The organism is Paraglaciecola sp. (assembly GCF_030730205.1).
Lineage (GTDB): Bacteria > Pseudomonadota > Gammaproteobacteria > Enterobacterales > Alteromonadaceae > Paraglaciecola.
Genome location: NZ_JANQVQ010000197.1, coordinates 1 through 41,915 on the forward strand (window position 1 = coordinate 1; position 41,915 = coordinate 41,915).

Consider the following 41,915-nt stretch of genomic DNA (forward strand, 5'->3'; position numbering starts at 1 on the left):
GGTTATGTTGGCTTGGTGCAAGCCGCAGTCATGGCAGAAGTCGGTCATGATGTGGTGTGTATCGACGTAGACCAAGCTAAAGTTGATAAGTTAAAACAAGGCCATATTCCTATTTTTGAGCCCGGTTTAACGCCTTTAGTCACTTCTAACTATGAAGCGGGTCGTGTAGATTTTACGACTGATGCCGCGCGCGGTATTGAACATGGAGAGGTTATTTTTATTGCTGTTGGTACGCCGCCTGATGAAGATGGTTCGGCCGATCTAAAGTATGTGTTGGCAGTGGCAGAAACTATTGCTACTCATATGAATAAACACAAAATCATTATTAACAAGTCAACCGTTCCTGTTGGTACTGCTGACCGGGTTAAAGCCAAAGTATCCGAAACATTGGCTAAATTGGGTAAAACCCAAACTTTTGATGTGGTTTCAAACCCAGAATTCTTAAAAGAAGGGGCTGCGGTTAATGACTGCATGCGTCCTGACCGTATTATTTTAGGAACAGACAGCGCTAAAGCAGAAAAGAAACTTCGCGAGTTATATTCACCGTTTAACCGTAATCACGACAAAATAATCGTGATGGATATTCGCAGTGCCGAGTTAACCAAGTATGCCGCTAACTGTATGTTAGCAACCAAAATTAGTTTTATGAATGAAATGGCCAACCTTGCTGAACGTTTTGGTGCTGACATTGAAAACGTGCGCAGAGGTATCGGTTCGGACCCGCGTATTGGCTATCAATTTATTTACCCAGGCTGTGGCTATGGTGGGTCATGTTTCCCCAAAGATGTGCAAGCCTTAGTCCGTAGTGCTCAGGGCGTAGGTTACACTGCCCAAGTATTAGAAGCGGTTGAAGCGGTTAACTACGCGCAAAAAGAAAAACTATTTGAATACATTCTTCGACACTTTGGTGGCGATGTGTCTGGGAAAACCGTGGCATTGTGGGGCTTGTCATTTAAACCCAACACGGATGATATGCGCGAGGCTTCTAGCCGCGTATTGATGGAAAGACTATGGGCTGCTGGCGCTAAGGTTAAGGCCTATGATCCAGAAGCAATGGAAGAGACTCAACGGATTTATGGTAATCGTTCAGAGTTATCTTTGATGGGGACGAAAGAGGCTGCTTTAGAGGGCGCTGATTTCTTGGTGATTTGTACAGAATGGCAATCATTTAGAGCGCCTGATTTTGATTTAATTAAGAGTAAATTGAGTTTACCTCTGATTTTTGATGGCCGTAATTTATTTGAGCCACAGATGATGATGGAACACGGTTTGCATTACTATGCAATTGGACGCGGACTTTCAGTTAAGGAACATTAAAAAATGAGTCAAGTTAAAAAAGCGGTTATCCCTGTCGCAGGGTTGGGAACAAGAATGTTGCCGGCAACGAAAGCAATTCCCAAGGAAATGCTACCTGTTGTTGATAAACCTCTTATTCAATACGTAGTAACCGAGTGTATAAACGCGGGCATAAAAGAAATTATCTTAGTGACTCATGCCAGTAAAAACAGCATCGAAAATCATTTTGATACCAGTTTTGAGCTTGAGGCCACATTAGAAAAACGGGTTAAGCGTCAGTTACTTGAAGCGGTTCAGGGCATTTGTCCAAAAGACGTGACGATAATGCACGTCCGCCAAGGCGTGGCGAAAGGTTTAGGCCACGCTGTGTTGTGTGCTCGCCCTATGGTAGGTGATGCGCCCTTTGCCGTGGTGTTACCTGATGTCATTATTGATGAATACACGCACAATCCGAAAAAAGAGAACTTAGCTGATATGGTGGCTAAATTTAACACCAGTCGTGTAAGTCAAATTATGGTTGAGCAAGTTCCTCAAGAAGATGTGAGTAAATACGGTGTAGTTGATTTAGAAGGCTTAGTACTTAAGCCTGGCGAATCCGGTAAAATTTACGACATGGTTGAAAAACCTGCACTAGAGGATGCACCATCTGACCTAGCAGTGGTTGGGCGTTACGTGCTTTCTGGTAAAATTTGGGATTTATTGGAACTGACTCCTCCAGGTGCTGGTGATGAAGTTCAGTTAACCGATGCTATTGCCGCGCTCATGAAAACCGAACAAGTTGATGCCTACTATATGAAAGGCCGTAGCCATGATTGTGGTAGTAAGTTAGGTTATATGACGGCAAATGTTGAATTTGCTTTGCGCCACCCCGAGTTAGGTGAGCAGTTTAAGGGCTTTTTGAAAGGTTTAGAGCTGTAGTCGTATTCTTTTAAAAATAGCTCGGCAATGGTAGTTGCCGAGCTATTTTGGTCTCAAAGACTAACGTGGTCTTTCATTTTCTCAAGCATTTTTTTGCCAATTCCTTTTACGTCAGCTAATTGGTCGAGTGACGTGAATTTACCCATCTTTTCACGATATTCAATAATTGCTGCAGCTTTCTTTTTGCCAACACCTGGCAATGCCGTTAATTCGTCTAATGACGCGGTATTAACATTAATTTTCTGCATTTTCATTTGCATCGCTTTGGTTTTGTCTACAACAGAGTCAGCTAAAACTAGCGGTGAGATTGAAAATAAAAACGTGCTGGATAACAGTAGAAGGGGAATGATCTTTTTCATAACGAGTCCTTATTCATATTTCCATTAGGATGCGAATGCATCAAAGAAAAAGTAGTCCAGACTTAGTGATTGGTAAAGAAAGTAGGGTAAAATTTTTCTGAAAAAGCTCAGGTGCTGGAATAATCATCCAGCACCTTCTTGTTGTTTATAGACGTTCTAATAGTGCCTGAGTGAAGTCACTTGTGCCATGTACACCACCAAGATCGCGGGTTGTGCGGTCGCCAGACTCAATGACATCTTTAAGTGCATGTCTTATCTTATCTGCCTGTTCACCCATTTTTAGATATTCTAACATTTGTACAGAAGCTAAAATGACAGAGGTAGGATTCGCCAAGTTTTTACCAGCGATATCAGGTGCTGAACCATGTACAGCTTCGAATATTGCGCAATCAGTACCTATGTTAGCGCCTGGAGCCATTCCCAAGCCACCCACTAAACCAGCACATAAGTCTGATAAAATATCACCAAATAAGTTGGTGGTAACGATCACGTCGAATTGGTGAGGGTTCATCACTAACTGCATACAGGTGTTATCAACGATCATTTCGTTTGATTCTATATCAGGATAACGCTGTGCGACTTCACGGGCGACCTTCAAGAACAAGCCAGACGTTGATTTCAATATATTGGCTTTATGTACCGCGGTGACTTTTTTACGTTTATCGCGGCGCGCCATTTCGTATGCGTAAACTAAAATGCGCTCTGCGCCTTCACGAGTGATCACGCTCTTTGCTTCGGCTTGACTGCCATCTGGCGAGACTATTTGGCCTAAACCACAATACATGCCTTCTGTGTTTTCACGCACAGTCACAATATCAATATCTTGATACCGCGCTTTGGTCCCTTTAAAAGAGATCACTGGGCGTAAGTTAGCGTAAAGCTGGAACTTTTTACGTAAGCTAACGTTAATTGACGTGAAACCTTCTCCCACAGGTGTAGTGAGTGGACCTTTTAATGCCACTTTATTTTTGGCAATTAAATCTAAGGTTTCTTGCGGTAATAACTCACCGTGATTTTCTAAGGCGACTAAGCCTGCATCGGCGAAGTCATATTCAAAATCACACCCTACTTTATCAAGTACCTGTAAGGCTGAATCAATAATATCTGGCCCTATACCGTCTCCACGGATAACGGTTATTCTTTGCTTAGTCATAAATGTTCCTGTCGTTTTAAAAGGTTGTCGATGTAGGGTTTTATTATTTTTACGGCGTAAGCCAATTTTAGGGCGCGTTTATACCACAAATCCCTATTTTTTTCTAGTTTGCCACTAAATCGTTTAAAAGCTAAGGCTGCAATATACTTGGTTTTTTAATGCAAGGTCTTTGAGCAATTCGTCGAATAGGGTTTGACTAAATTTTAACTGTTTAAAAGCGTTTTGTTTAAATAATTCAGTGCGTTCACAGCTCGCATTTTCTTGAAAATAAATGTCTCTGCTTGCGATAAGTGCTAGGCCAATAACAAGGCAAATTTGAGAAGCGCCTATGTGGCTATCGCCCATCGATAGCTGCTTTAAGGCAATAATTACCTGTTTAGGTTGTTGCCATGCTTGGGCCAACTTTACCGGAAATTGCTTGAACTGCTCTGGATGTTCAAGTGCAAAAAGGTGACTGAGTTTGTAATGCTCTACTGGGATTGGTTGCCACATGTGCCGAGTTCTGATCATTGGCGAAATAAAAAAATACGATAAAGCGAATAGACAAACCGTAGAAGCTAAGTCGGAAGCTTTACTTGCAAGACGTTTTGAGATTTCATCTGCCGTAAAGCAAAACAACTGCGTAAAGTTAGCTAATCTATTTTGCAGAGGAAAGGTTTCTTGCGTTAAACGAGACAATAAACTGTGCTGCAGTAAGCTTTGATATGAGCGATCAAAGCCATTCATCAATAGCCCATGGCGAGAGCTAACGACAGGTAACATAAGCCGACTATTGGCACTTGCAATGTGTTGCAACTGCGTGGAAAAAGCTTGTTCTTTTTCCAGTATCGCGACAATTTTATCCACATTAGGTTGAGGTGTATTCAGTTCAAGCTGAATGGCGACTAAGCTTGATGGTACAGAGCTTAGGCTGGTCTTTTTATTCCAAAGGCTTATGCTTTCAGATTTAGCCGCTTTGATTTGTTGAAATTTGGGCCCCCAATACTCATCTAACTTATTAATGTTAGGCAGTTTTTGCACTGAAAAAACCTGTTTCACTTTTGCTGTTTCTATTATTCGAATTGCTATTTGCTTGATGGTGTCGTTGGCATTTGAAAGTGGGTAAATAATTGTTTTTTCAGACTGGATCGCGAGACAAAGCTGTAGGTCGTCATGTTGATCTTTTAAAGTAGAGCCCGGCGGTATTAGTGATGGATAGAACATCAAGGGCCTGAGTAGGGCGTACCAATGCTGCGGGGCGTCTAGACATATTTTTTTAAGAGCGTGCGCAAAACTTAAAGGCGCTGTTTTTCCGTTATTTCGGGTCAAGCTAGCGAGTTTGACGGCAATAAATAGCAAGGATTGTAGGGTATCTAGTTTAGCCAGTTTGTTAGAATTTTTGTGTAAGTATCTTAAAGCATATTCTTTTACTACTAACATACGGCGGCATAACTTCCAGCGAGAAGCAGCAAACAAGGTTAACTGTGCATGCAGTAAACTGGTTTTAAGCTCGGTTTTGTTGTTAGATGCCTGAGGCGAGTCAGCGCTAGAGCTTACGCAGATGGCTGCAATTAACAGTTGCTGTAGAACGGTTTCATCGAGTTTATTGCGGCCTGCTATTACACTTAAGTAGACCAAGGTATTAAACATCACGTTTACTTTAGGGGAAAACTGCGATTTATATAGGTGGGGCTGAGCGCTAAACACGTCAGGGTGTTTTTTAGCAAACAATAAAAATTGATTGGTAAAAACAGCTAATTTGCTGGTAAGTGTGGCTTGAAATGGTGGATTGTCCAACTCGGTGCTTATTTGTTCGAGTTGTTGATATAAGTTAAAAAGGGATGAGTAATTTAACTCATCCATCGATATAACTTTGGTAAGCGCTGTCTCCCCAAGCGATTAATTGCCCATCCACAAATAACAGTGGGGTGCATTCATCTTGAGTCGTAATGCCATCGGCTTGTTTATGTTGGGTACGATAAAACATCACCTGCATCTCTTTGTCAGCTAATCTTTTGGCTTCAGTGATATCGGGGTTCCCTAGTAAGGCTAGAATGTCTTGTTTATTTAGGCCCAGTTCAATCTTTGCGATTTGGATCTTGTTGTATTCTTCACGATCTTTCCAATCCATGTCTTCTGGTTTATCTGGATAAAATAGAAGCACTGCCACCACAAAAAATCCATACAACAACACACCGATACCAATTCTTATAGCTATTTTATTATTCATTTTTATCTAACTTAGTCATTGTGATCTTAGAAATTATATTTTATTTCGCTTTAAACAGGTAACGCTTAAGCGTAAAAATTTGTGAATCTACCTTAGTCTTATTTGTGGTTTACTTCACGACTTTATAACAAGGTTGATATTCTGAACCTGGTAATTTCATACGTTGTTGTTTTACAAAGGATTCAAGTAAGGTATCCATTACTTCCATCATTTCGGAGTCGCCGTGTAATAAGAATGGCCCTTTTTCTCGAATAAGTTTTACCCCTTCAGCTTTCACATTGCCGGCCACAATGCCTGAAAACGCTTTACGTAAGGATGCTGCTAGTTCAGCCTTCGGTTGCTCAAAATGTAAATTCAAGCCTGACATGTTTTCATGATTCGGAACGAAGGGTAATTGAAACTCAGGTGAAATTTTTAATGACCAGTTATAGTCAAAAGAATCGCCTTTTTCTTTTCGATAATTTTTTACGACGCTTTGTTTTTGTTTAATGGTGCTGGCAACCAACGCCGCATCGCCGACGATAATTTCGTAAAGATCTTGTGCCTCTTTGCCTAAGGTTAAACCAATAAAGTTGTCGAGTGCCTCAAAATACCCCTTACTTTGCTCTGGCCCTGTTAAGATAATGGGCAGTACCTGATCTTTGTTTTGTGGATTCAGCATAATACCAATTAAATATAATAATTCTTCAGCGGTGCCCGCGCCGCCAGGGAAAATAACAATGGCATGCGCCATTCTAACAAAGGCCTCTAGGCGCTTTTCGATGTCAGGCATAATCACAAGCTCATTCACGATGGCATTAGGCGGTTCAGCGGCAATAATGCTGGGCTCGGTAATGCCAAGGTACCGACCGTTCTTATAACGTTGTTTGGCATGGCCGATGGTGGCACCTTTCATCGGTCCCTTCATCGCACCAGGTCCACAACCGGTACAAATATTGAGTTCTCGCAAGCCTAATTGGTAGCCCACTTCTTTGGTATATTGATATTCAATTTCGCCTATTGAATGCCCGCCCCAACACACAACCAAATTGAGTTCTGCGGTATTTTTTAGTACTTGAGCATGTCTGAGCATATCGAATACGGAATTGGTTAAGACGTGACTGTCTAATTTTCCAAGCGATGAGGTAAGTGCATACTTCGCACCTATGTGCAGTAAATCTCTAAGAACAGCAAAAATATGTTCGTGCACACCTTTGATGAGTTTGCCATCCACAAAGGCGAGGGCTGGTGGGTTAATTAACTCAATTTTAACGCCACGCTCTCTACCGATAAGTCTTATGTCAAAGTCACGGTGAGGCTCAAAAATATTTTCACAGTTGTCAATTTCAGCACCACTATACAGTACCGCTAAACAACAATTTCTGAATACGTGATAGAGGTCTCCATCGGCTGATTTACTTAATGAATCAACTTCTATCTGTGACAATTGGCTCATCGATCCTAAGGGGTTTAGTTGAATACTATGCATATTTCGTTCTCTGTTATTCTGAGTCATCGTTGTGTAAACGATGGCGCTAAGCGTTGCCTTATTTGGCTACTGTCGAGCTAATCTAAACTCGGGATAAATCTGCTCAAAGTTGCTGCGAAATGGATTGATGTCCAAGCCTCCTCGACGAGTATAGCGCGCATAAACCGTTAAATGTTGTGGTGAGCAGTGTTGCATAATGTCACAAAAAATCCTTTCTACACATTGTTCATGAAATTCGTTATGTTTTCTGAATGAAATTAAATACCTGAGTAAAGATTCATGATGTATTTTTTTTCCTGCGTAGCGGATCAATACGCTACCCCAATCGGGCTGATTGGTAATCAAACAATTTGATTTTAATAAATCGCTACAAAGGGTTTCTTCTATCCATTGCTCTTCTACAGCTAATAAAGCAGGGTTTAGCTGGTATTCGTTAATTTCGATGTCTAACGCGTCTATGGAATGAGCATGCAAAGGCGACATCACTAAGGTGTTAAATTCTCTCGGGCTAACCAGTTTAACCATAACTTGTTCGTTGGCGCACAACGATAAGTCTTGTTGGATCGTGCGCTGGACCTGTTCTAATGAATCAAAATGGCTTTGGTTAAAGCTGTTTAAATATAACTTAAATGATTTGGACTCAATCAAATGAGAGGATGACGCTGGTACCTCACACTGTAGAATTGCAATCTGGGGTTTGCCTTTGGGATTGAGCCATGACAACTCATAGCCTGTCCATCGATCAACGCCAGTAAAGGGCAAGTCATGGTTAAGCTGAATCTCTTCTCGATTAAGACTTCGAGGCACACCTTGTAACAGCTCTGGGGCATAATTTTCTTGGTATTCGGTTATTTTACCAAGACTCAAATTGCTTAAAATAGCAGTTTTATCAGCGCTACTCGCCATATATGTACTCTTAAATCATTGTTTGCAAAGTATTTAGTAGTTTAGCGTACATCAGAAATGACTAGAACATGTGGATCGGTTATTTTGTTCGTTATATTGGATTTAATGCAGAGAAACGTGATGTCCCAAGAAGTAAGTGATGCAATAGATGGTTTTATTCATCGACTATTGCAAAAAGCCCAAAGCGATAAATCGGCGTTATTGATTGAGTTTGACCCAGAATGGCCTTCGGCGTGCTACCTAGATCAAGCCGGTAACGGTGGCAACGTAAATTGGCAACCAGTGCGTCAGAGTCAAGAAAATGATTGGTCAGACTTCGAAAAAGCGCTAAATATAATAGTGCACCCTAGCATTAAAAGTTTCTATCAATGTTATTGGAGTGATAACTTAGCCGCGCAACATCATTTTGGGCCATTAGAATTAATCCAAGTGTGGAACGAAGCGGATTTTGAGCGTCTTCAACAAAACTTAATTGGTCACATTCTAATGAAAAGGCGCTTAAAGCAAAGCGAAACCCTATTTTTTGGCCTAACCGACGAGGAAGACGAAATTCTGTGCGTGAATAATCAAACCGGAGAGGTGGTATTAGAACAAGTAGGAATGGAGGCCAAAAAAGTGATTGCTCCAAACCTCGCCCAATTTTTATTGTCAATCGACCCCGTCATTATTGTGAACTCCGATTAATTGGCCGCGCGCATTAGGCTGTCTAATTTATTACTTAGCTCAACTACGTGTTTTTCTAACATTTTTACGCGCTCTTCTAGGTTATCTGGGGCGCTTAATTTAGTTTCTTTAGGCTCTTCTATTACTATTTTGGGGTTGTTTTTCCACATTTGTATGGCTTTGACTATTTCTGGGATGGTTAATGATTGACTTGAATATTGACGAACCAATGCCACGGTAGGCGTTTTACCTAAACGGTGTATTTTTTGACATGCAGCTAAGGCGTGGTTTGAACTGTGCATTATTGGTTAATCTCCTTAAAAAGTTAGCGTTTTCGCTATTGAATACCAAAATAAATCGTCTATTTTTACAGTTAATTATTTAAATTCAATAACTTAACGTTATGGCTTCATTTTTGAATAGAGGCCTCTGGTTGGCTTAATTATTCTATATTCCAGCAATTTAAAACACTAATTAATGATAAAAATGGGAGATATTCATGCGTAAGCTAGTATTCGCGGCGATGTTAGGGACGTCACTTGCTTTAAGTGGTTGTGTTATTTCAGTTGATGGCGATAGTGATCATGCTTATCAGTCTGATTGGCAAGACAAAGAACAAAAGAATCGTCGTGGGATTAATGCGTTGTCACCGCTTCTTTCGTTTAAAGAAGTCACTTCGCGAATGGGAACACCAGATTTTAATGAGTATTATGAAAATAAAGGTAATACCTACCAAGTACTATACTTTCGCACTCAACGTTTAGAGGGCGATGGAGTCACAACAAAAGACGAGTGTACGCCACTCATCTTTAAAAATGGAGAACTCGCAGGGTGGGGAGACACTGCGTATAAATTGATAGCGGCCTCGGTTAATTAACCATTCACCCTGTTTGATACAAGGCTATCTTAAAGCATTGCTGAGTTGGTCGATAACTTCGGCCCACTCACCGTCTTCAGCCAAAGCTGTTTTTAAAAATGCTGCTTGCGCTGGAGTCCAAAACCCAGCACTTTCAATTTTGGTGTTTGCTGCCAAACCTGCATGGTTTTTAATAAACGCCTGCATGTCGTTGGCTTCATTCGGTAAGCCTAGTTGAGCAAAAAGCTCACTCATCGCGGTATGATATTGTTCCATTCGTTATCTCCTCAGGTTATTGGGTAACTGCCGCTCGGTATGAAAATAGTGTGATTGAGCCCATATAAGCGACAAACAGAGTATTAAATTATTCTATAACACATTGCTTCTTAGTAAATATTAAGAATAAACGGCTATTTTATTCAGTGTCGAGTCTAATTATTAATAAAATGTTAACGAATCAGTTAACAAGTATATTCGCTTAGGATACAGTAGTTAAAAATCACAAGGATTTTGTCAATGATTGTATCTGTGAGGCTCAAGTGACTGATAATAGCAAAATAAAAGCAATTTATTTAACTGCAGAAGATTTGAAAATAGCCGCCTCGATACTCTACTTAGCCTACCATGACGACCCTCTATTTATTGATATTTTTGAAGTTGAAAAAGAGGGTTATGAATCCCGCTTGCGCTCTGCGATACGTGAAGAGTTAAATGCGTTTTGGCAAGCTAAGCAGCCGATGATTGGGTTGTTTGATGAAGACCGATTAGTGGCGGTGGCATGCTTAAACTTACCGAGTACTTCTGTAGGTTCAAATCGGTTTTGGCATTGGCGTTTAAAAATGCTGCTCACAGCGGGTTTTATGGGCACCAAACAAATGCTTGAAAAAGAATCAGTTGTTCGTGAACACATGCCAAGTCAGTATTTTCACATGTTGTCTTTTATTGGCGTTCATCCTGACCATCAGCATAGAGGGCTTGGACATATATTGATGGGAGCGATTGAGAGCGTCATGCTTGAAGATCCAAAAAGTGAAGGCGTAGGTATGTTTGTTACACTACCTAAATGTTTGTCATTTTTCGAAGATGGCAATTATACCTTAATTGAGGCAGTCCAAGCAGGCCGAATTAAAGGTCATATTATGTTTAGGCACAGATAAATTAGTTTATTTATTTTTCAGTTTTTGTTCTTTCAAGCATTAAGCCAGTCAATCTCCTCTGCTTGTTGTAAGAGATCTCTTACAACTCTGTACGTCATTACGTAAAATCGTAGTCGCTCTTTTCATACGGTACTTTTAACCAATTGTTTTTTAATAACTTTTGTTTTTTACTCTCCTTTATTTGCCATATTTCTTGTAAAGAAAATTTTCCCTCGCTAGTAAAGTTTACGGATTGATTTATAGTTACTGCGTCACAAGGAAACACGACGAGTCAGGAAGACACAAGGAAGAACTTGGACAACTTCAGGATTGAAGAGTTAGGTAATAGTATTTACTTAAAAATGGAATGAGGAAAAGCAGGATGCTTTATTTGCTCGGAGAGTAAATTAGGGAAGGGATAGCTAGGACGGCTGCTTGCATTGGATGTAAGTTAGGATAAAGGACGTGCAAAGGATGGTATCTCGCAAAGGATTGACGAGGCGAATGGATTCTAGGACACACAAGGGATGGTGCCTCATTAGGAAGAATGAGACTTGATGGAAAGGGCGTAATAGGGATATTTTCAGGATAGATTTTGCAATGGATAGCAGAGAGGGACTCTCAAAATTCAGTAAAGAGGCGCATTTGAATAGACATTCATAATGCGCCTTTTTTATTTACACCGAAACAAACTCCCCCATATCTTCAGCGCAATACTGCACATGAAATTGGTATCAAAAATCGTATAAATATGAAAGTTAAAAACAGGGTACCTGTGTGGTTTTTAATCAGCTAGACTGTTAGTGCGTTTGCATAAATATCAATGTGATTAAGGAACATTTCAATGCCTATGTGTCAACACGCCTTCGTCATCATCGACGATAACCATCACGATTTAGCTGTTTTAAGACGCACAGTCGCTTGCTTAGGCAACACCTTACAAACCATCAAGGTATATCGACATACGGCGCAATGTCACCCTAAAAATACTGAGTTGTGGCTGCAGTGGCAACGCTCGCAAATCGCCGAGTTCACCCATTTATTAGCTGAATTTAACTTAGATATTGAGGTGAGTTATCTTTTTACTCATCAACATTTTCACCCTGAAGAATTTGAGCAAACGATAAAACAACATCAAATCGACTTGGTGTTGAAATTGAGTAGTGGCATGCACTTTTTTGATGGTGTATTTGGCTCACGTCTTGATCACTATTTTATCGCGGACTGTTCTGTACCAGTGTGGATAGTTAAATCACGTGTGTGGGATACCGATATTGAAGTATTAGCTTGCCTCGATGTTGATGATCGCAGTGAAATTAATCATAAGCTTAATGTCGACATACTTAAGTTGAGTGAGTGCATGGCGCACCACCTAAAAGGGCAATTGCACGTTATAGATTGTTTTTGGGGTGAGGTGGCGTCTATGTCTTTTGAATTAGATAAATCAGGCCGCTTCAAACGTACTGCAAGTATACTCACTCACCATCAAGCCTTATTAGAAGGCTATGTGGAACAATATGCACTAGCGCAACAATCCTTGCATATTGTGGAGGGAACGCCAGATTTTGCCATCCCTGATACCGCGGCGCATCTAAATGCTGAATTAGTTGTGATAGGTAACAATGCAGATCATGGCATTTTGGATCGATTGTTTGGCGATACCGCAGCCAACTTAGTCAACACTATTGACTGCGATGTGTTAGTTGTTAAACCCTAAGGTTGTATGTGGCTTAAGGCATACGACAGTTATTAGTAGCTTGCTTATTGAATTCGATAGGCTGGGGTGTATAAATCTAACGCTTTTAATCCCACCATGGTCAGTACACCCTTGTAGCTGTCTTCACCATTGCCAGAAAATTCAAATGAAAATTCACTGTGCAAATCGAGTTTCCCCCGATAGCTGCCTATTCTGGTTTTAATTCGAGCAATACTTAACAGCTGCAAATTTTGTCTTTCGCAATAATCATGTAGATGCTGATTCGCAGTTTCTGCAATTGCGCGAAACCGCCAAAACATAATAGCAGTTAACACAATCAGCAATAACACAATCAAATCAAATAAGTTCATCGGCTTTGAGTCTCAAAAAGGGTGCTGATACGCAGCACTAATGCAGGTTCTTTTTCTGGCCAACGGAGTACGTTTAGCATGATTTCGCGGCAGTCAGGAATTTGCACTAAATCCCGAAATAGCCCGGTAAATAATTCTATCGGCGCGCTAGAGAGTCGTTGGATAAATAGAGTTAATACTTGCTGATCTTGTAATTTTTGCCAATGCCGAGCGCTGATTAAGATTAACAAATCATGAGTAACGAGGTTGTCTTGTTGTAATACATCAATTAATAATTGAGTGATTTGCGCCTCGTCGTCACTTTGGCTTAAGGCGCGCAGAATCGCAATTAAATAGCTAGGCTCTTTGCCTTTGCGCCGCCACTCATCTATCAGTCGTTCACCCAAGCGAGTGCTTACTGGATGATTTTCTAAGGCGTCGCAAAGTGCCATTTGAACTTCGGGTGCCAAATTTGAAAATTGTTGAATGACTAAATCGTGTGTAGGCGCTTCGCTGATTTTCGCTGTAAGATCAGCGATACCTTGCAGTGATAGTTGTTGCCAATCGGTGTTCTGGGGGCTACGTAAATATTGCTCTGCGAATTCCAAATATTGCGATGGGGCCAGTGCGAGCTTTTGCCTCGTCAGGCTATTAAAGCTGGCCAGTTGTGATTGCTTGGGCACAAAGGTAAATGGATTTTCTGGTAAACCCTGTTTTGCATTGTGACTTTTTTCCATTTCAGCACCAAGTGCCTCTACCACAATGTGCAAAAATTGATTACGTGCCGCACTGATTAACTTACCTTGTTCATCTAAAGGAAGTTTCACAAACCAAATATACTGTTCTTGACTGAGTCCTTTATTAAAAAACACCAGGCCAAACCAAGCATGTTGTTGGCGAGGGTAGGGCGCTGAAATATGATTTAGTTCAAAATCTAAAAATGTTTGACTCGATAAGGGGCGTATCGCTCTGCCCATATCAAAAATTCGGTAATCGGTACCAGCATGCAGCAGAAATTCGCTGATTGTATTTATACGACTCATGTTATCCTTGACGCTAAAGTAAGGTGTTACCACTTAAATAAATGTAGTCTAAAAGAATGGTGATCATGCCACGTAGTGTTGTAGAAGTCGAAGCTCAGTTGCAGCAACTCGAATTTGTATTAAGAAAAGCAGGCTTGTGGTCTATGCAGCAACCGTCCTTAGAGGCATTGCAAAGTGCGGCGCCCTTTGCCTGTGATAAAATGCCATTCGAGCATTGGTTACAATTTATCTTTATTCCACAATTAACCATCTATTTGCGTTCAGATAAACCATTGCCTAATACCATGGGCTTGTACCCTATGGGCGAACAATGCTTTTCTGAATCCTCAAGTCGAGAGTTGGTATTACCTGTACTGGCGCAAATTGATAAGATTTTTAACCAATAGATAAACCATGCATTTAAATATAATTTACCAAGACGACTACCTTGTAGTCATTGATAAACCTTCAGGATTATTAGTACACCGCAGCATGTTAGATAAACATGAAACTGAATTTGCGTTGCAGCTGGTGAGGGATCAAATTAATCAACATGTTTTTCCCGTTCACCGTTTAGACCGTCCCACTTCTGGAGTGCTGGTTTTTGCCCTAAGTCCCGACATAGCCCGATTATTAGGAGAGCAGTTTAGTACTCAGCAGATCCTAAAACGTTATATCACTATTACGCGCGGTCATGCCCCTGAATTGGGCGAAATTGATTATGCCCTTAAAGAACAGTTGGATAAAATTGCGGACAAAAAAGCGAAACAAGATAAGGCCGCCCAAGCGGCTTTTACTACGTTTACAAGACTGAAAACCTTTGAGTTACCCTTTGCCGTCAGTCGTTACCCCTCGGCCCGATACTCATTATTGATGGTTGAACCTAAAACGGGGCGAAAACATCAAATAAGACGGCATTTGGCCCATATCAATCATCCCATTATAGGTGATACCACCCATGGCGATGGTAAACATAATCAATTTTTGAAACAGCATTTCGATTTTTCGGGTTTAGCCTTAAGTTGTTTAACAATGAAATTTAAACATCCGGTTCATCAAAGTGATTTATCCTTGCATTGTCAACCTGCTGACCATATAACACGTTTATTAGCGGCGTGGGATATTGACCGGACAAGCTTAAATACAATGATCAAAGATAATGAGGAAAAACAGCGCGATGAGTAATATTGGAATTTTTGTTGGTAGTGTATACGGCAATGCACAGCATGTGGCGGATGAAGTGAAAGCGGCTTTGGTAGACGAAGGTCTCTCTGCAACGGTGTATAACGATCCCAGTGTTAGTGATTTTCAACAAGCCAGCAGTGTCATCGTAGTGAGTTCGACAACCGGTATGGGTGATGTTCCACCAAACTTAGAGTTTTTTATTCAGGATTTACGCGACCAAATGCCACTTATGGCAAATAAACCCTTTGCTGTTGCCGGTTTAGGTGACAGTAGTTATGGTGAAACCTATTGTGGAGCCGGAAATCAGATCTTCAGCCTATTAGAAGAATTACAAGGTAATCCTATTGCCGATTTATTAGAAGTTGATGCCTGTGAAACTCTTGAGCCAGAAGTTGAAGTGGTTGAGTGGATTAAAGGCTTGGTTAAGTATATGGTTTAAAATACGGCCATTTAATTACAGACATAAAAAAAGCGCCTTCAGGCGCTTTTTTTGCTTAATAACCGACAAATATTAAGCTAAGGCTTTAATTTGCGCAGACAAACGGCTCTTATGACGAGCAGCTTTGTTTTTGTGGATTAAGCCTTTAGTTGCCATGCGGTCAAGAATAGGTGTAGCAGCAGCATATGCAGCTTGTGCAGCTTCTTTATTACCGGTCGCGATAGCAGCGATTACTTTTTTCAAAGATGTACGTGTCATTGAACGACGGCTAGCGTTGTGCTGGCGACGCTTTTCCGATGTAATGGCACGTTTCTTAGCAGACTTGATGTTAGCCAAGTTGTAACTCCCAAAAAATTCTAGTCAAAATTCAAGGGTGCGGATTATCCAGATTGAAGGGCCTTATGTCAAATGCTTTTGCGGGTTTTATAAGCAAAGTTTGTTGTTGATTTTATATTCGGCCGAAGGCGGGATAGTTGAAGTGGCGATAATGGAGTTTAATGCTTTGGTTTTCAGCTTATTTCTATGAAGTCATAGACTGTCACTGAGGAGTTAACGCATACTATGCGTTTTTGTTAGAAGGGATCACTAAGTGTCGAGAAAATTACTGAAATCAGGTGTGATTGTGAGTGTCATGACCTTTATTTCTCGGATCTTAGGCTTAGTGCGTGATGCTGTAGTGGCTAACTTATTGGGGGCTGGCACAAATGCAGATGTATTTTTATTAGCCAACAAAATCCCTAATTTTTTACGTCGTTTGTTTGTTGAAGGCGCATTTTCGCAAGCCTTTATACCCGTTTTAACGGATGTAAAAAATGCAGGTGATGAGGCTCACTTAAGGCAGTTTATTGCGAAAATTTCTGGGACTCTGGGTGTTATCGTCAGTATCGTTGCAGTGCTCGGTGTTATCGGCTCCCCCGTTTTAGCGGCTTTGTTTGCTTCAGGATGGTTTATTGAGCATTTGGAAGGCCAACCGGGTGGTGCTAAATATGAACTGGCATCGCTTATGTTGAAAATTACGTTTCCCTATATTCTCTTTATTTCTCTGGCCGGTTTAGCTGGCGCCATCCTTAATACCTTGAATAAATTTGGTGCGGCCGCTTTTACGCCAGTTCTACTAAATGTCAGCATTATTAGTTGTGCCATTTATTTGTCTGAACAGTTTTCCCAGCCTGGCTATGCCTTAGCGTGGGGCGTTTTTATTGGTGGCTTAGCGCAACTGCTATTTTTAATTCCATTTTTGATTAAAGCAGGCGTGATGGTGCGGCCAAGGTGGGGCTGGTCTGATCCTGATATTATTAAAGTAAGAACCTTAATGATCCCCGCTTTGTTTGGTGTTTCAGTAGGGCAACTCAACTTGTTGATGGATACAGTTATTGCCAGTTTTTTAGGTACCGGTGCCATTTCGTGGTTGTATTTTTCTGATCGCTTATTGGAATTTCCGCTGGGTCTGTTTGGTATTGCCATTGCTACCGTTATTTTGCCTACGCTTTCACGTAATCATGTGACTAAAGATGACGTCGCTTTTAGAAATAACATTGATTGGGCGATTAAGATGGTGTGTGTACTGGGTATTCCTGCTGCAACTGGCTTGTTTGTGTTAGCTGAACCTATGCTACTGACTATTTTTCAACGGGGTGCTTTTTCGCCCATGGACGCAGCGCGCTCAGCTGCAAGCTTACAGGCCTATTCTTTTGGCTTACTTAGTTTTATGTTGGTTAAGGTGCTGGCACCTGGCTTTTACTCCCGTCAAGATACTAAAACGCCAGTGAAATTTGGGATTTGGTGTATGGCAGCCAATATGGTGTTTAACTTAATTCTTGTCTGGCCTTATGACTATGTTGGTTTAGCTATGGCTACCTCGATGTCGGCTGCGATGAATGCGGCTTTACTATACTGGGCCTTGCACAAAAGTAGGGTTTACTTTGTTAGTAAACAAACCCTTAGCTTGGTTGTAAAAATATTCGTTGGCGCCATATTAATGGCCACCGTTATCATGCTAATGAGTCCTTCAATTCAGCAGTGGGTTGCTTTTAGTTTGTGGGCAAAAGTCACTGAATTGTTTGTACTTATTTTGACAGGATTTGGCACGTTCGCCTTATCTTTAGTCATTATGGGTGTACGTAAACACAGTTTTGTTGCTCATGTGTAATGTAGCCTTGTATCGTTTAATGACGAGAGATGTTTATTGATGGCAGTAAACTAAGGCGGTAAATATTAATAAGTAGGGCTAAGCACTTTCAATCATGACGCAGTTCGATATAATCCGCGCCTTTGAAATAATTATCATCTTCAATTTTTTGCGCTTTTAGCTCTAAATTTTGACAAGTAAGAACGAGAAACTAGGTGGAATTGATCCGCGGACTACACAACCTGAGAGAAAAACATCGGGGCTGTGTTTTAACCATTGGAAAATTTGATGGTGTGCATTTAGGTCACCAAGCTGTACTGAGCCAAGTATTGGAAAAAGCCAAAGCACTTGGCTTGCCTGCGACAGTCATGGTATTTGAACCACAACCAGAAGAGTTATTTACTCCATACCATGCACCTGCACGGTTAAGTGTGCTGCGCGATAAGTACTCGCAATTGCAGGCCTTGGGCGTTGACCGCTTGTTATGTATCAAGTTCAACCATGAGTTTGCTGGATATAGCGCCGAGTATTTTGTTGAAAAATTATTGGTTGAACTATTGGATGTTAAGTTTCTGGTCGTCGGCGATGATTTTCGTTTTGGCAAAGGTAGGGTTGGTGATTTTGCCTATTTGCAAAAAGAAGGGACGAAGTGCCATTTTGATGTCGCCAGTACTCAAAGCTTTCGGGTAGAAAATTGTCGGATAAGCTCTACTGCTGTCAGAGAAGCATTAGCAGCGGGTAACTTTAGTTTGGCTGAACAGATGTTAGGTCGAGCGTTTACTATATCTGGCAAGGTATTACATGGTGATAAGCGGGGCAGAACCATTGGTTTTCCGACGGCTAATTTGCTGTTAAAACGCATAAAAGCGCCGGTTAATGGTGTGTTTGCTGTTGAAGTTTTGGTGCAGGGGCGTACTTATAATGGTGTGGCGAATATTGGCCATCGTCCCACTGTCAACGGCACACGCTCGCAATTAGAAGTTCACCTTTTTGATTTTGATAAAACAATTTACGGACAAACTATCTCGGTTGCTCTAAAGCATAAAATCCGAGAAGAAATTAAATTTGATTCATTCGAATTACTACACAAACAAATTCAACAAGACGCACAAAAAGCTCGACATTTGTTAGGCATGTCTTGATACACTTTTAGTCAACCCAATGACCAACTTGGATTAAACCAATAATGAGCGATTATAAACCTACTTTAAACTTGCCCGATACCGCGTTTCCGATGCGTGGTGCTTTAGCTGAACGTGAGCCTAAAATGCTCCAGCAATGGATTGATAAAAACCTATATCAGCAAATTCGTCAGGCAAAAAAAGGTAAAACGCCCTTCGTCTTACACGATGGGCCCCCTTATGCGAATGGAGACATTCATATTGGTCATGCGGTTAATAAAATTTTAAAAGACATCATTGTTAAATCAAAGACTTTGTCAGATTTTGACGCCCCATACGTACCAGGTTGGGATTGTCACGGTTTGCCTATCGAGTTGATGGTTGAAAAGAAAGTTGGCAAGCCTGGACATAAGATCAGCGCCGCTGAATTTCGTCAAAAATGTCGCGAATATGCTGAAAAGCAAATTGAAGGTCAGAAAAAAGACTTCATTCGTTTAGGTGTTCTAGGTGAATGGGACAAACCCTATAAAACCATGGATTTTAGTTCTGAAGCAGACATCATTCGTGAATTGGGCAATATAGTTCGCTCTGGGCATCTTGAAAAAGGATTTAAGCCGGTGCATTGGTGTACCGATTGCGGTTCGGCATTGGCCGAAGCTGAAGTGGAATATCAAGACAAATCATCGCCATCAATCGATGTACGTTTTGAGGTAGTGAATGAAGCTGAGGTGCTTAGCTGTTTTGCTCATCCAGAAAAACTGCTCGGTGAAGGCCCCCTGTCAGTCGTGATTTGGACCACTACGCCATGGACGTTACCTGCAAACCGTGCGGTGTGTTTAAGTCCAAAATTAGAATATACCTTGGTGCAAGTGAATGCCGAGTCAGGTAAAGAGCGTTTAATTATTGCTTCTGACCTTGTCACTGAATGCATGGCGCGTTTTGGCATTGATCATTATCATGCCATCGGTTTTTGTCATGGTGATGCTCTAGAAAACCAAGCATTACAACATCCCTTTTATGATTTTCAAGTACCGCTCATTTTGGGTGATCACGTTACCACTGAGTCGGGTACGGGTTGTGTGCATACTGCGCCGGGTCATGGCGTAGAAGATTTTAATGTGGGTCGTCATTACAATCTTGAAGTCGCTAACCCGGTTGGCGCGAATGGTGTATACCTTGAAGGCACCGAATTTTTTGCCGGTGAACACGTATTCAAAGCCAATCAACATGTTGTTGATTTGTTGAAGGAAAACGGTGCTCTGGTTCATCATCATGCCTATGTCCACAGTTATCCTCATTGTTGGCGACATAAAACACCTATTATTTTTCGTGCAACGCCGCAGTGGTTTATCAGCATGGATAAAAAAGGGTTGCGTAGCGCTTCTATTGAACAAATCCATAAAACCCAATGGATCCCTGAATGGGGCCAAAACCGCATTGAGTCTATGGTAGCAGGTCGCCCTGATTGGTGTATTTCACGTCAAAGAACTTGGGGTGTACCTATTGCTTTGTTTGTGCATAAAGACAGCGGCGAATTGCACCCTAATACCAATGAGTTATTGGAAAAAGTCGCCGTATTAGTTGAACAAAAGGGCATTCAAGCGTGGTGGGATATAGATGCGAAGGAATTCTTAGGTGAAGATGCTGATACCTATGTAAAAGTCGCTGACACCTTAGATGTGTGGTTTGATTCTGGCGTAACGCATTACTTTGTGGTTGATCGCAGAGATGATATTCCGGCTATGGCCGACCTTTATTTAGAAGGCTCAGATCAGCATCGCGGCTGGTTTATGTCATCGTTGATGACGTCGGTTGCAGCTAAAGGATGTGCGCCCTATAAACAAGTCCTGACTCACGGTTTTACCGTTGATGGTGAAGGTAAAAAGATGTCTAAGTCATTGGGTAATACCGTTGCACCGCAACATGTTATCAATAAACTTGGCGCAGATATTTTGCGTTTATGGGTAGCATCAACAGATTATCGCAGTGAAATTGCGGTATCAGACGAGATTTTAAACCGTTCAGCTGATGCGTATCGCCGTATTCGTAATACCTCCCGTTTCTTGTTGGCCAATCTAAATGGCTTTAAACCAGAAACGGATTTGGTACCGCTTAATGAATTAGTTGAATTAGACAGTTGGGCCGTGGCGCGTGCAGCGAAAGTACAAGAAGAAATCATTGCCGCTTATGAAAAGTATGATCTGTTGGTCGTGACACAAAAGCTGATGCACTTCTGCTCGATTGAATTGGGCAGTTTTTATTTAGATATCATTAAAGACCGTCAATATACGGCCAAAAGTGACAGTCATGCTCGTCGTTCATGTCAAACTGCTTTGTATCATATCATCGAAGGTTTAGTCCGCTGGATGGCGCCCATCATGAGCTTTACGGCACAAGAATTGTGGCAAGAATTACCTTGGCAGAAAAAAGAGTTTGTTTTTACTGATGTTTGGTATGAAACATTGAACAATTTGCACATTGACTCAAGCTTTGACAACGATTTTTGGTTGGCAGTGTTAGATGTTAAAGAACAAGTCAATCGCAGTATTGAGGGGGCACGTAAAGCGGGTGTGATTAAAGGCTCTTTGCAAGCCGAGGTGACGATTTATGCCACCGCTGAACTTGCTGCACTTCTTAACAAGTTAGAAGATGAGTTACGTTTTGTTTTGATCACTTCTGCAGCAAACGTGGTACAAGTGGAACAGGCGCCTGAGCACGCTAACAAAACAGAATTAGCCGGCTTATGGGTTGAAATAACGGCGTCTGCAGGACAAAAATGTGCACGCTGTTGGCACCATCGTGAAGATGTGGGGGCAAACCCCGCTCACCCTGAAATTTGTTTACGTTGTGTAGATAACGTTGAAGGAGAGGGCGAAAAACGCGCTTATGCTTAAGTTGTTAAGTCAAACGGGCTGGCGTTTTTTGTGGTTGTCGCTGTTGGTTTTTGTGCTTGATCAATACACCAAAGGGTTGATTGTCGAGCACATTGAGCTTTATCAAGCGATACAAATTACGTCATTTTTTAATCTAACCCACGTTTACAACTATGGTGCCGCCTTTAGCTTTTTACATGATGCAGGAGGTTGGCAACGATGGTTTTTTACTGCCATAGCACTAGGTGTCGTTGTTTTGATGATGTGGTGGTTAAAACAGTTATCTCGCTCGCATATTTTATTGCCTTTGGCATTTTGTTTGATTATTGGTGGTGCCTTAGGCAATGCCTATGATCGTTTGGTTCTCGGTCACGTAGTAGATTTTTTAGTAGTTTACTATCAAGAATGGGTGTGGCCTGCTTTTAATGTGGCAGACAGTGCTATTTGCGTAGGTGCTGCACTTATGATCGTTGATATGGTTAAAAATAAAGAGCAAAAAAATGACTGATGTATCGCAATTTGTAACTGAACAATCGTTGGCATTTATCGAGCAGGGCAGTGAGGTTGTTTTACATTTTGACCTTAAACTGTCTGATGGCTCTGCGGCTGACAGCACTCGGGTTGACAACAAACCTGCTAAATTAGTGATAGGTGATGGCAATCTAACTCCCAATTTTGAAGCCTGTTTGCTGGGTTTGAAATGTGGTGACAAAAAGTCGTTTACCTTGGCACCCATCGATGCCTTTGGTATGCCTAATCCCGATAACATATATTATTTGGACAGAAGTAAGTTTTCTGCTGAAACTCCTGCTGAAGAGGGGATGATTATCGCGTTTACTCAACCAGATGGAAGTGAGTTACCTGGTATTATTCGTTCGGTTGCAGGTGATTCGGTGACAGTGGATTTTAATCATCCCTTAGCAGGTCAAGAGATTACTTTTGAAGTTGAAATCTTATCTGTAAACTTACATTCATAATCGACGTTTTTTAGGATAATTAACATGCAAATTCATCTCGCTAATCCTCGCGGTTTTTGTGCAGGGGTTGATCGCGCCATCACTATAGTAGAACGAGCGCTCGAGTTGTTTTCGCCGCCGATATTTGTACGTCATGAAGTTGTGCATAACCGCTTTGTGGTGGACGGCTTAAAAAGCCGCGGTGCGGTTTTTGTAGATGAGCTAGCTGAAGTGCCTGACGACAGTATCGTTATTTTCTCAGCCCACGGTGTATCTCAAGCTGTTCGTAATGAAGCCGACAGCCGTGGTTTGAAAGTATTTGATGCTACATGTCCACTAGTCACCAAAGTCCATATGGAAGTCATGCGCGCCAGCAAAAAAGGCACCGAATGTATTTTAATTGGTCACCATGGTCATCCTGAAGTGGAGGGAACCATGGGGCAATATGACAATCCCAAGGGTGGAATTTATTTAGTTGAATCGGTTGCGGATGTTGAAAAGCTGCAAGTTAAAAATAGCAAACACCTTTATTACTGCAGTCAAACAACGCTGTCTGTTGATGATACCGCGGAAGTGATTGATGCCTTGCGTGAAAAGTATCCGGCTATTGAAGGGCCTCGTAAAGATGATATTTGTTATGCCACGCAAAATCGCCAGGATTCAGTGCGAGAGTTGGCGGCTGACTGTGACGTTTTGTTAGTAGTAGGCGCACAAAACAGTTCAAATTCAAACCGTTTGAGAGAGTTGGCTGAAAAAATCGGCGCACAGGCTCACCTAATTGCCGATGCCAATTGTATACAACGTGAATGGTTAGAAAATGCCAAATGCATTGGCATTACCGCCGGTGCTTCTGCACCTGAGGTATTAGTGCAAGGAGTGGTCAATAGACTCAAAGAGTGGGGAGCAACTCAATCAATTGAACGCCCTGGACGTCTTGAAAACATTGAATTTGCGGTGCCGAAAGAATTACGAGTGAAGCAAATAGATTAACAACAGATCCAGTATCCTATTTATCACCAGCACGTTGACGGCGTTTTGTTCATAGATTGGTCTAAGGCCAATGTTAGACAAGCGCCGTCGTCAGTTTGTGAGCCCTTCGCAATTGCTACTAGTGTATAAGTTGTAGCGCTGACGCCCACCACGGAAAAATCATAATATTCATTTACCGGTAAACTTAAATCCGATGCTTCTGCATAACCAATGTGATTGAGACGATACGACTCTTGCTGCATTTTTATGCGCAGTAATTGAGTGGCACCGTCCGCCCGTCTTGATTCCATAACGTGTTGTCGGTAGCTGGGGTAAACAAGAATAATTAATAAACCGATTATAGCGAGCACGATCATCAGCTCTACCATGGTCATTCCTTTTAGGTGTTGCGGCGATTTTTGGGGAGCAATATTTGTAATAGAGCTAGTCATCGAAAATTCCTTTTTTCCATTTTTAGAATTTGAACTATAGTTAATTGAACGGATTTTGCGATTAGTTTTTTAGCCATAGTAAGGATACTAAAATGCGTTATTGCATTGGTTTAACCCTTCTTGAAGTTTTAATTACTGTCTCAATTATTGCCCTAACTCTCACTTTGGGTGTGCCATCTGTGCTCAACGCACAAAAAAATATGCAACTCAAAGGTGCTGTCGAAGTCAGTTACTTTGCTTTACAAAAAGCCCGCTCAACAGCCATATCGAATCAAGCAGACATTACCGTTGTATTTAATGCGACTAACCCTTGGTGCATTGCCCTAAGCGATAGTGGCTTATGTGATTGCCATATCTATGAAAATTGCTCTGTTGAAGGTGTTGAGTCTGCAGTTAAGGCCACTGATTTCAAACTAATAGCGCTGCAAGACGTTTCTTTTGGTGGTGATGATGCCACCAATTTTGATGGCGTCAGAGGCTTATCTATTGGCCATGCCGGCTCAGCGGTATTCAGTGATGGCAGTAATGAAGTTAAGCTGATTTTAAGTAATATGGGCAGAGTCAGACTCTGTGTAAAATCGGGTCAATTAGGCGCGTATAAGCCATGTTAAATCGTCTTTTATACCAAACAGGTACTTCTTTGGTTGAATTGATGATCTCGATGGCCATTGGATTTGCTTCGTTGACCGCTATGGCATCGTTGGTTGGTCATGGAATTGGCTTAAACAGTCAATTAATGGCTAAGTCTCGTCTGGATGAAGAAGTGAATGCGGTAGCTGCGCTCATGATTCGCGACATAAAACGTGCTGGTTACGATGGCAACATTGCTATTGTTGTAAACGATCCCAATCAGTTTGTTTCAGTCTTTGATAATTCTTTGGCGGTCTACAGTTACCCCGGTGAGGCTGCCAGTAGTTGTGTAGAATTCAGCTACGATCGCAATCAAAACGGTGTGTTAGATGTGGTCAGCGGTAATGAAAACTTTGGTTATAGATTAAAAGACAATGCCATCGAAATTCGCATAGACGGCTTATCTTGCGGGGCGGGTGGTTGGCACGATTTAACCGACCCAGACATAATTAAAGTCAGTCATCTTAAGTTTGTACTGCAACAACACAACAATCATGGGGTGAATACCCACCGTATCGCTATTGAACTGCAAGCAGAGTTAAAAAGTGACTCGAGCGTATCTAAGCGTTTCAGCACTTCATTTTTAGTTAAAAATTATGACTAGCGTCCATACTTCGCCCCTTTTACCTCACAAACAACACGGCGCTATTATCTTGGTCACCGTGGTGTTGATGTTGGTGATGATCACTCTAGTCACCTTGTATACCGGTAAAATTCAGTCTTTCGAACATAAGATTATATTGAATAGCCAAAATAAAAAATTGGCTTTTGCAGCCGCCGAGTCGGGCCTCATGCGTGGTTTCGCAGAATTACAGCAACATAAAGAGTGGTCTATTGGTGCGATTAATGAGGTACTCCTTAGTCAAAACAGCTATACCGTTACTGCCACACAACAGCTCATTAACCGCCATGATAGAGAGTTAGCACTCATACAACTTACATCTACAGGCGTTTCAGCTGATGGCTTAGCTACCTCGACTGTGACACAGCAAGCCTTAGTCTATCCCTTGATTGTGCAGATACCAAAAGCGCCTGTATTAGTTGCTGGAGGGCTCAATGATCAAGTGAGTTTTGAACTTGCAGCAAATCCAAATGGTGGGGGAGAGAGCGTGCCCTTAAGTATTTGGTCGAATGCGCAAGTTGATATGGATGCTATTGTTGGTTTTACCTGCGCCCTAGAAGAATATTCTTCTGGCATCTGCCCGCTTAACGCTTACTCATTTTCGATGAATCAAGGCGCGGATATTTTATCAAATGATGCAAATTTTCCCGTCGATATTTTTGCTTATTTATTTAATGTTTCTTTCCAACATTATTCAGCCATAAAGAGTGAAGCAGATTTGGTTTTGAATGATTGTCTTTTGCTCAATAACAGCCACTTTGGAATCGTTTGGGTTGATGGGGATTGTCATATTAACAACGGCTTAAATATAGGTGATGCTGCTTATCCTGTATTGCTATTTGTCAATGACGGTAGCTTACATTTAGGCCTAGGTTCTACACTAAATGGACTGGTGTTTATGCTTAAACAAAACAGTACTTTGGCCACTTTTGATGTATTTATACCGCCTTCGAGTTCGATAAATGGGGCTTTGCTCGCTAACTACGCCTTAGGTGATTTAGCTGGCAGTCTGTACGTGAAATACGATCAGGCAGCCTTGGCGACACTAAGCGAATCGCCGACTTTTTTACGTGTCGCTAAGATCCCTGGGAGTTGGCATGATCTATAACATTAGGCGTCACTGTGGATTTTCACTTATCGAAGTATTGATTGCGTCGTTGATGATCATGTTGGGTGTGACAGGCTATGTGACGCTGCAAAGTGAATTTGTATTGGCAGATTCAAAGATAAATTTACGCAATATTGCTTTACGATTAGCCCAAGAAAAATTTGATGATTTAGCCAGTTTTAGTCAAGTTATAAGCGACGCTAATGGACTTGGTTATAATGATATACAGACAAATACTGGTGGTGAGTTAGCAAGTGGTCAAGTTGAGGTGGCGTTAGGTAACAATGCGGCTAATATTCGTACGTTTACCCGAACTTGGTTGGTCAATAATCGCTATTTTGTGGATCTCGATAATGACTCGTATGCTGATACTTGGGTGGATTCGACTCATCCTAGCCTGATTATGCCCCTTCCGACCATTGCAGGGCAGAAAAGTATTCGGATACAAATTGATTGGCTTGATTATCAAGGGGACAATCAGTCTATTATCTTGGCGGGCTCTTTAACTCCCGTTGCCCCGAGTCGCAGTTTATTGGCTTTTTCAGATTTACCCAGTTCAAACAAGATACCCCAAGTAGTGTTTACACCGAGCAGTATTCCTGACTCTCATACTGTTGAGGTGGGGAATAATGAGTTTAAACAAAGTGCCAGTCCTATTATTGTTAGCCCTGAGCGTATTGAGTTGTCGATTGAAGATTATCGGCACGAAGATGGGCAATATATCAAAAGTAGCCAAGCGGATTTTACCACGGTGAGTTGTCGATGCGAGTTAGCCGGAATGGGGCAGGGTATGACACCCTCGTTTACTACAATCAGCAATGGCAAAAGCCATATTGAAGCGGGCCAACTGCAAAATAAAATGACAGGAACACCTTCTTCAACAGGGCAGTCAACTTTATGTTCGCAATGTTGCCGAGATCATCATGACAGCACGCAAACAATCGCGGATGAGCGCTTTTATCGAAACGACAGTGGCGTACCTCATTCCCACTTTCAACTGGTAGGCGGAACTGGCTATCAACAGGCTTTGATACCTGGTGACCAATATGATGAAGCCTGTCGATTTCGCAGAGTCGATGGCTATTTTGTGTTGTATCCTGACTGGCATTTAGTTGAGTTAGTGGCGTTTAGTCCAGATTATTTTTTAAACCCCAGCAATCTAACTGCGTATGCTGCATTTAGCCAGGCGGTGATGAGTGGCCTGATCAATCATGCAAGTTTGCCGACAAAACCCATTAACAGAGATGTAGATGCCATGAACGGCGGCGGTCAACTAACGGTAAGGGGGATTTATTTGGATCCCTTGACGACAAGTGATAGGTCTTTGTTGCAGGCAAAAATTGCAAATGGCGATGCAGATTGGTTGGCTCTTACTCCTTTTTATGACGTGAATTTGACATTATTGGCTAACTGGAGCACTGCTGACCCATCTATTGCGGTGATTTCCAATGAGCCTCTTAGTCCTTTCCCCTCGAATACGTTTCAATATTACCAAGAATTTAGCAGAGGAGAGTTAACAATTATCAGTTCTGGAAGCACTCAAATTTCAGCTAGCGCGTCGGTGCACAACAGCACCATGGCAGGTGTGCCTCCGATTACGCCCACAGAACTTGCCACTGTGAAGAAGGATGACAGTGTTTTGCTACATTAATTTATGCCAAAGCCGCTAAACAGGATGACGGGCAGTGAATAACGACATATCACCAAACCATCGAAAATATATACCTTTCGTTAAGTAAAAATAACCAAACTTCAGGGAATTTAGCTAACATACACCAACCACCAAAGTAATTTGTTCATAGGTATGGGGTTATAGTGTTAGAGAGTCTACCAGTCGTTCATCGAATTCATAAGGTGCCACTTCATGTGCGCGGTGTGGGTATGATTGAAATTTTAGTCACTCTATTTATTCTCTCTGTCGGGTTATTAGGTGTTGTTTATTTGCAATTTGTCGGTTCATTTACTAACTCTGAATCTCTAAATCGATCCCAATCCGTATTGGTGGCTCAGCAAATGTCGGAGCGACTCAGAGCCAGCGCCACCTTCTCCATTCGAGGAGATGGCTTGGTTGTGGACAATGAATACTTTGATCCAGATAACTATAATTTTCAAACCCTCACATGCTCGGGTAGTGAGCAAGCCTACGAATGTTTTTGTAAATCACGGCCGTCGGTGATCCCTAATTGTAACGACAATATTTGTTCTGCTAGTGATCTAGCAAAGTTTGATGCTTATGAGCTGTCGTGTGCGGCGGTGATCACCAATCCCGATGTGACTATTTCATTGGATTGCGAAGACAATGATTTAATGGATTTACAAAGTTGTAGTGTCGGTTCCAAACATATCGTTACGCTCAAGTGGCCTGTAGAGAATTGGCAAAATATCAACAGAACACTCAATGCAAAATGCATGGTAGGTGAAACGAGCCCCCATGATTGCGTATCAGTAGATGTCACACTATGAAAACCCCTAAGCAACAACACGGTTTTAGTCTAGTTGAGTTGATGATTTCTTTGACTATCGGTTTGATGATCTCAGGTGCGTTGATTCAAGTTATGTTAGGCAACAATGTCACTGAAAGATTAAATCAAGCGGTGTCATCGGTCCAAGAAAGTGGTCGTTTTATTATTACTCGTTTGCGCAACGATTTATTGATGACAGGCCGTTATGATAATTTATCCCCTGATCTTAACCGAGATGTGGATGTCGCTGTCGAAGCGGCCATTGTGCAAAATAATCCTGTGCCTTTACCTGGTGATTTTGTCAATGATGCCACAGTGGGGTCGCTTGAAGGCGCTAGTGGCGCAAGTGATACCTTAGTCGTCAGCGCTCAAGCCAGCACTGATTGTCGAGGTTATAAATTAGGTTACGCCGCCAACGAAGAGTTTTATGTGGTTAATCAGTATTTTGTTACGGGCACAACACTACAGTGCAGAGGTTTTGACGGACGAGTTCTGAGGGGGCAAAAAGTCGCTGTTGGCAATGACAGTGATAAGGCTTATACCTTACTGGACGACGTTTATAGTTTTCAAGTGCAATACGGGGTTACTAATACTCTGTCTGTAGGCGACAACTCGTCGCGACCTGTAAGATTTGTTACCGCAGACGCTTTGGCAGCGCTTCGGACTGCCGGAGCGCAAGTTGTTGCAATACGTATCGCGGTGCTACTTAAAGCCGATTCTGATGTTCTGATTGACCCGGTCCCCTCCTTTAAATTACTGGACGAAGCAGTGTACCAGCCCACTGACAAACGTTTATTTAAGCAATTTGAAACGACGGTTACGTTACGAAATGTAAAAAACTTTATTCGCAGTAGGAATATATGAATCATACAAATATGCACAAAAATTCAGGCATGGTGATGGTATTTGCCTTACTGATATTACTCAGTTTAACCATCCTAGGTGTCACATCTGTCGCCAGTAGTTTGATGCAAAGCAAAATGGCGGTGTCGATGGAGCGAAGCTCTCTTGCATTTGACGCTGCAGAGTCAGCGATTGCAGGTGTCATTTTTGAGGCAGAAGATAAAGTTGTCTTAGCAGATGCAAATATAAATGACCCCTTGTCTGATGCACGAGGGGGTAACCAATTGGATTTAACTGTGCAGTCTTTAAGTTGTTTTGAAGAAAATGATTGGACCAATCGTAGCGTGACATCAGCAGGATTGAGTAAAGGAAGTCGTCACGTAGGGACAGGAGATTATGTCGCGCAACCTGCTATTGATAGTTGGTCTAAAACCGCCTTTTTGCGCGAGCAACCTTGTGTTGGCTCTAGCAATGTTATTGGTGGTAGTAATATTAGTTGTCACGTATTTATTGTGCGTGGCTGCGGGCAATTAAAAGACAGCAACTTTGTAGTCGCAAATACCTTGAATGCCTCGGTCTTTGCACCTGCTGCCCAATAGAGGGGGCTTTTATGAATACATTACGTCAAATAAATCGGGTATTTTTGTTACTTTCGGCTTTGTGTTGCGCTCATGTCGCACTGGCAGACGACCTTGAAATTTACTTAGGTACATCCGGCTCGCAAGTGACTTACAATCCAAATGTACTTTTTATTATGGACACTTCGGGCAGTATGACAGGTAGGGACGATGGCTCTCAGTCACGCATGTTGCGGGTTCAAAATGCCCTCAAAGAAACACTCTCTTCCGTTACCAACATTAATGCAGGTTTAATGCGATTTTCTGACTACGGTGGGCCTGTTCTCTATCCGGTTCGCCCCATTGATGACGCTGTGCGCCCAGAAATTATTACCTCAATTAGTCAAGGCAGTGACGATGCTTTCGAAATTAGCTCAAGTGTCACTGTAGGTGCTAACACCCTAAAATTGTCTGAAAGTACTACGCCAGTAACTGTGGGTATACGTTATCAAAATTTGAATATTCCAAGAGGGGCCACCATTACTAGTGCTTTTGTGCGCTTTACCTCAAATAATTACAATGTAGCAAGCACTGAATTTACGATCAGCGGTGAGTTAGTTGGTAACGCCAGTGAGTTTTCTAATACTGCGAGTAATATCACTAGTCGTGCCAAAACCGCCAACTCTGTGTTGTGGAATACGGACAACGATTGGCCAGTGTCTAACGAAACAATTTCAACGCCAGATATCACCAGTATCATCCAAGAGATCGTCGATCAAAGCACGTGGTGTGGCGGTAACGCGCTAAGTTTATTGATTGAAGGTGTGGGCAGTTCGAGTAGTAGTGCAAGACAAGCAAAAGCCTATGAAGAAGGCTCTGGTTTATCACCACAGCTAGTCATCACTTATGACGACACAACGGCTACAGGCTGTGTGAAAGGCGGTTATACTTATCAAGTTAGTTCGCAGCGATACAATGCTGAAGAGCGCTCAAATGGTTATGAGTCAACGGGTAGTGAACTTGGCTTTTCAAGTGGCTCAAATGACTATGTAGGGGTGATTTTTAGAAATGTCGCCCTACCAAGAAATGCTGCAATATCGAATGCTTACCTAGAATTTACCGCCTATCAAACCAGCTCTAGTAGCTATGCTTCAATGAATATTTATGGTGCCAATGTTAATGATGTAGGCAACTTCAATAATTATGACCGCTATGAACTACGTAACATCGCTAAAACTGCTGCGGTAAATTGGGCTGACATCCCTCGTTGGTACCGAAACTATACGTATCAGAGTCCTGCCGTCACCAATATTGTGCAGCAGATTGTTAATCGCAGTGGGTGGAATGCGGGCAATGAAATGATGTTTATTATGGCTGATTTCAACGGAACTCGAGGCGCATATAGCTACAATGGGCAACCCTCTGGCGCCGTTAAATTAGTCATTGAATTTGAAGGACAAGCCACGCCAGGGCAAACATCAACGGTGCGGGACCACCTCATAAGCCAAGTCGACTCGCTCAGCGCGGAAGGTTTTACACCGATTGTTGATACCCTATATGAGGCGGCCAACTATTATGCCGGTTTCAATGTGGACTATGGCTTGAAACGAGGCGATAGCTCAACTTCTTCTTCGGTAAGACGAAATACCAGAGTAAGCAGTCGTTTAAGTTATATTGGGGCCGACTCTGTGTTACCTAGCGGCTGTACCTTGGATAATCTCAGTAGTTCATCCTGTGTGGGTGAATATATTCCCAGCGGCGCACAATATGTTTCACCGATTACTGACAGGCAATGCCAAACCAATAACCATATTGTATTGTTGTCCGACGGCGAAGCGAATAACAACCACAGCGTTAGTAAAATAGAAAGTATGTTAGGTTTATCTTGTCGCGGTTCCGGCGGAGAAAAGTGCGGCTTGGATTTAATCCGTAATATCGGTGATGCCGATGAATCGGTGATCGACTCAAAAATCTATACCCATACCATCGGTTTTGCCGCCAATAGTACTGCAAATGCATTTTTAAATGACTTAGCAATTAATGGGAATGGTGGCTTTTACACGGCATCGAATACCGAAGATCTAGTTGATGTGTTTGCATCCATTTTGAAGACAGTAAAGGATGTTAACGCCACGTTCGTCTCACCCGGGGTAGCAGTTAATCAACTCAACCGATTGACCCACAATGATGAATTGTATTTTGCACTATTTAAACCAGCTGAAGGCACGTTGTGGCCTGGAAATGTAAAAAAATACAAATTAGATGGCGCAGACATACTCGATAAAAACGGCAACAATGCGGTAGACAGTTTAACCGGATTTTTCAGCGACAACGCCCACAGCTATTGGTCAGTGTTAGCTGATGGCAATGATGTCCGCGATGGCGGAGCGGCAAGCCAAATGGGTTTGCCCCGCAATGTCTACGCGTTTTCTGGTCCTGGCACGATTATGACCACAGCGAATTTAGTCCATGAAGACAACAATAATTTTACGGTGAGCGATTTAGCCCTTGGGTCGGTAGCCAACTCAAGTACGGTCAGAGAAACCTTACTAAAATGGGCTCGGGGTGTGGATGTTCGAGATGATGATGGGGATGGACTTGATACCGATGCCCGTTTGCAAATGGGCGACCCGATTCATTCGCAGCCTGTTATTGTTAACTATTCTCTTACTGAGAGCGCTGTCTTGGTCGCAACAAATCATGGTTATCTGCATTCGTTCGACCCTGAAACAGGCACCGAAAATTTTGCCATTATGCCCAAAGAATTAATGGAAAATTTGTATGACTTTTATCGTGATAGCTCGACCTTTACTCACATATATGGCTTAGATGGCGACATGGTGTTGCGTTCAGTGGGTAACAATAAATATCTTTATCTGGGTATGCGCCGAGGAGGTAAAAATTATTATGCTCTTGACGTTAGCAACAAAACATCCCCCTCTTTATTATTTAAAATAGAAGGCGGTGCAGGGGAGTTTGCTAAGCTAGGGCAAACATGGTCGAAACCCACTGTCACAAAAATTCGAGTAGGGAGCACGGCTAAAAATGTGCTGATTTTTGGTGGTGGCTACGACGCCGACCAAGACAGCAAATTGACGCGCAGTGCCGATAGCACAGGTAACGCGGTTTTCATTGTTGATGCTGATTCTGGTGCGCTCATTTGGTCTGCGAGTAACAGTGATGCCAATTTAAATCTCAGTGATATGCAATACAGTATTCCCGCCAGAGTATCGGTCATTGACCGAGACAATGACGGCTTTGCCGATCACATGTACGTGGTAGATATGGGCGGCCAATTGTTTCGTCTCGATATTCACAATGGAGAGGCTATAAGTGACTTAGTCACCGGTGGTTTAATGGCTGACTTTGGTGGTGATAGCAATACGGATAACCGCCGGTTTTATTATGGCCCTGATGTCACTGAAATTAGTTTAGGTGCAGAGCACTATTATGCTGTTGCTCTTGGCTCTGGCTATCGAGCTCACCCTTTAAACAGTGAGATAGAAGATCATTTTTACATGATAAAAGACACTGGCGTTTTCACTTTTGACGAAGACGGCAATTACAGTCTACCCAGCCCTGTGTTGAGTATTTCTAGTTTGTATGATGCAACGGATCATCTGTTAAGCTCGTCTGACAGCACCTTACAGCAAATAGAGGCGAATAATTTTGCACAACTTTCCGGTTGGATGATCAGGCTTGGGGCTGGTGGTGAAAAAGTGCTCGCTTCACCCTTGATATTAGATTATCAAATTATCTTTACCACTTACTTACCGGCTACGGCGAGCACAAGCTCTTGTGCACCGCCATCAGGCAATAGTCGCGCATACTTGGTTGAGCTAGTTAACGGCAACGCGGTCACCGACTTAAATCAGGATGGGGAGCAACAGCATCAAGATCGGTACGCACAGTTAAAACAAACGGGTATTGCGCCTGATACCAAAATCTTGATTGAAGATATTATTAAGCCCATTGTTTGCTTAGGCACTGAATGCGCTTCAACGGTAATCCAGCGAGACAGCAATGGAGATCAAATTGCCTGTAACTCAGATTTTGAATGTTTAGCCGAAAATATCTACAGTAACTTTGAACGAGTACAAAAAAGCAGTTGGAAAACTGAAATAGAAAGGCAGTAACAATGTATTCAAATAAAAAAAATAAGAGTGCGGGATTTACCTTAGTTGAACTGATGATCGTGGTAGCCATTGTTGGCATTATCAGTATGTTGGCCTATCCGAGTTATCAAGGCTTTATCAAAAGCAGTAACCGGTCTGCTGCACAAGCTGATTTAATGTCATTGGCAGCAGCAATGGAGCGCCACAAAGCAGCGAGTTATAGTTATAAAAAAGCAGCAGTCTCTGGAGCAGATACTGGCAGTCCAGCCAACTTTCATAAACACAGCCCTTCTGCTGAGCCTTATGCTAATCGCAAATATGATCTTCTTATCAGCCAAGCAACAGGTAGCACGTATTTAATCGAGGCAAAACCAAGTTCTAGCAGTGCACAAGCCGGTGATGGCAGTTTGTTTTTTTACAGTGATGGTCGACGTGCGTGGGATAAAGACAATAGCGGCGCTATTAGTGGTGCAGAATATTGCTGGAGTTGCTAACTAAAGCGAATAGAGACGTTTGTGACGTACTTGGTTACACAACCTTAGTTTTCACGTCTCTTGGTCGCTGAAACTCTGTTTCCGTCTCAAGTTAACAAGGTGATAAGAAGAGCGGTAGCCGATGAGCCTAACAAGCTAAACGTTTAAAAATGTTTAACGTTGTGTCCATTTGAGTCCGTTTGATTTCATTATCCAGGCTGGGAGCACCCCTTCAGATTAGGGACAACTGAGTTCAGTACCAGTGGTGTCTTCATGAATACCATTTCTATCACTATCAGTGCTCATTTTTACTCGACCTTGAAGAGTAATTGTGATTTGCCTAGCGTATTCTGCTTCTTTGTCGGTATGACAAATTAACAACGTATAGTTGCCTGATGCCTCACCATTTGGCAAAAACATCAGTGAATTTGCCGGGCCAGTTACATAGTTATTTGGTGAAATTGCTTCAGTGGTGGCGATTAGCTCTTCGTCTGAACCCCTATCTCCATTTCCGTCAATATCAATAAAAACGATTTTTGGGGCGTCCCAATCGTTGCTGCAAACGGAATAGTCAGATGAGGGGCACACAACCGTGCTGATTTGTTGATCAATTGAATTATTTCGAGCAAACTGAATAACCGCACTTAATTCATTGATTTGTGAGGCTATTTTATTTTTTATTAAGATGCTCTGAATACTGGGTGCCACAGCTGTCATAATAATTGCTACGATCGCTAAACTGATCAGGATTTCGATGAGGGTTACCCCTTTTTGATTCGCCACTGCCGCTCCTTTTAAACTTATTGAGATAACATAAACTAATTTAAGAAAAATTTGGTATAAATTGTGTTGTCATGGTTAGAATTGCTATACACAAGGACAAACCGATGATTTGATCGGTTTACAAAATATTGAGAAAAACGATAGGTATTACACGATGTTAGCTGCCACAATAATTGAACAAATGCGAGTTCTCTCGCACATTGAGCCTGCTTTTGAAGTTAGACGTAGGGTCGACTTTATAAAAATGCATTTACTGAATAGCGGGATGAAGAGTTTAGTATTGGGTATCAGTGGCGGTATAGATTCCTGTACCTTAGGAAAGCTGGCACAACTTGCAGTGAACGAGCTAAATGAAGAAAGAGATGAAGGCTTTCAATTTGTTGCGGTCCGTTTACCCTATAACGTTCAGGCCGATGAAATAGACGCCCAAGCATCAATTGACTTTATCGAACCTAGCCATAGTGTTGCTGTTAATGTTCAACCTGGCGCTGATGCTATCGACCAACAAACTAGCTTGGCCTTGAGTGCACTTGACTTACTGCCCGAAAGTGAAACAAAACGTGATTTTGTTAAAGGCAATGTTAAAGCTCGCACACGCATGGTGATTCAATATGAAATAGCAGGCATGTTAGACGGCCTTGTCCTTGGAACCGATCATTCAGCAGAAAACATTACGGGTTTTTACACCAAGTACGGTGACGGCGCTTGTGACTTAGCGCCTCTATTTGGTTTAAACAAACGACAAGTTAGGCAAGTTGCGGCATTTCTCGGCGCACCACAAAACGTGATCACTAAGGCGCCAACTGCCGACCTTGAAAGTCTTGCGCCGCAAAAAGCGGATGAACTCGCTTTAGGCCTCAGTTATGATGAAATTGATGACTTTTTAGAGGGCAAGGATGTTGCTCAACATGTGTCAGATAAACTCATTAGCATATTTGTAAAAACGCAGCATAAGCGCGTACCAATTCCAACTATTTACGATTAATCTAACCTGCAGGGATATAAAGATGAAAAAATTAGAAGCCATAATCAAACCGTTTAAGTTAGATGATGTTCGTGAGTCTTTAGCACAAATTGGGGTAAATGGGATGACAGTAACCGAAGTAAAAGGCTTCGGTCGTCAAAAAGGTCATACAGAGATGTATCGGGGTGCAGAGTATAACGTCGATTTTTTACCCAAAGTTAAGTTGGAAATCGTGATTGTTGATGAGCTCGTTGAAAGAGCCATTGAAGCAATAATGAACACCGCGCAAACAGGCAAAATAGGTGATGGCAAGATATTCGTCTATGACGTAGAACGCGTCATTCGGATTCGTACTGGCGAGGAAAACGAAGAAGCCGTTTAGCGTGTAATGGCTTAATAAAGATTCTGTTTTTAGTGACTTTGTGAGGTGTTAACAGAAATACAAATTAATTTGTATTTAATGTGAAATAAAGTTGAGTGGGCTATGGTCTATGTTATTGACGTTATCAACCCCGCAAATTTTGTTGTTAAATTAAAGGATAAACCAATGAATCAAATTAAAAAAACGGCCATCGCATCGACTATTGGTGCCGTAGTGATAGGCTCGCTTGCTTCTGTGAGCTTGCAAGCCAATGCAAACCCTTTTGAAATGCAATCTCTTGAGTCTGGTTACATGTTAAGCCTCGCTGAGGGCAGCTGTGGTGGTGACAAAGCTGCCAAGGTTAAAGATAAAGAAGGTAAATGTGGTGAAGGCAAGTGCGGCGGCGATAAAGCGAAAGCCATGGCCAAGGACATGAAAGAAGGTAAATGTGGCGAAGGCAAGTGCGGCGGCGATAAAGCGAAAGCCATGGCCAAAGACATGAAAGAAGGTAAATGCGGCGAAGGCAAGTGCGGTGGTGATAAAGCGAAAGCCAAGGTTCAAGATAAAATGAAAAAAGAAGGTAAATGTGGCGAAGGCAAATGCGGTGAAGGCAAATGCGGCGGCCAAGCGTAAGCTACTACAGCAATAAAAAGGCCAGCCAATGCTGGCCTTTACTTTTTTAAGGAGCCTTTATGTCTAACAAAATTCCATTTACTGGTGCGGGTTTAGGGCTTAGAAGAGAAATGTTGGACCAACTCAGCCCTGTTCCTCAACAAGTTGATTTTTGGGAAATAGCACCAGAAAATTGGATCCCATTAGGCGGTAAATATCAAAAAGTGCTTCGTCAACTTACCGAACATCATTACTTTACCTGCCATGGGCTGTCTCTTTCCATCGGCAGTCCGGCGCCTTTAGACGTGAACTTTGTGAAGAGTGTTAAACATTTTTTAGACGAGCATAACATTCAATTTTACAGTGAGCATCTGAGTTATTGTTCGGGTGAAGGTCATTTGTATGATCTTATGCCTATCCCTTTTACAGAGGATGCAGTGAAGCACGTGGTTGCCCGCATTAAACAGGTTCAAGACATTATTGAACGACCGCTCATTCTAGAAAATGTGTCCTATTATGCGTCGCCCGGCCAAGAAATGACTGAACAGGCGTTTACCTTAGCCATATTAGAAGAGTCGGGCTGTTCGCTCTTACTTGATGTAAATAATATTTACGTCAATTCAATTAATCATGGTTACAATGCTGAGCAGTTTTTAGCGGCGATGCCCAGTCATAAAATTGCTTATGGGCATATTGCAGGGCATTTTGATGAAGCAGATGATTTGAAGGTAGATACTCACGGCGCTGATGTCATTGAACCTGTCTGGCATTTATTGCAGCAGGCTTATGCACTTCACGGTGTATTTCCAACGCTATTAGAGCGGGATTTTAATATTCCACCGATGCCCGTTTTATTGCAAGAAGTCGAAAATATAAAATCAATCCAAGCTCAGTTTAGGCCCACGACGGCTTCACAAAGGTTGGCGTAATGACCGACTTTAAAGCGATACAGCAGCAATTTATTGCTCATTTGAAAGACCCCGATAATGTGGCTTTTGATTATGGTATTGAAGACCGCAGACTTAAAATATATCGTGAATTGTTTTTTAATAATATCCTTGGTTTTCTCAGTTCTGGATTTCCGGTACTCGCTTCGATTTACCAAGAACAAGAATGGTTAAGACTCGCTCGCCAGTTTTTTGCTAGCCACCGTTGTCGATCACCTTACTTTACCGACATTAGTTTGGAGTTTGTTGAATATTTAAGCAGCGAACATCAAGCAACAGATTACGATCCGCCTTTTCTGAGTGAGCTTGCACATTACGAGTGGTTAGAGTTATCTATTAGTATTAAAAAATGCTCCGAACCTTTAGTCGTTTGGGAACCAAATAAAGATGATTTTCCCACTCTGATACAGTTTTCACCCTTGGCAACCTTAGTCAGTTATCATTATCCAGTCCATCGCATTAGCGTGGATTTTCAGCCCCATTTGGCGGAAGAGCCCGTTTATCTCGTGGTATATCGAAATAATAAAGACGACGTGAATTTTTCTTTAATTAATCAAGTCAGTGCTCACCTGTTAAATGTGATCCAGCAAAACGCGCACATAGGGATGTCAGAGTTGTTAGCCCAGATGCAATCTGTTTTACCGCAAATTAATCCTGCACAACTCAACTTGTCAGTGCAAAATATTGTTGAACAAATGTTGAGCAAAGAAATATTGCTGCCAACAAAATGTGATTAGTTTTGTTGTCAAAGGACCTTTGGCAAGGTAAAAGCTACCATTTTGAGGTGGTTTGCATTACCATCTTGCCCCTTATATAAAATGCTATTTATTTGCTTCTTAGGAGTTTGGTTATGCAAAATGAAAACGAAGTCATCGACCCATTCAACTGGTCCTATGTTTTTGCCGCATTAATCGTTTTATTAGCCTTTCCATTGTTAAACGCCATTGTCGGTTGGTTTGTTTTTTATCTATAAACCGCAATAAATTTTTTACTTACTACGGGGAAATTCGTGTCCGCCGCTTATATAAAGTCGGTCATTAAGACCGTGCCTGATTATCCTAAACCAGGGATAATGTTCCGTGATGTCACCTCAGTATTAGAGGACCACACCGCCTATTCGCAAACCATTGCATTGTTAGTTAAACACTATGCACCAATGGGATTCGATAAAGTTGCTGGTACAGAAGCGCGAGGTTTCCTTTTTGGCGCACCTCTAGCGATTGAGCTTGGCATTGGGTTTATTCCTGTGCGCAAGCCTAGAAAACTGCCAAGAGCCGTGATCAGCGAAAGCTACGAATTAGAATACGGTACTGATTCTCTTGAAATTCACCAAGATGCGGTAAAGCCCGGTGAAAAAGTGTTGATGTTAGATGATCTTCTGGCAACGGGTGGAACAATGATCGCTACGGCAAATTTAATCCGTCGTTTGGGGGGGATTGTTGAGCACGCTGGTTTTGTTATCTCTTTGCCCTCTCTTGGTGGTGAGCAAAAATTAACACAAAACGGCGTAACCAGTTTTTCAATTTGTGAGTTTGAAGGCGAGTAACAAAAAAGCATGAGTTATCAGGTATTAGCCCGTAAATGGCGTCCCAATAGTTTTGCCGAATTAGTTGGGCAAGAACATGTTGTATCCGCTATTTCGAATGCCTTAGATAACGATAGATTACATCACGCTTATTTGTTTACAGGCACCCGAGGAGTAGGCAAAACTACCATCGCGCGCATTTTTTCTAAAAGCTTAAACTGTGAATTAGGTCTAAGTGCAACACCATGCGGAAAATGCAGTACCTGTGTAGAGATTGAGCAGGGCAACTTCATCGACATGTTGGAGATCGATGCGGCCTCGCGTACTAAAGTCGAAGACACCAGAGAGTTATTAGATAACGTGCAGTATCGTCCAAGCAGAGGGCGCTACAAGGTGTACCTTATCGATGAAGTTCACATGTTGTCGAAACACAGTTTTAATGCTTTGCTTAAAACGCTAGAAGAGCCGCCTCCTCATGTGAAATTTTTGCTGGCCACGACGGATCCACAAAAGTTACCTGTCACGATATTATCTCGCTGTTTGCAGTTCAATCTAAAAGCCTTATCGCGCAGTCAGATATCACAGCAGTTGGCCTTTATTCTGCAACAAGAACACCTTGAGAGTGAAAGCGAAGCGTTAAATCAGTTAGCTCGGGCTGCACAGGGCAGTATGCGCGATGCACTCAGTTTAACCGACCAAGCCATAGCCCAAGGCAATGGGGTTGTTAGTCTATCCATCGTGACGGATATGCTTGGCTTGATGGACAAAAATGTTGTACTCAAGTTACTTAATGCCCTCTTGCAAAAGCACAGTGATGAGGTCATGGCATCGGTTGACAAAATGGCTATGCAAGCAGCTGATTTTAGTCAGGTCTTAGCAGAGTTGATGAGTCTGTTGCATCAAGTTGCTTTGACCCAACTCGTTCCAGACGCCTGTAAACTTGAAACTATATCGGCTCGTGCGATTTATCAAATTGCAAAAGGTGTTGCCCCAGAGCATATCCAACTACTTTATCAAATCGCGCTATTGGGCAAAAAAGACTTGCCCCATGCTGCGGATGCTCGGTCTGGTTTAGAAATGACCTTGCTTAGAATGCTAGCCTTTTGCCCAGATAATATCAGTTTAAATCCTGAAGACATCAATTCGCTGGGCACACAAGCTCTGACAAGTCAGCCTGATGTAACGCTTGCGCCTGAAAAAAAGGTGACAGTTGCTCAACCGTCTCCTGAGACAATCTCGCTGCCAGAGCCAGAGCAACCAAAGGCGGTTGATATACATACTCAAGCTAAAATATACAAAAACCTTGAGCAAGGTATCCAAACTCATCCAGAGGCTCATCATGCTAAAGTGGAAGTAGATCATAATGATGATTACCCCCACGTCGACTACGGCATGGATGAAGAACAACAAAATTTAGCTGACAGCGCCTATGAACAAGAATTGTTTGCTCAACAACAAACCATTGTTGAACAGGCTGAATACTATGGACACAGTGAGCAAGTCGCCACACCTGACGCAGCTCAGTCAAGCCCTCAATCCTCTTTAAGCACCACTGAAACAATGATTGCTTTGCGTAAAAAGCTGCAGCAGTCACAGGCGGCTATGGAGGAAAAGTCACAGGCTGAAAAAAAGCCAGTAAAGACTGATGTTCCTAATTTAGCCTCAATTCGCCTTCCTAAAAGTAATGATAGCCTGACAGAATTAAAGAGTATTACAGCGGCTGTTGAAGTAAACACTGAGCCACGTTCTACTGCTGTT

The 41,915-nt window shown here is 42.1% G+C and carries 45 protein-coding genes; 32 read left to right on the forward strand and 13 right to left on the reverse strand.

All coding sequences use genetic code 11. The features are described from left to right. On the forward strand, nt 1–1,317 hold a 1,317-nt coding region (locus tag NWQ57_RS13185), incomplete at its 5' end, for a UDP-glucose/GDP-mannose dehydrogenase family protein (protein WP_306022617.1). 3 nt (nt 1,318–1,320) lie between these two features. After that, nucleotides 1,321–2,214: a UTP--glucose-1-phosphate uridylyltransferase GalU gene (gene galU / locus NWQ57_RS13190; RefSeq protein WP_306022618.1), complete on the forward strand. Its 894-nt coding sequence runs from the start codon at nt 1,321–1,323 to the stop codon at nt 2,212–2,214. Between the two features lie 53 nt (nt 2,215–2,267). Here galU and NWQ57_RS13195 read toward each other — a convergent pair whose 3' ends face one another. The 6 genes from NWQ57_RS13195 to queF all read right to left on the reverse strand — a co-directional run bounded on the left by NWQ57_RS13195 (nt 2,268) and on the right by queF (nt 8,309). Continuing rightward, nucleotides 2,268–2,573 carry a helix-hairpin-helix domain-containing protein gene (locus NWQ57_RS13195; RefSeq protein ID WP_306022619.1) on the reverse strand — a complete coding sequence of 102 codons (306 nt, stop codon included), beginning with the start codon at nt 2,571–2,573 and terminating at the stop codon, nt 2,268–2,270. Nucleotides 2,574–2,718: 145 nt separating this feature from the next. Next, complete coding sequence (locus NWQ57_RS13200; protein WP_306022620.1) at nt 2,719–3,726, reverse strand: isocitrate dehydrogenase; 1,008 nt, start codon at nt 3,724–3,726, stop codon at nt 2,719–2,721. 123 nt (nt 3,727–3,849) lie between these two features. Further along, on the reverse strand, nt 3,850–5,568 hold the full coding sequence (locus NWQ57_RS13205) for a hypothetical protein (protein WP_306022621.1): 1,719 nt from the start codon (nt 5,566–5,568) through the stop codon (nt 3,850–3,852). Further along, on the reverse strand, nt 5,561–5,935 hold the full coding sequence (locus NWQ57_RS13210) for a DUF3192 domain-containing protein (RefSeq protein ID WP_306022622.1): 375 nt from the start codon (nt 5,933–5,935) through the stop codon (nt 5,561–5,563). Before NWQ57_RS13210 ends, NWQ57_RS13205 begins: the two co-directional genes overlap by 8 nt. Before the next feature lie 109 nt (nt 5,936–6,044). Continuing rightward, entirely contained in the window at nt 6,045–7,403 is a 1,359-nt protein-coding gene (gene ppnN, locus NWQ57_RS13215; RefSeq protein WP_306022623.1) for a nucleotide 5'-monophosphate nucleosidase PpnN, read from the reverse strand. Nucleotides 7,404–7,469: 66 nt separating this feature from the next. Beyond that, nucleotides 7,470–8,309 (reverse strand): NADPH-dependent 7-cyano-7-deazaguanine reductase QueF, encoded by an 840-nt coding sequence (queF, locus tag NWQ57_RS13220; RefSeq protein ID WP_306022624.1) that lies wholly within the window; start codon nt 8,307–8,309, stop codon nt 7,470–7,472. 120 nt (nt 8,310–8,429) lie between these two features. Here queF and syd point away from each other — a divergent pair, with 120 nt between their 5' ends. Continuing rightward, the gene (gene syd / locus NWQ57_RS13225) at nt 8,430–8,993 is read left to right on the forward strand and encodes a SecY-interacting protein (protein WP_306022625.1); all 564 of its coding nucleotides are present in this window, start codon (nt 8,430–8,432) and stop codon (nt 8,991–8,993) included. Here syd and NWQ57_RS13230 read toward each other — a convergent pair. Continuing rightward, a complete protein-coding gene (locus NWQ57_RS13230; protein ID WP_306022626.1) occupies nt 8,990–9,274 on the reverse strand; it encodes a hypothetical protein in 285 nt (94 codons plus the stop codon). The two genes, syd and NWQ57_RS13230, sit on opposite strands and share 4 nt — an antisense overlap. Nucleotides 9,275–9,471: 197 nt before the next feature. Here NWQ57_RS13230 and NWQ57_RS13235 point away from each other — a divergent pair, with 197 nt between their 5' ends. Then, nucleotides 9,472–9,849, forward strand: a complete 378-nt coding sequence (locus NWQ57_RS13235; protein WP_306022627.1) for a DUF3192 domain-containing protein — start codon at nt 9,472–9,474, stop codon at nt 9,847–9,849. A gap of 24 nt (nt 9,850–9,873) precedes the next feature. Here the strand turns inward: NWQ57_RS13235 and NWQ57_RS13240 are convergent, their stop codons facing one another. After that, a complete protein-coding gene (locus NWQ57_RS13240) occupies nt 9,874–10,104 on the reverse strand; it encodes a DUF2789 family protein (protein WP_306022628.1) in 231 nt (76 codons plus the stop codon). Between the two features lie 263 nt (nt 10,105–10,367). Here NWQ57_RS13240 and NWQ57_RS13245 point away from each other — a divergent pair, with 263 nt between their 5' ends. Both NWQ57_RS13245 and NWQ57_RS13250 read left to right on the forward strand, forming a co-directional pair. Beyond that, a complete protein-coding gene (locus NWQ57_RS13245; RefSeq protein ID WP_306022629.1) occupies nt 10,368–10,985 on the forward strand; it encodes a GNAT family N-acetyltransferase in 618 nt (205 codons plus the stop codon). 823 nt (nt 10,986–11,808) lie between these two features. Beyond that, on the forward strand, nt 11,809–12,681 hold the full coding sequence (locus NWQ57_RS13250) for a universal stress protein (protein ID WP_306022630.1): 873 nt from the start codon (nt 11,809–11,811) through the stop codon (nt 12,679–12,681). Between the two features lie 44 nt (nt 12,682–12,725). Here the strand turns inward: NWQ57_RS13250 and NWQ57_RS13255 are convergent, their stop codons facing one another. After that, entirely contained in the window at nt 12,726–13,031 is a 306-nt protein-coding gene (locus NWQ57_RS13255) for a DUF3301 domain-containing protein (protein WP_306022631.1), read from the reverse strand. Next, nucleotides 13,028–14,053 carry a DUF3549 family protein gene (locus tag NWQ57_RS13260; protein ID WP_306022632.1) on the reverse strand — a complete coding sequence of 342 codons (1,026 nt, stop codon included), beginning with the start codon at nt 14,051–14,053 and terminating at the stop codon, nt 13,028–13,030. The genes NWQ57_RS13255 and NWQ57_RS13260 overlap by 4 nt, the downstream gene beginning before the upstream one ends. Before the next feature lie 65 nt (nt 14,054–14,118). Here NWQ57_RS13260 and NWQ57_RS13265 point away from each other — a divergent pair, with 65 nt between their 5' ends. From NWQ57_RS13265 to NWQ57_RS13275, 3 genes are read left to right on the forward strand one after another with little or no spacing between them, the layout of a single operon-like run. Beyond that, on the forward strand, nt 14,119–14,439 hold the full coding sequence (locus tag NWQ57_RS13265; RefSeq protein ID WP_306022633.1) for a YqcC family protein: 321 nt from the start codon (nt 14,119–14,121) through the stop codon (nt 14,437–14,439). A gap of 7 nt (nt 14,440–14,446) precedes the next feature. After that, nucleotides 14,447–15,217 carry a tRNA pseudouridine(65) synthase TruC gene (gene truC, locus NWQ57_RS13270; protein ID WP_306022634.1) on the forward strand — a complete coding sequence of 257 codons (771 nt, stop codon included), beginning with the start codon at nt 14,447–14,449 and terminating at the stop codon, nt 15,215–15,217. After that, nucleotides 15,210–15,656: a flavodoxin domain-containing protein gene (locus NWQ57_RS13275; RefSeq protein WP_306022635.1), complete on the forward strand. Its 447-nt coding sequence runs from the start codon at nt 15,210–15,212 to the stop codon at nt 15,654–15,656. The genes truC and NWQ57_RS13275 overlap by 8 nt, the downstream gene beginning before the upstream one ends. A gap of 72 nt (nt 15,657–15,728) precedes the next feature. On the opposite strand, the gene rpsT is transcribed toward NWQ57_RS13275, so the two are convergent. Continuing rightward, nucleotides 15,729–15,992: a 30S ribosomal protein S20 gene (rpsT, locus tag NWQ57_RS13280; RefSeq protein ID WP_306022636.1), complete on the reverse strand. Its 264-nt coding sequence runs from the start codon at nt 15,990–15,992 to the stop codon at nt 15,729–15,731. Nucleotides 15,993–16,245: 253 nt separating this feature from the next. Between rpsT and murJ the strand changes: the two genes are divergently transcribed. From murJ to ispH, 6 genes are all read left to right on the forward strand, one after another. Beyond that, entirely contained in the window at nt 16,246–17,805 is a 1,560-nt protein-coding gene (gene murJ / locus NWQ57_RS13285) for a murein biosynthesis integral membrane protein MurJ (RefSeq protein ID WP_306022637.1), read from the forward strand. A 194-nt stretch (nt 17,806–17,999) separates the two neighbouring features. After that, the gene (ribF, locus tag NWQ57_RS13290) at nt 18,000–18,926 is read left to right on the forward strand and encodes a bifunctional riboflavin kinase/FAD synthetase (RefSeq protein ID WP_306022638.1); all 927 of its coding nucleotides are present in this window, start codon (nt 18,000–18,002) and stop codon (nt 18,924–18,926) included. Between the two features lie 44 nt (nt 18,927–18,970). Then, the gene (gene ileS / locus NWQ57_RS13295; RefSeq protein ID WP_306022639.1) at nt 18,971–21,799 is read left to right on the forward strand and encodes an isoleucine--tRNA ligase; all 2,829 of its coding nucleotides are present in this window, start codon (nt 18,971–18,973) and stop codon (nt 21,797–21,799) included. Beyond that, on the forward strand, nt 21,792–22,286 hold the full coding sequence (gene lspA, locus NWQ57_RS13300; protein WP_306022640.1) for a signal peptidase II: 495 nt from the start codon (nt 21,792–21,794) through the stop codon (nt 22,284–22,286). Before ileS ends, lspA begins: the two co-directional genes overlap by 8 nt. Then, nucleotides 22,279–22,755, forward strand: a complete 477-nt coding sequence (gene fkpB, locus NWQ57_RS13305) for an FKBP-type peptidyl-prolyl cis-trans isomerase (RefSeq protein ID WP_306022641.1) — start codon at nt 22,279–22,281, stop codon at nt 22,753–22,755. Before lspA ends, fkpB begins: the two co-directional genes overlap by 8 nt. A gap of 24 nt (nt 22,756–22,779) precedes the next feature. Continuing rightward, nucleotides 22,780–23,724, forward strand: a complete 945-nt coding sequence (gene ispH / locus NWQ57_RS13310; RefSeq protein WP_306022642.1) for a 4-hydroxy-3-methylbut-2-enyl diphosphate reductase — start codon at nt 22,780–22,782, stop codon at nt 23,722–23,724. A 23-nt stretch (nt 23,725–23,747) separates the two neighbouring features. On the opposite strand, the gene NWQ57_RS13315 is transcribed toward ispH, so the two are convergent. After that, nucleotides 23,748–24,155: a type IV pilin protein gene (locus NWQ57_RS13315; RefSeq protein ID WP_306022643.1), complete on the reverse strand. Its 408-nt coding sequence runs from the start codon at nt 24,153–24,155 to the stop codon at nt 23,748–23,750. A 92-nt stretch (nt 24,156–24,247) separates the two neighbouring features. Between NWQ57_RS13315 and NWQ57_RS13320 the strand changes: the two genes are divergently transcribed. From NWQ57_RS13320 to NWQ57_RS13360, 9 genes are all read left to right on the forward strand, one after another. Continuing rightward, a complete protein-coding gene (locus tag NWQ57_RS13320) occupies nt 24,248–24,766 on the forward strand; it encodes a GspH/FimT family pseudopilin (RefSeq protein WP_306022644.1) in 519 nt (172 codons plus the stop codon). Next, nucleotides 24,760–25,389, forward strand: coding sequence for a prepilin peptidase dependent protein B (locus NWQ57_RS13325; protein ID WP_306022645.1), 630 nt, complete (start codon nt 24,760–24,762; stop codon nt 25,387–25,389). The genes NWQ57_RS13320 and NWQ57_RS13325 overlap by 7 nt, the downstream gene beginning before the upstream one ends. After that, on the forward strand, nt 25,382–26,515 hold the full coding sequence (locus NWQ57_RS13330; RefSeq protein ID WP_306022646.1) for a PilX N-terminal domain-containing pilus assembly protein: 1,134 nt from the start codon (nt 25,382–25,384) through the stop codon (nt 26,513–26,515). Before NWQ57_RS13325 ends, NWQ57_RS13330 begins: the two co-directional genes overlap by 8 nt. Beyond that, a complete protein-coding gene (locus NWQ57_RS13335; protein ID WP_306022647.1) occupies nt 26,505–28,166 on the forward strand; it encodes a hypothetical protein in 1,662 nt (553 codons plus the stop codon). Before NWQ57_RS13330 ends, NWQ57_RS13335 begins: the two co-directional genes overlap by 11 nt. Before the next feature lie 230 nt (nt 28,167–28,396). Beyond that, complete coding sequence (locus tag NWQ57_RS13340; RefSeq protein ID WP_306022661.1) at nt 28,397–28,978, forward strand: pilus assembly protein PilV; 582 nt, start codon at nt 28,397–28,399, stop codon at nt 28,976–28,978. Beyond that, nucleotides 28,975–29,841 (forward strand): PilW family protein, encoded by an 867-nt coding sequence (locus NWQ57_RS13345; protein WP_306022648.1) that lies wholly within the window; start codon nt 28,975–28,977, stop codon nt 29,839–29,841. The genes NWQ57_RS13340 and NWQ57_RS13345 overlap by 4 nt, the downstream gene beginning before the upstream one ends. Further along, nucleotides 29,838–30,419: a PilX N-terminal domain-containing pilus assembly protein gene (locus tag NWQ57_RS13350; RefSeq protein ID WP_306022649.1), complete on the forward strand. Its 582-nt coding sequence runs from the start codon at nt 29,838–29,840 to the stop codon at nt 30,417–30,419. Before NWQ57_RS13345 ends, NWQ57_RS13350 begins: the two co-directional genes overlap by 4 nt. A gap of 11 nt (nt 30,420–30,430) precedes the next feature. Beyond that, nucleotides 30,431–34,513: a PilC/PilY family type IV pilus protein gene (locus NWQ57_RS13355; protein WP_306022650.1), complete on the forward strand. Its 4,083-nt coding sequence runs from the start codon at nt 30,431–30,433 to the stop codon at nt 34,511–34,513. Nucleotides 34,514–34,515: 2 nt separating this feature from the next. Next, the gene (locus NWQ57_RS13360) at nt 34,516–34,986 is read left to right on the forward strand and encodes a type IV pilin protein (protein ID WP_306022651.1); all 471 of its coding nucleotides are present in this window, start codon (nt 34,516–34,518) and stop codon (nt 34,984–34,986) included. 216 nt (nt 34,987–35,202) lie between these two features. Here the strand turns inward: NWQ57_RS13360 and NWQ57_RS13365 are convergent, their stop codons facing one another. Then, the gene (locus NWQ57_RS13365) at nt 35,203–35,748 is read right to left on the reverse strand and encodes a GspH/FimT family pseudopilin (protein WP_306022652.1); all 546 of its coding nucleotides are present in this window, start codon (nt 35,746–35,748) and stop codon (nt 35,203–35,205) included. Between the two features lie 154 nt (nt 35,749–35,902). Between NWQ57_RS13365 and nadE the strand changes: the two genes are divergently transcribed. The 8 genes from nadE to dnaX all read left to right on the forward strand — a co-directional run. Beyond that, nucleotides 35,903–36,733 carry an ammonia-dependent NAD(+) synthetase gene (gene nadE, locus NWQ57_RS13370; protein WP_306022653.1) on the forward strand — a complete coding sequence of 277 codons (831 nt, stop codon included), beginning with the start codon at nt 35,903–35,905 and terminating at the stop codon, nt 36,731–36,733. 22 nt (nt 36,734–36,755) lie between these two features. Then, entirely contained in the window at nt 36,756–37,094 is a 339-nt protein-coding gene (locus NWQ57_RS13375; protein WP_306022654.1) for a P-II family nitrogen regulator, read from the forward strand. Between the two features lie 165 nt (nt 37,095–37,259). Next, nucleotides 37,260–37,706 carry a hypothetical protein gene (locus NWQ57_RS13380; protein ID WP_306022655.1) on the forward strand — a complete coding sequence of 149 codons (447 nt, stop codon included), beginning with the start codon at nt 37,260–37,262 and terminating at the stop codon, nt 37,704–37,706. Between the two features lie 59 nt (nt 37,707–37,765). Further along, nucleotides 37,766–38,614 carry a DUF692 domain-containing protein gene (locus NWQ57_RS13385; protein ID WP_306022656.1) on the forward strand — a complete coding sequence of 283 codons (849 nt, stop codon included), beginning with the start codon at nt 37,766–37,768 and terminating at the stop codon, nt 38,612–38,614. Then, nucleotides 38,614–39,369 (forward strand): DUF2063 domain-containing protein, encoded by a 756-nt coding sequence (locus NWQ57_RS13390; protein ID WP_306022657.1) that lies wholly within the window; start codon nt 38,614–38,616, stop codon nt 39,367–39,369. The genes NWQ57_RS13385 and NWQ57_RS13390 overlap by 1 nt, the downstream gene beginning before the upstream one ends. A gap of 113 nt (nt 39,370–39,482) precedes the next feature. Next, the gene (locus NWQ57_RS13395) at nt 39,483–39,605 is read left to right on the forward strand and encodes a hypothetical protein (RefSeq protein ID WP_306022658.1); all 123 of its coding nucleotides are present in this window, start codon (nt 39,483–39,485) and stop codon (nt 39,603–39,605) included. 36 nt (nt 39,606–39,641) lie between these two features. Continuing rightward, nucleotides 39,642–40,178, forward strand: a complete 537-nt coding sequence (apt, locus tag NWQ57_RS13400) for an adenine phosphoribosyltransferase (protein ID WP_306022659.1) — start codon at nt 39,642–39,644, stop codon at nt 40,176–40,178. 9 nt (nt 40,179–40,187) lie between these two features. After that, nucleotides 40,188–41,915 (forward strand): DNA polymerase III subunit gamma/tau (gene dnaX, locus NWQ57_RS13405; RefSeq protein ID WP_306022660.1); only part of this gene is annotated, 1,728 nt, incomplete at its 3' end.

What these genes read in the sequence shown, in the direction of transcription:
- galU (WP_306022618.1), top strand. Translation starts at nt 1,321, where the DNA reads ATGAGTCAAGTTAAAAAAGCGGTTATCCCTGTCGCAGGGTTGGGAACA.
- NWQ57_RS13195 (WP_306022619.1), bottom strand. Translation starts at nt 2,573, where the DNA reads ATGAAAAAGATCATTCCCCTTCTACTGTTATCCAGCACGTTTTTATTT.
- NWQ57_RS13200 (WP_306022620.1), bottom strand. Translation starts at nt 3,726, where the DNA reads ATGACTAAGCAAAGAATAACCGTTATCCGTGGAGACGGTATAGGGCCA.
- NWQ57_RS13205 (WP_306022621.1), bottom strand. Translation starts at nt 5,568, where the DNA reads ATGGATGAGTTAAATTACTCATCCCTTTTTAACTTATATCAACAACTC.
- NWQ57_RS13210 (WP_306022622.1), bottom strand. Translation starts at nt 5,935, where the DNA reads ATGAATAATAAAATAGCTATAAGAATTGGTATCGGTGTGTTGTTGTAT.
- ppnN (WP_306022623.1), bottom strand. Translation starts at nt 7,403, where the DNA reads ATGCATAGTATTCAACTAAACCCCTTAGGATCGATGAGCCAATTGTCA.
- queF (WP_306022624.1), bottom strand. Translation starts at nt 8,309, where the DNA reads ATGGCGAGTAGCGCTGATAAAACTGCTATTTTAAGCAATTTGAGTCTT.
- syd (WP_306022625.1), top strand. Translation starts at nt 8,430, where the DNA reads ATGTCCCAAGAAGTAAGTGATGCAATAGATGGTTTTATTCATCGACTA.
- NWQ57_RS13230 (WP_306022626.1), bottom strand. Translation starts at nt 9,274, where the DNA reads ATGCACAGTTCAAACCACGCCTTAGCTGCATGTCAAAAAATACACCGT.
- NWQ57_RS13235 (WP_306022627.1), top strand. Translation starts at nt 9,472, where the DNA reads ATGCGTAAGCTAGTATTCGCGGCGATGTTAGGGACGTCACTTGCTTTA.
- NWQ57_RS13240 (WP_306022628.1), bottom strand. Translation starts at nt 10,104, where the DNA reads ATGGAACAATATCATACCGCGATGAGTGAGCTTTTTGCTCAACTAGGC.
- NWQ57_RS13250 (WP_306022630.1), top strand. Translation starts at nt 11,809, where the DNA reads ATGCCTATGTGTCAACACGCCTTCGTCATCATCGACGATAACCATCAC.
- NWQ57_RS13255 (WP_306022631.1), bottom strand. Translation starts at nt 13,031, where the DNA reads ATGAACTTATTTGATTTGATTGTGTTATTGCTGATTGTGTTAACTGCT.
- NWQ57_RS13260 (WP_306022632.1), bottom strand. Translation starts at nt 14,053, where the DNA reads ATGAGTCGTATAAATACAATCAGCGAATTTCTGCTGCATGCTGGTACC.
- NWQ57_RS13265 (WP_306022633.1), top strand. Translation starts at nt 14,119, where the DNA reads ATGCCACGTAGTGTTGTAGAAGTCGAAGCTCAGTTGCAGCAACTCGAA.
- truC (WP_306022634.1), top strand. Translation starts at nt 14,447, where the DNA reads ATGCATTTAAATATAATTTACCAAGACGACTACCTTGTAGTCATTGAT.
- NWQ57_RS13275 (WP_306022635.1), top strand. Translation starts at nt 15,210, where the DNA reads ATGAGTAATATTGGAATTTTTGTTGGTAGTGTATACGGCAATGCACAG.
- ileS (WP_306022639.1), top strand. Translation starts at nt 18,971, where the DNA reads ATGAGCGATTATAAACCTACTTTAAACTTGCCCGATACCGCGTTTCCG.
- lspA (WP_306022640.1), top strand. Translation starts at nt 21,792, where the DNA reads ATGCTTAAGTTGTTAAGTCAAACGGGCTGGCGTTTTTTGTGGTTGTCG.
- fkpB (WP_306022641.1), top strand. Translation starts at nt 22,279, where the DNA reads ATGACTGATGTATCGCAATTTGTAACTGAACAATCGTTGGCATTTATC.
- ispH (WP_306022642.1), top strand. Translation starts at nt 22,780, where the DNA reads ATGCAAATTCATCTCGCTAATCCTCGCGGTTTTTGTGCAGGGGTTGAT.
- NWQ57_RS13315 (WP_306022643.1), bottom strand. Translation starts at nt 24,155, where the DNA reads ATGACTAGCTCTATTACAAATATTGCTCCCCAAAAATCGCCGCAACAC.
- NWQ57_RS13320 (WP_306022644.1), top strand. Translation starts at nt 24,248, where the DNA reads ATGCGTTATTGCATTGGTTTAACCCTTCTTGAAGTTTTAATTACTGTC.
- NWQ57_RS13325 (WP_306022645.1), top strand. Translation starts at nt 24,760, where the DNA reads ATGTTAAATCGTCTTTTATACCAAACAGGTACTTCTTTGGTTGAATTG.
- NWQ57_RS13330 (WP_306022646.1), top strand. Translation starts at nt 25,382, where the DNA reads ATGACTAGCGTCCATACTTCGCCCCTTTTACCTCACAAACAACACGGC.
- NWQ57_RS13335 (WP_306022647.1), top strand. Translation starts at nt 26,505, where the DNA reads ATGATCTATAACATTAGGCGTCACTGTGGATTTTCACTTATCGAAGTA.
- NWQ57_RS13340 (WP_306022661.1), top strand. Translation starts at nt 28,397, where the DNA reads ATGATTGAAATTTTAGTCACTCTATTTATTCTCTCTGTCGGGTTATTA.
- NWQ57_RS13345 (WP_306022648.1), top strand. Translation starts at nt 28,975, where the DNA reads ATGAAAACCCCTAAGCAACAACACGGTTTTAGTCTAGTTGAGTTGATG.
- NWQ57_RS13350 (WP_306022649.1), top strand. Translation starts at nt 29,838, where the DNA reads ATGAATCATACAAATATGCACAAAAATTCAGGCATGGTGATGGTATTT.
- NWQ57_RS13355 (WP_306022650.1), top strand. Translation starts at nt 30,431, where the DNA reads ATGAATACATTACGTCAAATAAATCGGGTATTTTTGTTACTTTCGGCT.
- NWQ57_RS13360 (WP_306022651.1), top strand. Translation starts at nt 34,516, where the DNA reads ATGTATTCAAATAAAAAAAATAAGAGTGCGGGATTTACCTTAGTTGAA.
- nadE (WP_306022653.1), top strand. Translation starts at nt 35,903, where the DNA reads ATGTTAGCTGCCACAATAATTGAACAAATGCGAGTTCTCTCGCACATT.
- NWQ57_RS13375 (WP_306022654.1), top strand. Translation starts at nt 36,756, where the DNA reads ATGAAAAAATTAGAAGCCATAATCAAACCGTTTAAGTTAGATGATGTT.
- NWQ57_RS13380 (WP_306022655.1), top strand. Translation starts at nt 37,260, where the DNA reads ATGAATCAAATTAAAAAAACGGCCATCGCATCGACTATTGGTGCCGTA.
- NWQ57_RS13385 (WP_306022656.1), top strand. Translation starts at nt 37,766, where the DNA reads ATGTCTAACAAAATTCCATTTACTGGTGCGGGTTTAGGGCTTAGAAGA.
- NWQ57_RS13390 (WP_306022657.1), top strand. Translation starts at nt 38,614, where the DNA reads ATGACCGACTTTAAAGCGATACAGCAGCAATTTATTGCTCATTTGAAA.
- NWQ57_RS13395 (WP_306022658.1), top strand. Translation starts at nt 39,483, where the DNA reads ATGCAAAATGAAAACGAAGTCATCGACCCATTCAACTGGTCCTATGTT.